The sequence below is a fragment of the Pseudomonas sp. MT92 genome, from assembly GCF_058792515.1.
Map to the genome: position 1 here is coordinate 113,787 of NZ_JBXAFA010000001.1, position 53,942 is coordinate 167,728.

The 53,942-nt window shown below is 59.8% G+C and carries 57 protein-coding genes and 2 pseudogenes (2 of these 59 cut by a window edge); 29 read left to right on the forward strand and 30 right to left on the reverse strand.

The annotated features are described in order from the left end of the window. The 5 genes from pstA to AC1Q6D_RS00530 form a co-directional block, all read left to right on the forward strand. Positions 1 to 756: the 3' end of a phosphate ABC transporter permease PstA gene (pstA, locus tag AC1Q6D_RS00510; protein WP_103402956.1), read on the forward strand. It extends 915 nt beyond the left edge of the window; only the last 756 of its 1,671 coding nucleotides appear in the window; the start codon falls outside the window, past its left edge; the stop codon is at positions 754 to 756. A gap of 114 nt (positions 757 to 870) precedes the next feature. Further along, positions 871 to 1,704 (forward strand): phosphate ABC transporter ATP-binding protein PstB, encoded by an 834-nt coding sequence (gene pstB, locus AC1Q6D_RS00515; protein WP_047535196.1) that lies wholly within the window; start codon positions 871 to 873, stop codon positions 1,702 to 1,704. A gap of 118 nt (positions 1,705 to 1,822) precedes the next feature. Then, entirely contained in the window at positions 1,823 to 2,584 is a 762-nt protein-coding gene (gene phoU, locus AC1Q6D_RS00520; protein WP_047535192.1) for a phosphate signaling complex protein PhoU, read from the forward strand. A 166-nt stretch (positions 2,585 to 2,750) separates the two neighbouring features. Further along, entirely contained in the window at positions 2,751 to 3,668 is a 918-nt protein-coding gene (locus AC1Q6D_RS00525) for a response regulator (RefSeq protein WP_047535189.1), read from the forward strand. A gap of 207 nt (positions 3,669 to 3,875) precedes the next feature. Beyond that, positions 3,876 to 4,772, forward strand: a complete 897-nt coding sequence (locus AC1Q6D_RS00530; RefSeq protein ID WP_047535186.1) for a peptidoglycan DD-metalloendopeptidase family protein — start codon at positions 3,876 to 3,878, stop codon at positions 4,770 to 4,772. A 68-nt stretch (positions 4,773 to 4,840) separates the two neighbouring features. On the opposite strand, the gene AC1Q6D_RS00535 is transcribed toward AC1Q6D_RS00530, so the two are convergent. The 3 genes from AC1Q6D_RS00535 to phoB all read right to left on the reverse strand — a co-directional run bounded on the left by AC1Q6D_RS00535 (position 4,841) and on the right by phoB (position 8,406). Next, the gene (locus AC1Q6D_RS00535) at positions 4,841 to 6,181 is read right to left on the reverse strand and encodes a hemolysin family protein (RefSeq protein ID WP_103402955.1); all 1,341 of its coding nucleotides are present in this window, start codon (positions 6,179 to 6,181) and stop codon (positions 4,841 to 4,843) included. A gap of 111 nt (positions 6,182 to 6,292) precedes the next feature. Beyond that, positions 6,293 to 7,579, reverse strand: coding sequence for a phosphate regulon sensor histidine kinase PhoR (gene phoR / locus AC1Q6D_RS00540; RefSeq protein WP_256590110.1), 1,287 nt, complete (start codon positions 7,577 to 7,579; stop codon positions 6,293 to 6,295). 137 nt (positions 7,580 to 7,716) lie between these two features. Further along, positions 7,717 to 8,406 carry a phosphate regulon transcriptional regulator PhoB gene (gene phoB, locus AC1Q6D_RS00545; protein ID WP_034149326.1) on the reverse strand — a complete coding sequence of 230 codons (690 nt, stop codon included), beginning with the start codon at positions 8,404 to 8,406 and terminating at the stop codon, positions 7,717 to 7,719. A gap of 152 nt (positions 8,407 to 8,558) precedes the next feature. Here phoB and AC1Q6D_RS00550 point away from each other — a divergent pair, with 152 nt between their 5' ends. Then, positions 8,559 to 8,945 (forward strand): COG4315 family predicted lipoprotein, encoded by a 387-nt coding sequence (locus AC1Q6D_RS00550; RefSeq protein ID WP_103402953.1) that lies wholly within the window; start codon positions 8,559 to 8,561, stop codon positions 8,943 to 8,945. Between the two features lie 54 nt (positions 8,946 to 8,999). Here the strand turns inward: AC1Q6D_RS00550 and ubiA are convergent, their stop codons facing one another. Beyond that, positions 9,000 to 9,890, reverse strand: coding sequence for a 4-hydroxybenzoate octaprenyltransferase (gene ubiA, locus AC1Q6D_RS00555; protein WP_103402952.1), 891 nt, complete (start codon positions 9,888 to 9,890; stop codon positions 9,000 to 9,002). Continuing rightward, a complete protein-coding gene (locus tag AC1Q6D_RS00560) occupies positions 9,890 to 10,453 on the reverse strand; it encodes a chorismate--pyruvate lyase family protein (protein ID WP_103402951.1) in 564 nt (187 codons plus the stop codon). Before AC1Q6D_RS00560 ends, ubiA begins: the two co-directional genes overlap by 1 nt. Before the next feature lie 200 nt (positions 10,454 to 10,653). Here AC1Q6D_RS00560 and AC1Q6D_RS00565 point away from each other — a divergent pair, with 200 nt between their 5' ends. The 5 genes from AC1Q6D_RS00565 to AC1Q6D_RS00585 all read left to right on the forward strand — a co-directional run bounded on the left by AC1Q6D_RS00565 (position 10,654) and on the right by AC1Q6D_RS00585 (position 13,246). Then, positions 10,654 to 10,821: a rubredoxin gene (locus tag AC1Q6D_RS00565; protein ID WP_007954349.1), complete on the forward strand. Its 168-nt coding sequence runs from the start codon at positions 10,654 to 10,656 to the stop codon at positions 10,819 to 10,821. A 21-nt stretch (positions 10,822 to 10,842) separates the two neighbouring features. After that, a complete protein-coding gene (locus tag AC1Q6D_RS00570) occupies positions 10,843 to 11,991 on the forward strand; it encodes an NAD(P)/FAD-dependent oxidoreductase (RefSeq protein ID WP_103402950.1) in 1,149 nt (382 codons plus the stop codon). A 194-nt stretch (positions 11,992 to 12,185) separates the two neighbouring features. Further along, entirely contained in the window at positions 12,186 to 12,461 is a 276-nt protein-coding gene (locus tag AC1Q6D_RS00575; protein ID WP_003195589.1) for an HU family DNA-binding protein, read from the forward strand. A gap of 41 nt (positions 12,462 to 12,502) precedes the next feature. Then, positions 12,503 to 12,751: a hypothetical protein gene (locus tag AC1Q6D_RS00580; protein WP_103402949.1), complete on the forward strand. Its 249-nt coding sequence runs from the start codon at positions 12,503 to 12,505 to the stop codon at positions 12,749 to 12,751. A 111-nt stretch (positions 12,752 to 12,862) separates the two neighbouring features. Beyond that, complete coding sequence (locus AC1Q6D_RS00585; RefSeq protein WP_103402948.1) at positions 12,863 to 13,246, forward strand: helicase; 384 nt, start codon at positions 12,863 to 12,865, stop codon at positions 13,244 to 13,246. Positions 13,247 to 13,277: 31 nt separating this feature from the next. Here AC1Q6D_RS00585 and AC1Q6D_RS00590 read toward each other — a convergent pair whose 3' ends face one another. Beyond that, entirely contained in the window at positions 13,278 to 14,027 is a 750-nt protein-coding gene (locus AC1Q6D_RS00590; protein ID WP_103402947.1) for a Fic/DOC family protein, read from the reverse strand. Continuing rightward, a complete protein-coding gene (locus tag AC1Q6D_RS00595) occupies positions 14,024 to 14,281 on the reverse strand; it encodes a hypothetical protein (RefSeq protein WP_047535149.1) in 258 nt (85 codons plus the stop codon). The genes AC1Q6D_RS00590 and AC1Q6D_RS00595 overlap by 4 nt, the downstream gene beginning before the upstream one ends. Before the next feature lie 73 nt (positions 14,282 to 14,354). Here AC1Q6D_RS00595 and AC1Q6D_RS00600 point away from each other — a divergent pair. Then, positions 14,355 to 14,480 (forward strand): annotated as a pseudogene (locus tag AC1Q6D_RS00600) (helicase); the annotation flags it as partial. A gap of 96 nt (positions 14,481 to 14,576) precedes the next feature. Here AC1Q6D_RS00600 and AC1Q6D_RS00605 read toward each other — a convergent pair. The 6 genes from AC1Q6D_RS00605 to exbB all read right to left on the reverse strand — a co-directional run bounded on the left by AC1Q6D_RS00605 (position 14,577) and on the right by exbB (position 21,461). Further along, the gene (locus tag AC1Q6D_RS00605; protein ID WP_103402946.1) at positions 14,577 to 15,977 is read right to left on the reverse strand and encodes an aminoacyl-tRNA deacylase and HDOD domain-containing protein; all 1,401 of its coding nucleotides are present in this window, start codon (positions 15,975 to 15,977) and stop codon (positions 14,577 to 14,579) included. A gap of 79 nt (positions 15,978 to 16,056) precedes the next feature. Then, a complete protein-coding gene (recG, locus tag AC1Q6D_RS00610) occupies positions 16,057 to 18,132 on the reverse strand; it encodes an ATP-dependent DNA helicase RecG (protein ID WP_103402945.1) in 2,076 nt (691 codons plus the stop codon). Between the two features lie 9 nt (positions 18,133 to 18,141). Then, positions 18,142 to 19,071, reverse strand: coding sequence for a hydrogen peroxide-inducible genes activator (locus tag AC1Q6D_RS00615; protein WP_047535140.1), 930 nt, complete (start codon positions 19,069 to 19,071; stop codon positions 18,142 to 18,144). A gap of 240 nt (positions 19,072 to 19,311) precedes the next feature. Beyond that, on the reverse strand, positions 19,312 to 20,061 hold the full coding sequence (locus AC1Q6D_RS00620; protein WP_103402944.1) for a TonB family protein: 750 nt from the start codon (positions 20,059 to 20,061) through the stop codon (positions 19,312 to 19,314). Continuing rightward, positions 20,058 to 20,486, reverse strand: a complete 429-nt coding sequence (gene exbD / locus AC1Q6D_RS00625; RefSeq protein WP_047535134.1) for a TonB system transport protein ExbD — start codon at positions 20,484 to 20,486, stop codon at positions 20,058 to 20,060. Before exbD ends, AC1Q6D_RS00620 begins: the two co-directional genes overlap by 4 nt. A gap of 6 nt (positions 20,487 to 20,492) precedes the next feature. Continuing rightward, positions 20,493 to 21,461 (reverse strand): tonB-system energizer ExbB, encoded by a 969-nt coding sequence (exbB, locus tag AC1Q6D_RS00630; protein WP_103402943.1) that lies wholly within the window; start codon positions 21,459 to 21,461, stop codon positions 20,493 to 20,495. A gap of 189 nt (positions 21,462 to 21,650) precedes the next feature. On the opposite strand from exbB, the gene AC1Q6D_RS00635 reads away from it, so the two are divergent. Then, complete coding sequence (locus AC1Q6D_RS00635) at positions 21,651 to 22,508, forward strand: SDR family oxidoreductase (RefSeq protein WP_103402942.1); 858 nt, start codon at positions 21,651 to 21,653, stop codon at positions 22,506 to 22,508. Between the two features lie 65 nt (positions 22,509 to 22,573). Here AC1Q6D_RS00635 and AC1Q6D_RS00640 read toward each other — a convergent pair whose 3' ends face one another. The 6 genes from AC1Q6D_RS00640 to AC1Q6D_RS00665 all read right to left on the reverse strand — a co-directional run bounded on the left by AC1Q6D_RS00640 (position 22,574) and on the right by AC1Q6D_RS00665 (position 27,876). After that, the gene (locus tag AC1Q6D_RS00640) at positions 22,574 to 23,314 is read right to left on the reverse strand and encodes a hypothetical protein (protein ID WP_103402941.1); all 741 of its coding nucleotides are present in this window, start codon (positions 23,312 to 23,314) and stop codon (positions 22,574 to 22,576) included. Between the two features lie 67 nt (positions 23,315 to 23,381). Further along, on the reverse strand, positions 23,382 to 23,762 hold the full coding sequence (locus AC1Q6D_RS00645; RefSeq protein ID WP_003229509.1) for a RidA family protein: 381 nt from the start codon (positions 23,760 to 23,762) through the stop codon (positions 23,382 to 23,384). 24 nt (positions 23,763 to 23,786) lie between these two features. Beyond that, positions 23,787 to 25,892, reverse strand: a complete 2,106-nt coding sequence (spoT, locus tag AC1Q6D_RS00650; protein WP_103402940.1) for a bifunctional GTP diphosphokinase/guanosine-3',5'-bis pyrophosphate 3'-pyrophosphohydrolase — start codon at positions 25,890 to 25,892, stop codon at positions 23,787 to 23,789. A 57-nt stretch (positions 25,893 to 25,949) separates the two neighbouring features. Then, complete coding sequence (gene rpoZ / locus AC1Q6D_RS00655) at positions 25,950 to 26,213, reverse strand: DNA-directed RNA polymerase subunit omega (RefSeq protein WP_007921129.1); 264 nt, start codon at positions 26,211 to 26,213, stop codon at positions 25,950 to 25,952. 166 nt (positions 26,214 to 26,379) lie between these two features. Continuing rightward, positions 26,380 to 27,000, reverse strand: coding sequence for a guanylate kinase (gene gmk, locus AC1Q6D_RS00660; protein ID WP_047535114.1), 621 nt, complete (start codon positions 26,998 to 27,000; stop codon positions 26,380 to 26,382). Positions 27,001 to 27,012: 12 nt separating this feature from the next. Next, the gene (locus tag AC1Q6D_RS00665; protein ID WP_103402939.1) at positions 27,013 to 27,876 is read right to left on the reverse strand and encodes a YicC/YloC family endoribonuclease; all 864 of its coding nucleotides are present in this window, start codon (positions 27,874 to 27,876) and stop codon (positions 27,013 to 27,015) included. 266 nt (positions 27,877 to 28,142) lie between these two features. Between AC1Q6D_RS00665 and rph the strand changes: the two genes are divergently transcribed. The 3 genes from rph to gltS all read left to right on the forward strand — a co-directional run bounded on the left by rph (position 28,143) and on the right by gltS (position 30,900). Then, positions 28,143 to 28,865 carry a ribonuclease PH gene (gene rph, locus AC1Q6D_RS00670; protein ID WP_047535109.1) on the forward strand — a complete coding sequence of 241 codons (723 nt, stop codon included), beginning with the start codon at positions 28,143 to 28,145 and terminating at the stop codon, positions 28,863 to 28,865. A gap of 29 nt (positions 28,866 to 28,894) precedes the next feature. Continuing rightward, on the forward strand, positions 28,895 to 29,263 hold the full coding sequence (locus AC1Q6D_RS00675; protein WP_103402938.1) for a DUF4870 domain-containing protein: 369 nt from the start codon (positions 28,895 to 28,897) through the stop codon (positions 29,261 to 29,263). Positions 29,264 to 29,694: 431 nt separating this feature from the next. Next, positions 29,695 to 30,900, forward strand: coding sequence for a sodium/glutamate symporter (gene gltS / locus AC1Q6D_RS00680; RefSeq protein WP_103402937.1), 1,206 nt, complete (start codon positions 29,695 to 29,697; stop codon positions 30,898 to 30,900). Between the two features lie 75 nt (positions 30,901 to 30,975). On the opposite strand, the gene crc is transcribed toward gltS, so the two are convergent. Then, positions 30,976 to 31,755, reverse strand: a complete 780-nt coding sequence (crc, locus tag AC1Q6D_RS00685; RefSeq protein WP_003176915.1) for a catabolite repression control protein Crc — start codon at positions 31,753 to 31,755, stop codon at positions 30,976 to 30,978. 81 nt (positions 31,756 to 31,836) lie between these two features. Between crc and pyrE the strand changes: the two genes are divergently transcribed. Next, entirely contained in the window at positions 31,837 to 32,481 is a 645-nt protein-coding gene (gene pyrE / locus AC1Q6D_RS00690; protein WP_047535097.1) for an orotate phosphoribosyltransferase, read from the forward strand. A gap of 92 nt (positions 32,482 to 32,573) precedes the next feature. On the opposite strand, the gene argB is transcribed toward pyrE, so the two are convergent. The 4 genes and pseudogenes from argB to coaBC form a co-directional block, all read right to left on the reverse strand. Next, entirely contained in the window at positions 32,574 to 33,479 is a 906-nt protein-coding gene (gene argB, locus AC1Q6D_RS00695; RefSeq protein ID WP_047535093.1) for an acetylglutamate kinase, read from the reverse strand. 24 nt (positions 33,480 to 33,503) lie between these two features. Further along, positions 33,504 to 34,907: pseudogene (locus AC1Q6D_RS00700) on the reverse strand (phosphomannomutase/phosphoglucomutase); the annotation flags it as partial. A 231-nt stretch (positions 34,908 to 35,138) separates the two neighbouring features. After that, complete coding sequence (gene dut / locus AC1Q6D_RS00705) at positions 35,139 to 35,594, reverse strand: dUTP diphosphatase (RefSeq protein ID WP_047535088.1); 456 nt, start codon at positions 35,592 to 35,594, stop codon at positions 35,139 to 35,141. Between the two features lie 5 nt (positions 35,595 to 35,599). After that, entirely contained in the window at positions 35,600 to 36,808 is a 1,209-nt protein-coding gene (gene coaBC, locus AC1Q6D_RS00710; RefSeq protein WP_047535086.1) for a bifunctional phosphopantothenoylcysteine decarboxylase/phosphopantothenate--cysteine ligase CoaBC, read from the reverse strand. Positions 36,809 to 36,943: 135 nt separating this feature from the next. Here coaBC and radC point away from each other — a divergent pair, with 135 nt between their 5' ends. Next, positions 36,944 to 37,618 carry a RadC family protein gene (gene radC / locus AC1Q6D_RS00715; RefSeq protein ID WP_047535082.1) on the forward strand — a complete coding sequence of 225 codons (675 nt, stop codon included), beginning with the start codon at positions 36,944 to 36,946 and terminating at the stop codon, positions 37,616 to 37,618. Between the two features lie 107 nt (positions 37,619 to 37,725). On the opposite strand, the gene AC1Q6D_RS00720 is transcribed toward radC, so the two are convergent. Further along, a complete protein-coding gene (locus AC1Q6D_RS00720) occupies positions 37,726 to 39,309 on the reverse strand; it encodes an ABC transporter substrate-binding protein (RefSeq protein WP_103402936.1) in 1,584 nt (527 codons plus the stop codon). 447 nt (positions 39,310 to 39,756) lie between these two features. On the opposite strand from AC1Q6D_RS00720, the gene rpmB reads away from it, so the two are divergent. Both rpmB and rpmG read left to right on the forward strand, forming a co-directional pair. Beyond that, positions 39,757 to 39,990 carry a 50S ribosomal protein L28 gene (gene rpmB / locus AC1Q6D_RS00725; protein WP_034147715.1) on the forward strand — a complete coding sequence of 78 codons (234 nt, stop codon included), beginning with the start codon at positions 39,757 to 39,759 and terminating at the stop codon, positions 39,988 to 39,990. 11 nt (positions 39,991 to 40,001) lie between these two features. After that, positions 40,002 to 40,157 carry a 50S ribosomal protein L33 gene (gene rpmG, locus AC1Q6D_RS00730; RefSeq protein ID WP_007894709.1) on the forward strand — a complete coding sequence of 52 codons (156 nt, stop codon included), beginning with the start codon at positions 40,002 to 40,004 and terminating at the stop codon, positions 40,155 to 40,157. Positions 40,158 to 40,358: 201 nt separating this feature from the next. Here the strand turns inward: rpmG and AC1Q6D_RS00735 are convergent, their stop codons facing one another. Next, the gene (locus AC1Q6D_RS00735) at positions 40,359 to 40,721 is read right to left on the reverse strand and encodes a cupin domain-containing protein (RefSeq protein ID WP_047535073.1); all 363 of its coding nucleotides are present in this window, start codon (positions 40,719 to 40,721) and stop codon (positions 40,359 to 40,361) included. Between the two features lie 222 nt (positions 40,722 to 40,943). Between AC1Q6D_RS00735 and AC1Q6D_RS00740 the strand changes: the two genes are divergently transcribed. Continuing rightward, complete coding sequence (locus tag AC1Q6D_RS00740) at positions 40,944 to 42,437, forward strand: aldehyde dehydrogenase (RefSeq protein ID WP_103402935.1); 1,494 nt, start codon at positions 40,944 to 40,946, stop codon at positions 42,435 to 42,437. A gap of 146 nt (positions 42,438 to 42,583) precedes the next feature. After that, a complete protein-coding gene (locus AC1Q6D_RS00745; protein ID WP_103402934.1) occupies positions 42,584 to 43,729 on the forward strand; it encodes an MFS transporter in 1,146 nt (381 codons plus the stop codon). Between the two features lie 27 nt (positions 43,730 to 43,756). On the opposite strand, the gene AC1Q6D_RS00750 is transcribed toward AC1Q6D_RS00745, so the two are convergent. Both AC1Q6D_RS00750 and AC1Q6D_RS00755 read right to left on the reverse strand, forming a co-directional pair. Next, positions 43,757 to 45,322 carry a phospholipase D family protein gene (locus AC1Q6D_RS00750; protein WP_103402933.1) on the reverse strand — a complete coding sequence of 522 codons (1,566 nt, stop codon included), beginning with the start codon at positions 45,320 to 45,322 and terminating at the stop codon, positions 43,757 to 43,759. 60 nt (positions 45,323 to 45,382) lie between these two features. After that, positions 45,383 to 46,816 (reverse strand): aminotransferase-like domain-containing protein, encoded by a 1,434-nt coding sequence (locus AC1Q6D_RS00755; RefSeq protein ID WP_103402932.1) that lies wholly within the window; start codon positions 46,814 to 46,816, stop codon positions 45,383 to 45,385. Positions 46,817 to 46,995: 179 nt separating this feature from the next. Between AC1Q6D_RS00755 and AC1Q6D_RS00760 the strand changes: the two genes are divergently transcribed. Further along, positions 46,996 to 47,241: a DUF1127 domain-containing protein gene (locus AC1Q6D_RS00760; RefSeq protein ID WP_103402931.1), complete on the forward strand. Its 246-nt coding sequence runs from the start codon at positions 46,996 to 46,998 to the stop codon at positions 47,239 to 47,241. A gap of 101 nt (positions 47,242 to 47,342) precedes the next feature. Here the strand turns inward: AC1Q6D_RS00760 and AC1Q6D_RS00765 are convergent, their stop codons facing one another. Next, positions 47,343 to 48,656, reverse strand: a complete 1,314-nt coding sequence (locus tag AC1Q6D_RS00765) for an NAD(P)/FAD-dependent oxidoreductase (protein ID WP_103402930.1) — start codon at positions 48,654 to 48,656, stop codon at positions 47,343 to 47,345. Between the two features lie 147 nt (positions 48,657 to 48,803). Here AC1Q6D_RS00765 and AC1Q6D_RS00770 point away from each other — a divergent pair, with 147 nt between their 5' ends. Next, complete coding sequence (locus tag AC1Q6D_RS00770) at positions 48,804 to 49,157, forward strand: YkgJ family cysteine cluster protein (RefSeq protein ID WP_103402929.1); 354 nt, start codon at positions 48,804 to 48,806, stop codon at positions 49,155 to 49,157. A gap of 140 nt (positions 49,158 to 49,297) precedes the next feature. Here the strand turns inward: AC1Q6D_RS00770 and AC1Q6D_RS00775 are convergent, their stop codons facing one another. Continuing rightward, positions 49,298 to 49,786: an Lrp/AsnC ligand binding domain-containing protein gene (locus AC1Q6D_RS00775; protein ID WP_047535058.1), complete on the reverse strand. Its 489-nt coding sequence runs from the start codon at positions 49,784 to 49,786 to the stop codon at positions 49,298 to 49,300. Between the two features lie 157 nt (positions 49,787 to 49,943). On the opposite strand from AC1Q6D_RS00775, the gene dadA reads away from it, so the two are divergent. The 5 genes from dadA to AC1Q6D_RS00800 all read left to right on the forward strand — a co-directional run. Then, positions 49,944 to 51,248, forward strand: a complete 1,305-nt coding sequence (dadA, locus tag AC1Q6D_RS00780; RefSeq protein ID WP_047539144.1) for a D-amino acid dehydrogenase — start codon at positions 49,944 to 49,946, stop codon at positions 51,246 to 51,248. After that, positions 51,220 to 51,573: a RidA family protein gene (locus AC1Q6D_RS00785; RefSeq protein WP_103402928.1), complete on the forward strand. Its 354-nt coding sequence runs from the start codon at positions 51,220 to 51,222 to the stop codon at positions 51,571 to 51,573. Before dadA ends, AC1Q6D_RS00785 begins: the two co-directional genes overlap by 29 nt. Before the next feature lie 97 nt (positions 51,574 to 51,670). Then, positions 51,671 to 52,744 (forward strand): alanine racemase, encoded by a 1,074-nt coding sequence (gene alr / locus AC1Q6D_RS00790; protein ID WP_103402927.1) that lies wholly within the window; start codon positions 51,671 to 51,673, stop codon positions 52,742 to 52,744. A 128-nt stretch (positions 52,745 to 52,872) separates the two neighbouring features. Continuing rightward, positions 52,873 to 53,421: a cupin domain-containing protein gene (locus AC1Q6D_RS00795; protein ID WP_090326586.1), complete on the forward strand. Its 549-nt coding sequence runs from the start codon at positions 52,873 to 52,875 to the stop codon at positions 53,419 to 53,421. Between the two features lie 182 nt (positions 53,422 to 53,603). Next, positions 53,604 to 53,942, forward strand: partial view of a c-type cytochrome gene (locus AC1Q6D_RS00800; protein ID WP_047535053.1) — the 5' portion only. The gene runs 78 nt beyond the window's last position; only the first 339 of its 417 coding nucleotides appear in the window; the start codon lies at positions 53,604 to 53,606; its stop codon lies off the right edge, out of view.

Genomic DNA, 53,942 nt, shown 5'->3' on the forward strand with positions numbered 1-53,942 from the left:
CCGGCGATCTTCGGCACCGTGATGATGACTTTGATCATGGCGATGATCGTGACCCCGTTCGGCGTGCTGGCGGCGGTGTACCTGCGTGAATACGCCAAGCAGAACACCCTGACCCGCGTGATCCGCATCGCGGTGAACAACCTGGCGGGCGTTCCGGCCATCGTGTACGGCGTGTTCGGTCTGGGCTTCTTCGTCTATGTGCTGGGTGGTTCGGTCGACCGGTTGTTCTTCCCGGAAGCCTTGCCGGCACCGACCTTCGGTACGCCGGGCCTGCTCTGGGCTTCGCTGACCCTGGCGCTGCTGGCGGTGCCGGTGGTGATCGTGGCCACTGAAGAAGGCCTGGCGCGGATTCCTCGCACCGTTCGCGAAGGCTCGTTGGCCCTCGGCGCGACCAAGGCTGAAACCTTGTGGAAGATCGTGCTGCCGATGGCCAGCCCGGCGATGATGACCGGCATGATCCTCGCCGTGGCACGCGCCGCCGGTGAGGTGGCGCCGCTGATGCTGGTGGGTGTGGTGAAACTGGCGCCGTCGCTGCCGGTGGACGGCAACTACCCGTACCTGCACCTGGACCAGAAGATCATGCACTTGGGCTTCCATATCTATGACGTCGGCTTCCAGAGCCCGAACGTCGAGGCCGCGCGGCCGCTGGTATACGCCACGGCGCTGCTGCTGGTGCTGGTGATCGCGACATTGAACCTGTCGGCCGTGTGGATCCGTAACCACCTGCGCGAAAAATACAAAGCGCTGGATAGCTGATAAATAAGCCACAAGCGGCAAGTTCCAAGCGGCAAGCTTTAGGCCGCAAGCCGCTTTTGCTCAAACTTGCAGCTTGCAGCCAGAAGCTTGCAGCTACGAACGGAGTGAGACCCCATGCAGCACGAAGCACATACTCACGGCATCAACATGTCGGCCCTGGGTCGCGACAAGCAGAGCCTGAATCTCGAGCAGGAAACCGTGGCCATCGAAGTGCCAAGCCTGAGCCTGTTCTACGGTGAGAAACAAGCGCTGTACGACGTCAGCATGAACATCCCGAAACAGCGCGTGACCGCCTTCATCGGCCCGTCCGGCTGCGGCAAGTCCACATTGCTGCGTACGTTTAACCGCATGAACGATCTGGTGGACGGCTGCCGCGTCGAAGGCGCGATCAACCTGTACGGCAACAACATCTATCGCAAGGGCGAAGACGTGGCCGAGCTGCGTCGTCGCGTCGGCATGGTGTTCCAGAAGCCCAACCCGTTCCCGAAAACCATCTATGAAAACGTGGTCTACGGCCTGCGGATCCAGGGCATCAACAAGAAGCGCATCCTCGACGAAGCGGTCGAGTGGGCGTTGAAAGGCGCGGCCCTGTGGGATGAAGTCAAAGACCGTCTGCATGAATCGGCACTGGGCCTGTCCGGTGGTCAGCAGCAACGTCTGGTGATCGCCCGCACCATCGCCGTGGAACCGGAAGTGCTGCTGCTCGATGAACCGTGCTCGGCACTCGACCCGATCTCGACGCTGAAAGTCGAAGAGCTGATCTACGAACTGAAATCCAAATTCACCATCGTCATCGTGACCCACAACATGCAACAGGCCGCTCGGGTATCCGACTACACGGCGTTCATGTACATGGGCAAACTGGTGGAATTCGGCGACACCGACACCCTGTTCACCAATCCGGCGAAGAAGCAGACCGAAGACTACATCACCGGTCGTTACGGCTAGCCCTACAGCCGCAAGCGTCAAGCTGCAAGCGGCAAGAAAAGCGGTGCGATATCAGGACTTATACATAACTGCTTGAAGCTTGCAGCTTGAAGCTTGCAACTTTCGCGGAGCGAAACAGATGATTAGCAAAGAAGGCCTTACCCACCACATCTCCCAGCAGTTCAACGCCGAACTGGAGGAAGTGCGCAGCCACCTCCTGGCCATGGGCGGTCTGGTGGAAAAACAGGTCAACGACGCGGTCACCGCGCTGATCGAGGCCGATTCCGGCCTGGCCCAGCAGGTTCGCGAAATCGACGACCAGATCAATCAGATGGAACGCAACATCGACGAAGAATGCCTGCGCATTCTGGCCCGTCGTCAGCCAGCGGCGTCTGACCTGCGTCTGATCATCAGCATCTCCAAGTCGGTGATCGACCTGGAGCGCATCGGTGATGAAGCGACCAAGATCGCCCGTCGTGCTATCCAGTTGTGCGAAGAAGGCGAAGCGCCGCGCGGCTACGTCGAAGTGCGCCACATCGGCGACCAGGTCCGTAACATGGTTCGTGACGCGTTGGACGCCTTTGCCCGTTTCGACGCCGATCTGGCGTTGTCCGTGGCGCAGTACGACAAAATCATCGACCGTGAATACAAGACTGCTCTGCGTGAGCTGGCGACCTACATGATGGAAGACCCGCGCTCTATCTCGCGCGTCTTGAGCATTATCTGGGTGCTGCGCTCGCTGGAGCGCATCGGCGACCACGCGCGCAATATTTCCGAGTTGGTGATTTACCTGGTGCGCGGCACTGACGTACGTCACCTTGGCCTCAAGCGCATGAAAGAAGAAGTTGAAGGAACCGCCGGCGAAACCGCTAATGTTCCGGGCAAACCTGACGATAAGTAAGATTGCCCAAGTAAAGCGCCCGGCCTGTTGGCCGGGCGTTTTTGTTTGCGGCTCTCGAATTCGAAAAGCAGCACCCGCGAACGAAAAGTCCCGGCGTGACTGAAGGTTTTGGCAATATGCCATCAGCAAAGCGGTATGCTTGCCGGGGTTTTTTAAGGGGTTATGGATGAGTAAGGTCAGTGTGTTGGTCGTGGACGATGCCTCGTTTATTCGTGACCTGGTGAAGAAATGCCTGCGTAACTATTTCCCGGGCATGCGGATCGAAGACGCAATCAATGGCAAAAAGGCTCAGGCATTGCTGGCCCGGGAAGCGTTCGACCTGGTGCTGTGCGACTGGGAAATGCCGGAAATGTCCGGCCTGGAACTGCTGACTTGGTGTCGCGCGCAGGACAGCCTCAAAACCATGCCGTTTGTGATGGTGACCAGCCGTGGCGACAAGGAGAACGTCGTCCAGGCCATCCAGGCCGGGGTTTCTGGCTATGTCAGCAAGCCGTTCACCAACGAGCAATTGATCAACAAGGTCAGGCAGGCACTGCACAAGGTCGGCAAGCTCGACGCGTTGGTGAACGTTGCGTCGACCAAAACGACTTCGGCGTTCGGTAACGACTCCCTGAATGCATTGACTGGCGGCAAGGCCACCGTGGTCGCGCCATCGCCTTCTGCCCCGACTCCTGCTGCCGCGCCATCCCGTGGTTTGCTCAACAGTCCGCCGGTCAAGGCGCCCGCTCCGGCTGCCTCTGGGGCGGGTGGGCGTGGTCAGGGGCAATTGCGCCTGCCCAACGGTATCCAGCAATGCGTGATCAAGGCGCTGAGCCTCAAGGAAGCGCTGCTGGTGGTGAAGCGCTCCGAAACACTGCCACAAGTACTGGACAGTGCCGTGCTCGACCTGGAGCAGGGCGACAACGCCGAGACGGCTCGTCTGAATGGCTATTTGCACGCCGTCGTCGCCCATGAGCCCAAGCCGGACAGCGACTGGTTGCAATTGACCTTCCGTTTCGTCGATCAGGACTCGCAGAAGCTCGATTACATTTCCCGCCTGATCGCCCGTGGCACTGCACAGAAGCACTTCGTTCCGGGCGCGTAAGTCAGGCGTCGCCTGTCAGCCAGCCATCGCGGGCAAACCCGCTCCCACAGGTACAGTGCAGAACCTGTGGGAGCGGGCTTGCCCGCGATGACGCTAAAGCAATCACCACACATCTGCTAAACCATCCACTTTGAAACATCTGCCGACAACACAGGTCAATTCCGACTGCTAGGCTCATTCCAGGCCTCACACGACAGAATCCTGCCCATGCTCGCGCGCCTGCTGTTTTTATGTGGTCTGTTCATGGCCGCCACCCCGGCGATGGCCGTGACTATCTACAAGTCCACCGACGCCAATGGCGTGGTCTCCTACAGTGACCGCCCCACGAAAGGCTCCAAGGTGTTCACCTTCCGCGATCGCATGGAAGAGCACCTTGAGCGTCAGGTGTACCTGGTGATCATGAAGAAGGAAGGCGTGGACAGCGTATACGTGCGAAACGACCTCTATGCGCCGGTGGAAATCGAATTGAGTTTCGATGGCTTGAAGAACGTCAGTGGCGCGCCGAGTCGGCCGATTCGTCGGGTGATGCCGTCACGCAGCAGCATTCGCCTGGCGATGCTCACGGCCACAGAGGCCACAAGGCCGATCGCCTATATCCCCAGGTTCGAATACTCCCTGGGCGACCCCGCAGGCGCCTCCATGGCCTATCGATACCCGTTGCCCTGGCGTGGCGGGCCGTTTCGGGTGAGTCAGGGTGCCGAGGGCCAATACAGCCACTTTGGGCCGAAGAACCGTTACGCCATCGACATCGCCATGCCCGAAGGCACACCGATCATTGCCGCACGTGGCGGGGTCGTGGTGAAGATCGAAAACGGACAGACCGGACGCGGCACCAATCCATCGGGCAATTTCGTGCGGGTGTTGCACGATGACGGGACCATGGGCGTTTACCTGCACCTGAAAAAAGGCTCGGTCAGCGTTCGGGAGGGGCAAAGGGTCATGGTGGGCACCGCGCTTGCGCTGTCGGGCAATACCGGCAACAGCAGCGGGCCGCACCTGCATTTCGTGGTGCAGCGCAATACCGGGATGGGCCTGGTGTCGATTCCGTATCAGTTCAACCAACCGGTGAGCTCATTGCCCAACTTTGCGTTGGGCAAGCAATAACGAGGGCTTGCGAAAACTAATTGTGGCGAGCAAGCAAGCTCCCTCGCCACAAGCGACGGGTGCTGCACTCAGCCCAGCATCAAGACCTTGGCCAGAATGATCTTCGGCCCTTTCATCTTCTTGATGATGATGCGCAGGCCTTCGACTTCCAGCACTTCTTCCTCTTCCGGTACGCGTTTCAGGGTTTCGTAGACCAGCCCTGCGAGGGTTTCGGCTTCAACGTGGTCAAGGTCGATACCCAGCAGCCGTTCAACCTTGAACAGCGGCGTATCGCCCCGTACCAGCAGTTTGCCCGGCTGGTAGGCGAGGATCCCGCGTTCGGCCTTGCGGTGTTCGTCCTGAATGTCGCCCACCAGCACTTCCAGTACGTCTTCCATGGTCAGGTAGCCGATGATGTTGCCGTCGGCCTCTTCAACCACGGCGAAGTGCGAGCCGCCCTTGCGGAACTGTTCGAGCAGTTGCGACAGCGGCATGTGCCTGGACACACGCTCCAGCGGACGGGTCAGTTCGGCCAGGTTGAACGACTCGGGAATATGATCCAGTGCCGCCAGTTCAAGCAGCAGGTCCTTGATGTGCAGCAAGCCGACGAACTCCTGGCGCTCGCTGTCGTACACCGGATAACGGCTGAACTTGTGACGACGGAACATCGCCAGGATTTCCTTGAGGGGGGCGTTGAACTCCAGTGTCACCAGGTCTTCGCGGGAGTTGGCCCAGTCGACCACCTCCAGTTCGCCCATTTCCACCGCCGAAGCCAATACGCGCATGCCTTGGTCGCTCGGGTCCTGGCCACGGCTGGAGTGCAGGATCAGTTTCAGTTCTTCGCGGCTGTAGTGATGCTCGTGATGCGGGCCGGGCTCGCCCTGGCCGGCGATGCGCAGGATCGCGTTGGCACTGGCGTTGAGCAAGTAGATCGCCGGGTACATGGCCCAGTAGAACAGGTACAGCGGGACGGCGGTCCACAGCGACAGCAGCTCGGGCTTGCGGATGGCCCAGGATTTCGGGGCCAGTTCGCCGACCACGATGTGCAGGTACGAGATGACAAAAAACGCAGCGAAGAACGAAACGCCTTTGATCACTTCGGCCGACTGCACGCCGACGGCGTCGAGCAGCGGTTCGAGGATGTGCGCGAACGCCGGTTCGCCGACCCAGCCGAGGCCCAGGGAGGCGAGGGTGATGCCCAATTGGCACGCCGACAGGTAGGCATCGAGCTGGCTGTGCACGGTCCGCAGGATCTGCCCGCGCCAGCCGTGTTGTCCAGCGATGGCTTCGACCCGGGTCGAGCGCAATTTGACCATGGCAAATTCCGCCGCAACGAAAAAACCGTTGAGCAACACCAGGATCAGAGCAAAAAGAATCATGCCGAAGTCGGCGAATAATGTGGCGAGGGTCAAACCAGGGGAAGGGTCCATGATGGAGTTTTGCGGGTTCCGTGTATTCGAAAGGAAAGAAAAAGTGGGCCTGAAAGGCAGGCACAAGTCAGCCAATGTAGCGGCTGACTCAGCGATTGCCTAGTACTGCCATCAGTCCGTTGGACTAATGACTCTGGATTTGCTGACCTGGGCGGGGGCGAAATGGCAGGTAAAAGTGCTCCCGTGCCCCGGTACGCTGCTGATTTCCATCCGTGCGCGGTGGCGCAACAGCACGTGTTTGACGATCGCCAGCCCCAGGCCGGTGCCACCGGTATTGGAGTTGCGACTGGAGTCGACGCGATAGAAGCGTTCGGTCAGGCGCGGCAGGTGTTTGCTGTCGATGCCGATTCCGGAATCCTGCACGCTCAGGTGCGCGCCTTGTTCATCGCCCCACCAGCGAATGCGGATGTTGCCTTCGGCCTGGGTGTACTTGACCGCGTTGAACACCAGGTTGGAAAAAGCGCTGCGCAGTTCGGCTTCGCTGCCCTTGAGCAGAATCGTCGGGTCGGTTTCCAGGGTGATGTGCTGGTTTTTCTGGCCGGAGAGCTGCTGAGCGTCACTCTTGATCGACTGCAACAGGCCATCGATGGCCACTGGCTGGTTATCCGATGGGTAATCGGTCGCTTCGAGCTTGGCCAGCAGCAGCAAGTCATTGAGCAGCGTTTGCATGCGCCCGCCTTGTTGCTGCATTTGCTGCAAGGCGCGACTCCAGCGCGGGTTCACGTCCTCGACGTTGTCGAGCAGGGTTTCCAGGTAGCCGCATATCACCGTCAGGGGTGTGCGTAATTCATGGGAAACGTTGGCGATGAAGTCTTTGCGCATCTGTTCGAGCTGATGGATGCGTGTGACGTCGCGTACCAGCATCAGGTGCTCGTTGTTGCCGTAGCGGGTGATGTACAGCTGAATACGCATCCGGTCGTTGGTCGGCGAAGGGATTTCCAGCGGCTCGGCGTAGCTGTCCTGCTCGAAGTATTCCTTGAAACGCGGGTGGCGCACCAGGTTGGTCACCGGCTGACCGCTGTCCTGTGGCGTCTTTAGGCCCAGCAAGGTTTCGGCGGCGCGGTTCCACCATTCCAGGTTGCCGTCGCTGTCGAGCATGACCACCGCATCTTTCAATGCGGCGGTGGATTCCTGAACCCGGTCGATCACCGCTTGCAACCGCCCGCGCACTCGCTGATCGCGACGCTGCAGGTGATAGATGCTGTCGAACACTTCGCCCCACAGGCCATAGCCATCGGGCGGAGCTTCATCGGGTTGGTGCAGGCGCAGCCACTCGTGCAGGCGCAGCAGTTGCTTGAGGGTCCAGGCCAGGTAAAGGCCCAGGCCCGCGGCGAGGCTCCAGCCGTAGTAGCCGCTGATCAAGCCGATCACCAGGCAGGCGGTGACCAGTAGCAGCATGTGGCGAATCAGGGTGCCATGCCAGTTTTGGTTCAAGGGGGCGTCCTAGCGCAGCTTTCAGTTTCTAGCCGCAAGCTGCAAGTTATAGCGGGCTGTGCTTCTGCTTGCCGCTTAAAGCTTGGCGCTTGCAACTGCTTTTATGCCTTTGTAGAGAACCGGTAGCCGGTTCCGCGCACGGTTTGTACCAGGTTTTCGTAGGCGTCGCCGAGGGCTTTGCGCAGGCGGCGGATGTGCACATCGACGGTGCGCTCTTCGACATAGACATTGCCGCCCCAGACTTGATCCAGCAACTGGCCGCGCGTGTAGGCGCGTTCCTGGTGGGTCATGAAAAATTGCAGCAGGCGGTATTCGGTCGGCCCCATTTCGGCCGGCTTGCCGTCGATGGTCACGCGATGGCCGATCGGGTCCAACAGCAGGCCACCGACTTCAATAGGCGCTTCGCCATCGGTAGGACCGGCGCGGCGCAGCACGGCTTTGAGGCGTGCGACCAACTCACGGGGGGAAAAGGGTTTGGTGATGTAATCGTCGGCACCGACTTCCAGGCCCTGGATCTTGTTGTCCTCTTCGCCCTTGGCGGTGAGCATGATGATCGGGATATCACCGGTCAGTTCATCGCGCTTGAGGCGGCGGGCCAATTCGATGCCGGAGGTGCCGGGCAGCATCCAGTCGAGCAGGATCAAGTCCGGTTTGCGGTCGACGATAATGGCGTGGGCCTGCTGGGAGTTCTCGGCCTCCAGGCAGTCATAGCCGGCCATTTCCAACGCAACGGCGATCATTTCGCGAATAGGCGCTTCGTCGTCGACGATCAGAATGCTCCTGCCAACCATGCCTTAATCCTCTTGTCATTTAACTGTCTTGCGCCGCATTAGATAACGGAATTATTGCAGTCGTGTGACAGTATTTTAGTCGCCCGGCGATCGTCGTGAACCTGAACTAAGCTCTAAGTCCGAATCCTGACAACCGCAAGAGGAAGGTTTCCATGAATTACATCGCTCAATCCTGGAAGGCGTTACTGGTAACGGCCGTGCTAACGCTGCCGACCCTGGCGCTCGCCGCTGAACCGGTGATGATGAAAGACGGCATGATGGTCGACCATAAAGGCATGACCGTATACACGTTCGACAAGGACTCGGGCGGCAAGTCGATGTGTAATGGTGACTGCGCGAAGAATTGGCCACCCATGATGGCTCCGGCCGGTGCCAAGGCCGAAGGCAAATTTACGCCCATCAAGCGCGATGACGGCATGATGCAGTGGGCGTATGACGGTAAACCGCTGTACACCTTCGTGAAGGACGAAAAGCCTGGAGAAATGAAGGGTGACGGCATGAAAGACGTCTGGCACGTCGTTCACGAGTCGCAGAAGTAACCAACGTGATCCGCCCCCGCATGAATGCTCTGCGGGGGCGATATCAATCCTGCCTCAGCGCAACCCATAATCCAGCACGATCCCGACAAAAATCGCCAGCCCGGCCCAGTGATTGTGCAAAAACGCCTTGAAACAGCGCATCCGGTCCTTGTCGCGGGTGTACCAGAACTCCCAGGCGAAGCAGCCTGCCGCCACCGCCAACCCAAGGTGGAACCAGCCACCGAGCTCGAATTTCGAACCCGCCAGCAACAGACAACCCAGCGCCAATCCTTGCAGGGTCAGGATGATCACCCGGTCCGCCTCGCCAAACAGGATCGCCGTGGATTTCACGCCGATTTTCAGATCGTCGTCGCGGTCGGTCATTGCGTAATAGGTGTCGTAGCCCACTGTCCACATCAGGTTGGCGATGTACAGCAGCCACGCCGCCGCCGGCAAATCACCGGTTTCGGCGGTGAATGCCATCGGCATGCCCCAGGAAAACGCCGCGCCCAACACCACCTGCGGGTAATAGGTGTAGCGCTTCATGAACGGGTAAGTGAAGGCCAGCGCCAGGCCGCCGAGTGACAGCCAGATCGTGGTCGCATTGGTGCACAGCACCAGCAGGAAACTCACCCCCATCAGCAGCGCAAAGAACACCAGCGCTTCCTTGGAGCTGATCTTGCCGCTCGCCAGTGGGCGCTGTGCGGTGCGTTTCACATGGCCGTCGACCTTGCGGTCGGCCCAATCGTTGATCACGCAGCCACCGGCGCGAGTCAACACCACGCCAAGGACGAAAATCACGATGTTGGCCAGCGACGGCGAGCCCTTGCCGGCAATCCACAGCGCCCACAGCGTTGGCCACAGCAACAGATAGATGCCGATCGGCTTGTCCATGCGCGTCAGCTGAATGAAATCCCAGGCCCGTGGGTTCAAGCGGTTCAGGGACTTGAGCAGGCTCTGGTACATCAGCAATTCTCCGGATGGGCGCGGGCGGCGTTCCACAGGGGCGGCAGGAAAATCTCGGCCACCAGCACGCTCAAGGTGCCACGGTCGAACCGTGAGCGGCGGCCCCATAGCTCAGGCGACCGGACCTCGTTCGGCAGCCACGCTTGAGGATAGTGGCAAACCTCGATGGCCCGGCGCTGGAAGGCGTGATCGCAAAACAGCAATTCGCCCAGGGAGCGGCTGCCCAATTCGTCCATGTGCAAGCCGTCGCCCTGCAATGCACTGCGCGAGGCCACGCTGCGGGCAAACACCCACGCCTCGCCGTGACCGCGCAGGTACACCTCGCGAACCCAGCCCTCGCTGCCGTCGGCCAGATCCAGCGCGGCGCATTCGTCGGCGCGCAGGGTTTGCCAGCCTTCGAACAGCGGCGTGACGCTGAAGCCGTCATTCGACAAACGGGTCAGGCGGCGGGTCAGCGAACCTTCGTCGAATAGCCAGTCGAGGGTGGACGTATCGGGGAGGGGCGTCAGTTGGCTGTGAGGAAGCCAGAGCGGGGCCGGGCAAGCGGATTTTGAGTGCGGCACAGTGAGTCATTATTGGCAGCAAAGGAGGCGGCGAGCTTAACATGTCGGCTCGTGAATTTGAGTGATCTGGCCGCCCGTTGCGCCGAACAGGCTTGCATCTGCGCGGCCCCATCAGTACAAAACGCCCTGAGCCGGACGGCAGCGCTGCAACCATCGACCGTTCGCGCCGGCAAAAGCCTGAATCCTGAGGAAGTACCTGAATGAAAAAGTGGCAATGTGTGGTCTGCGGCCTGATCTACAACGAAGCCGACGGCTGGCCGGATGACGGCATCGCGCCGGGCACCTTGTGGCAGGACGTGCCCGAAGACTGGCTGTGCCCGGATTGCGGCGTCGGCAAAATGGATTTCGAAATGATCGAAATCAACTAAGACACCTGGAAGGAGTAAGGAATGAACGCACCTGTCGTGATCGTCGGCACCGGACTGGCGGGCTACAACCTGGCCCGCGAGTTTCGCAAACTCGATGGCGAAACTCCGCTGCTGCTGATTACCGCCGATGACGGACGCTCTTACTCCAAGCCGATGCTCTCCACCGGTTTCGGCAAAAACAAAGACGCCGATGGCCTGAGCATGGCAGAACCCGGCACCATGGCCGAGCAGTTGAAAGCCGAAGTGCGCACCCACACGCGCATCAGTGGCATCGACCCGGGCCACAAGCGCCTGTGGATCGGCGAAGAAGCGGTGTACTACCGTGATCTGATCCTGGCCTGGGGCGCAGAAACCGTGCGCGTGCCCATCGAAGGTGATGCGGCGGACTGCGTATTCCCGATCAACGACCTCGAAGACTACGCACGCTTTCGCGCCGCAGCGGCCGGCAAGCGTCGGGTGCTGTTGCTCGGCGCCGGGCTGATCGGCTGCGAGTTCGCCAACGACCTCAGTCTGGGCGGCTACGAGGTGCAACTGGTGGCGCCGTGCGAACAAGTCATGCCGACCCTGCTGCACCCGGCGGCGGCTGCGGCGGTGCAGGCCGGGCTGGAAAGCCTGGGTGCACGTTTCCACCTCGGGCCGGTGCTCAATCGCCTGCAGCGCGTCGCTGATGGGCTGGAGGCGCACCTGTCCGATGGCCAGGTGATCCCGTGCGACGTGGTCGTGTCGGCCATTGGCCTGCGTCCGCGCATCGACCTGGCCGCCGCTGCCGGTGTGCAAGTCAATCGCGGCATCGTGGTCAACCGCCACCTGCAAACTTCCCACGCCAACATCTACGCCCTGGGCGACTGTGCCGAGGTCGATGGGCTGAACCTCTTGTACGTAATGCCCCTGATGAGCTGTGCGAGAGCGCTGGCCCAGACCCTCGCCGGCAACCCGACGACGGTCACTTATGGCCCGATGCCCATCACCGTCAAAACCCCGGTGTGCCCATTGGTGGTGTCCCCGCCGCCACGCGGCACGGAGGGCGTCTGGACCGTCGAAGGGCAGGGCGCCGACATCAAGGTTTTATGCCGCGATGCCGGCGGCAAACTGCTCGGTTATGCCCTGACAGGCGCGGCGGTGACGGAAAAACTGGCCCTGAACAAAGAACTTCCGGCGCTGCTGGCGTAAATACCGGTCGTTCTGTCGGAATCACCCCCCTTTTGCCCATACATTGGCCGCGCCGACACTGGCGCGGCTCCTCACTGCGTGCCATCCTCACTCCCGTCTGCCGCAGAGTAGAGCACCTGCGGCGCTTTGGGCGCTGCTCCGCAGAGAGCAGCACGGACATAACAACAAAAAACCGTCAAAGGGGCTTCACTAATATGCGTAAACCAGATCTCGCCGCAGCAATTGCTGAAAAAGCAGACCTCACCAAAGAGCAGGCCAACCGCGTTCTCAACGCCGTTCTCGAAGAAATCACCGGCGCCCTGCACCGCAAAGACAGCGTCACGCTGGTAGGTTTCGGCACCTTCCTGCAACGCCACCGCGGCGCCCGCACCGGCAAAAACCCGCAAACCGGTGAGCCCGTCAAAATCAAGGCCAGCAACACCGTTGCGTTCAAGCCAGGCAAATCGTTGAAAGACAGCGTCAATCCGTAATCCGTCGCCATACCCTGCGTAGCAGGGGAGCCGAACAAAGAATGGGCACGCCAACCAGGTTGGGTGCCCATTTTTTTGGTTTTCGCGCCATCCCGGAAATTGATAACACATCACCTGTAGGGGCGAGCTTGCTCGCGATGGTCGTTAACGATAACGCGTGTGGACTGGATAAACGCGGCGCACGTGAGGTCATCGCCGGCAAGCCGGCTCCTACAGAATGTGTTTCGTTTGGTGTGGGAATGACGTGGCGAGTGGTCTGGCAGAAGGCGTTATTAATTGTGACTTGGTAGTCATCGTGCCGCTAATGGTTATGATCTCCTCCTAATGAAACTGGATACTGGCGTTATGGCTTGAAGCCGTTAAACTGCCCCGGCCGTTCATTTTCCTTTTGAGGCTTGCGCATGAAATTTCGTTTTCTGCTGTGGATGCTGGGTTTGTTGATGGGCAAGGCCAGTCGGACCAATCCTGCGTTTCAGCAGCAGTTGGGCGACAAGGACCTGGTGTTTCAGCTGCAGACCCTGGACGGGAAGGTGGCGCGGCATTTCCGGGTTAAGGATCAGCGCATTACCAGCAAGGCGGGCGTGTATGCCGAGCCTGCATTTGCCATCGCCTTCAAAGACGCCGCGTATGGCTTTACCACGATGCAGGCGAAGAACAAGCAGTTGGCGTTCATGACGGGGATTCAAGACAAGTCGATTCAGATCAAGGGCAACCCGGCGCTGGTGATCTGGTTCCAGGGGTTGACCAAGTATTTGAAGCCGAAGAAGGCCAAGCCAAAGGCTTGAGGTTGTCTCCAGCTTTTTACCTTACGACATCCTACGGGCCTGATGTGTCGAGTGGTCGTGCCCTGTAAGTCTTGTATATCTGCTGGACTTCCGGATTGTCCAGGCTCTCGTAGGTGATGCCTTCCTTGTCCAGGCCATCCAGGCCACGGATGCTGCTGATGGTCGCTGGCCACTCGTCTCGACTGGCGATATCGACCACGAACGGTTTCAAGTAGTGATCGAGATGCCTCTCGCGAGGCTCTCGAATTTCATCACTGAGCGCCCGCAGGTAGTCGTCCTTGATGGTCCTTGACCAGTCGATGGCGAACCGGGCCCGATAGCAGAGCTCCATGAAGACCAACAGGATCGTGCGGCCGTTGCCGTCGAGAAAGGGGTGTGCGAATGCTAGTTGGCCCATTACTTCGCCAGGGCGATCTCTGAAACGTTTCTGGTTTGCTGCTAGCTCAAGCGCATAGTCGACAGACATCTTGATGGAGTTCGGATGCTCAAAGACGGTGCTTCGCGGATCGCCATGTAAGCCCTTGAAGACAGCCAAGTGAGGGACTAGCTCGCATCGATCTTTCCCTGCCCAAGGATAGAAGCCGGAGAAAAGGATCTCGTGAACTTTGAGGACTGACTTGTAATCGATTGGCTGGGTCTTGGCCAAATAGTTAAGAGCGTCTTCGATGCTCAGTTCGAAGGAAAAATGCTCTGATTCTTTAACTTCAGTGGGATCTTTCAGGCCCAGCGAGTTTTGAAGGTAGCCAGCCGTTTCGAAATCGCCGAACGGGTCAAAAGTCATGCGCTATGTTTCTTGGAGCGCCTCTCCTGAAGGTACCGCCCTTGGAGCACCAAGGCTTCTGATTTGCTCAGTGCGCCTTTTTTCTTCAGATTGACGAGCAACTGTTCAACGCCATCCAGCACGACGATATCACCAGCCAGACAGGTGATGGTCACGGCCATACGGCTCATGCCGTCAGGTTCGGCAGTGATCTTGTGGTCCTTGGCAAGCTTGCGGACTTGACTTGCAACACTGTTAGCCGCTGTTTGGGTCATCGGAAAGCCCTCTATTTACGCTCAAATCTTAGCAGTGCGCTTGCTTTTTGTCGTTGCTGGCTCGTCGGCCAATGCATTTATGACGGGGATTCAAGACAAGTCGATTCAGATCAAGGGCAACCCGGCGCTGGTGATCTGGTTCCAGGGGTTGACCAAGTATTTGAAGCCGAAGAAGGCGAAAACTGTCGCCAAGGTTTGAGTGGGTCAGTCAGACCGGGTTGGATTCATCGCGGGCAAGCCCGCTCCCACAGGGATCACCTAAATCCTGTGGGGGCGTGGCTTGCCCGCGATACTTTCAGCCCTGAGTGAATTGCGAAGCGAGTTCGCGCAGCAATACTTCGGCTTCAAGGACTTTGCTGACCGCGTCTTCGGCCTTGTCGCGAGTCAGGCCCAGGCGTTCGAGCAGGGCATCGGGGATGTCTTCGTCGGGGCCGGAACCAATGCCGCGGCTGCGCAGCAAGCGCACGCTCAGGCACACCAGGTTCGGGTACTCGGCGTAATCGCCGTCGTAATGGGGGTCGTGCTGGAAGCGCAGCGCGGTGGCCAGTTCATCGGGCATGTCCCAGTAGCGCATCAGCCAGGCGCCGATCTGTTCGCGGCTGATGCCCAGCAAGTGTTGCTCGATGTAGCTGTGGCACAGGTGCGGGTTGACCTCCAGGTGGCGGCAGATCAGTGAGAAGTGCGGCGGGAACACGTGGGCCAGCAGCAGGTAGCCGAAGTTGTGCAGCAGGCCGGCCAGATAGGTCAGGCCGGCTTCCGGACGCTGGGCGCGCGGCATGGCGCGGGTCAGGCCTTCGATGACGGCGGCGGTGTAGATCGATTGCTGCCAGTAAGGCGTGCTGTGTTGTGGGTGGTCCTTGGGCAGGCTCAGGGTTTTGCCCAGGGCCAGGCCCAGGGCCAGGTTGATCACCAGGTCGAAACCCAGCACGCGCACGATGGCGTCTTCCACAGAACGGATCTTGCCCGGCGAAGCGTAGTACGGCGACGCGGCCCAGCTCACCACTTGCGCCGCCAGCGCCGGGTCGGTCTCGACCACGCCGGTGATGTCGTCGATGGTAGCGTTGGGGTCGACGCGCAGTTTGATGATCTTTTGCGCGGTCTCGGCCAGCGGCGGAATCTCGATGGTCGCTTCCAGGCGTTGCTGGATGCGCCGCGCGGTGAACGCTTGGACGGCCTGGGTGATTTCCTCGCGGTCGTCGTCGGGGCGGTCGAGGTTCGGGCGGATGCTGGTCAGCGCTTCGCCGAAGTTGGCGGCGCTGGCTTTATTCAGCATGGATTTGAAGGCTTCGCTGGTGATTTCCAGCAGTACGCCAGGCTCGCCGGAGTTGACCAGCACCATCGGCTCATGCAGCAGGCTTTCGTCGTACAGGCACGGTGAGCTGGTCAGTGCCGGCAGGCCGGGCAACAGGCTCAGGTTATGCTTGCCGAGCATCTTTTCCAGGCGCTCGGTCGGCACCGCAGTGAGGCGGCGGCCGGTGAGTTCGGTGAGGCGATTGAGGTCCAGCAATTGGCTTTGCGGGAACAACACCATCAGCGCACCGACGGCGTCATCAAGCAGCGCAGCCTGAACTTTGCGCGCGGGGTTCAGACCGTGGTGGTCCAGGACTTCCTTGTAGGCAATGCCCATTTTGCCCAGCAACAGCCGAATGACCGACGGCGCGTGCGGGGTAGCGGGTGCGAGGGCAACTTCGGTCATGGTCTGTATCCGTTTTAAAACAATTGGCAGGAGTATAACCAGCTTGCTCGAACCCATCGCTCAGAAACTGAGACGGTGCTCACACTTGGCCGTATTGCTGCCCATGACGCAACCAACGATCAAGTAATGGGCTGACGTGATCGGGCCAGCGTTCGAGCAAGGCCTGAGCGGCATCGCGCACCGCCGGCAGCAGGTCGGCGTCGCGCATCAGGTCGGCGACTTTGAATTGAAGCAGACCGGTCTGCCGCGTGCCGAGCATTTCACCGGGGCCGCGCAGTTCGAGGTCTTTTTCGGCGATGACGAATCCGTCATTGGTTTCGCGCATGATGCCCAGTCGCTGGCGCCCGATCTGCGACAGCGGTGGATGGTAGAGCAACACGCAATGGCTGACGGCGCTGCCTCGCCCGACGCGACCGCGCAACTGGTGCAGTTGCGCCAGGCCAAGACGTTCCGGGTTTTCGATGATCATCAGGCTGGCGTTGGGCACGTCGACACCTACTTCGATCACGGTGGTGGCGACCAGCAGCTGCAAGTTGCCGGCCTTGAATTCGGCCATCACGGCCGCTTTTTCGGCAGGCTTCATGCGCCCGTGAATCAGCCCGACTTTCAGTTCGCCGAGCGCGGCGGTGAGGTCTTCATAAGTGGTTTCGGCGGCCTGGCAGGTCAGCTCTTCCGACTCTTCGATCAGCGTGCACACCCAATAGGCCTGTCGACCTTCGGCACAGGCGCCGCGCACCCGTTCGATGACTTCGACGCGCCGGGTGTCGGTGATCAGCACCGTGTTCACCGGGGTTCGGCCGGGCGGCAATTCGTCGAGGATCGAGGTGTCGAGGTCGGCGTAGGCACTCATGGCCAGCGTGCGCGGGATAGGTGTCGCAGTCATGATCAGCTGATGCGGACACATGCGCCCGCCGACACCTTTCTGGCGTAACGCCAGGCGCTGTTGCACACCAAAGCGGTGTTGCTCGTCGATGATCACCAGCGCCAGGTTCTTGAACTGCACCTCGTCCTGAAACAGCGCATGGGTGCCGACCACCATCGGCGTGCCATTGGCGATTTGCTCCAGCGCGGCCACGCGGTTTTTGCCCTTGAGCTTGCCGGCCAGCCACGCGACTTCGATGCCCAAGGGTTCGAGCCAGCGCTTGAAGGTGATGAAGTGCTGCTCGGCAAGAATTTCGGTGGGCGCCATCAAGGCGACCTGATAACCAGCCTCCAATGCTTGCAATGCAGCCAGCGCCGCGACCACGGTTTTGCCCGCGCCGACGTCACCTTGAATCAAGCGCAGCATCGGCTCGTGTTGACTGAGGTCATAGGCGATTTCGTTGCCCACCCGCTGCTGTGCACCCGTGGGGCTGAAGCCGAGGTTGGCCAGGTATTGGACCGGTAGCTTCGTGGCTTTGGGCATGGCCGGTGCGCGCAGCGAACGCATGCTTTCGCGCAGGCGTTGCTGGGACAGTTGATGGGTCAGCAGTTCTTCGAAGGCCAGGCGGTGCTGGGCCCAGTGGTGGCCGAGGGCGAGTTCGTCGACATCGGCATCGGCCGGTGGATGATGCAGGTAGCGGATCGCATCGGCCAGCGGTGCCAATTGATAGTCGCGGGCGAGTTCGGTCGGCAGCCAGTCGGGCAGGCTGGTGGGGCCGAGTAACGTCAGGGTCTGCATGCACAGTTGGCGCAAGCGCTGTTGCGTCAGGCCTTCGGTGAGCGGGTACACCGGCGTCAGGGTTTCGTCCACCGGCGGCGGCTCGTCGCCGGTAATGGCGCGGTATTCCGGGTGGTAGATTTCCAGACCCGACGCACCGGGTCGTGCTTCGCCGTAGCAGCGAATTTGCGTGCCGCGCTTGAGGCCTTCTTTCTGGGCGTTGCTGAAATGGTAGAAGCGCAGACTGAGTCCGCCGGTGCCGTCCTGCAGGCGCACCACCAGGCTGCGGCGTCGGCCCATGACCACGTCGGCGCCGCTGACCGTGCCTTCGATCACGGCGTCCTGCCCCGGGCGCAACGCACCAATCGGGACTACACGCGTGCGATCCTGGTACCGCAATGGCAGGTGAAACAGGACGTCCTGGAGATTTTCCAGGCCGACCTTGGCCAGTTTCTCGGCCATGGCTTCGCCGACACCCTTGAGTGCCGTCACCGACACTTGCGACAACTCAGTCATGACGCGTGCTTAGCCGGCCACCACCGGTGCGGATGGCTTGGCCACCGAGCACAGGCGAATGGAGTCAGCGAGGATTTCAATGGCTTTCGGACGCGGGAAGCTCGCACGCCAGGCGATGGCCACGGTGCGAAACGGTACCGGCGCCGACAACGGCCGAACTTCGATCACGCCAGGGGCGTAGTGATGGCTGTCGACGGCCGACAGCGGCAGGATCGAAATCCCGAGGCCGGAGGCAACCATGTGGCGGATGGTTTCCAGCGAACTGGATTCCACCGTGGTGTGTTTGGCGCCGTCGTTGCCCTTGGTCAGGGTCGGGCAGGCTTCCAGCACTTGATCGCGGAAGCAGTGGCCTTCGCCGAGCAACAGCAGGCTCTTGTCATTGAGCAGGCTGGCGTCGATGGATTCTTTTTGCGTCCATGGGTGCTGCGCCGGCATCAGGACGTAGAACGGCTCGTCGTAGAGTTGCAGGGTCAGGACGTCGGCTTCATTGAACGGCAGGGCGATGATGATCGCGTCGAGCTCGCCGTTGCGCAGCTTGTCACGCAGGATGTGGGTGAAGTTTTCTTCGATGTACAACGGCATCTGCGGGGCAACCCGGTGCAGTTGCGGGATCAGGTGCGGGAACAGATACGGGCCGACGGTGTAGATCGCGCCGACTTTCAGCGGGGCGGTCAGCTGGTTCTTGCCGGCTTGTGCCAGCTCGCGAATGCCTTGGGCCTGTTCCAGGACTTTCTGTGCCTGGGCCACGATGCCTTCACCAACCGGGGTCAGGCGCACGGCGCTTTTGCTGCGCTCGAAAATCAGCACACCGAGTTCGTCTTCGAGCTTTTTCACGCCTACCGAAAGGGTCGGCTGGCTGACGTGGCAACGCTCGGCCGCGTGGCCAAAGTGCTGCTCTTGGGCGAGGGTAACGATGTAGCGTAATTCTGTAAGAGTCATAGCAAGCGTCCATGAAGTTGCGGGCCAAGCATAACGCTTGCAATCGATAGACGCACGTTATCAGACAGTATGTGCTGAGTGACACCGGGTAATGCACGTTTGCCGTTTCCAGATAGGCGAAAGGCACCTTTTCGGTGCCTTTCGCATGGTGGAGCGAGCTTGCTCGCGATAGCGGTGTAACAGTCAACGATGATGTTGGATGTCAGGCAGCAATCGCGAGCAAGCCCGCTCCCACATTAGTCAGCGTCGGCGTTTGTCTATCGAGTAAACAAAGGGTGCAACAATTTCGATGGAGCCATTTTTGAGCATCTCGGCCGGAGGTTTTGGCAGCGGCTGAGCGCGGCGGATCATGTCCAGGGTCGCCCTGTCCAGATCGGCAGTGCCTGAGGCGCCCACCAGCTCGAATGACAGGACGTTGCCTTCGGCATCCACCACGAAACGCAGGCGGTTAATGCCTTCCTTTCCCCGAGCCTGTGCGCTGGGCGGGTACTTTTTGTACTTTTGCAGGTGCGCCAGCAAGGTGCCTTCCCAACTGGCCTTGGCCGCTAGTTGAGCTGCCGATGGCCCAGGAGCGGGCTGAGCGGATTTCTCCGTTGGTGCCGGCGTTGGTGGTTCTTCGCTCGGTTTTGCTTCGGACGGCTTTTCCTTCGGCGGTTCCGGTTTTTTCTCCACAGGCTTGGGCGGTTGAGGCTTCGGCTTGGGTTTGACCGGTTTGGGCACCGCGATTTCCGCCTTCGGCGCCTCGGCGAGTTTCGGTATCGGCAGTTCCTCTACCGGGGCCGGTGGCTGTGGCGGTGTGATGACCTTTGGCGGTGCAGGCGGTGGCGGGGCGGGAAGCGGCGCCAGCTCGACCATCATTGCCTGGGGCGGCAATTCGATGGGCGGGCGGGCGGTCCAGTTCACGGCCAGCGCGATGGCCAGCGCATGAACGCCCAGCACCACGGCCAGGCTTCCGCCATATCGCGTCAGCTTTTGGCGCGTCGTGATCATTTCTTGACTGCCGACTCGAGACCGACCAGACCCACCTTCAGGTAACCGGCGGAGCGCAGGGTGTCCATCACGCTCATGAGGTCGCCGTAATCCACGCCTTTATCGGCCTGGAAGAAGATAGTCGTGTCTTTCTTGCCCTGGGTCTTGGCGTCGAGCGTAGCGCCGAGTGCTTCGGCCTTCACTTCATCTTCGCCGAGGAACAGGCGTTGGTCAGCCTTGACGCTGAGGAACACCGGTTTTTCCGGCCGCGGCGCCGGTTTGGCGGTGGACGCGGGCAGGTCGACTTTGATGTCCACAGTGGCCAGCGGCGCCGCCACCATGAAGATGATCAACAGCACCAGCATCACGTCGATGAACGGCGTGACGTTGATTTCGTGATTCTCGGCCAGATCGTCGTCTGCGCCTTCTTTCAAATGCAGGCCCATGGCCGATTACCCCACTTTCACCATGTGCGGTTGCGAGCTGCGCTCGGGCTGGTGGTCGAGGTCGCGGCTGACCAGCAGCAGCACCTGTGCCGACGCGTCGGACACCTGAGCCTTGTAGCCGGCGATGGAGCGGGCAAACACGTTGTAGATCACGACCGCTGGAATCGCTGCGACCAGCCCCAGGGCGGTGGCCAGCAAGGCCTCGGCAATGCCGGGAGCCACGACGGCGAGGTTGGTGGTCTGGGTTTTGGCGATGCCGATAAAGCTGTTCATGATGCCCCATACGGTACCGAACAGGCCCACGAATGGCGCGGTTGAACCAATGGTGGCAAGCACGCCGGTGCCGCTGCTCATGTTGCGACCGCAAGCCGCCACCAGGCGTTCGAGGCGGAAGCTGACGCGTTCCTTGATGCCTTCTTTTTCGCGACTGTTTACCGACAGGCGCATCTCTTCGAGAGCGTCGTGCACCAACAGATTGGCGAGGGTGCCTTCCTTCGCCGCCGTGACGCTGGCTTCCTTGAGCGAGGCAGATTTTTTCAGCTGGGCGATTTCACTGCGCAGACGGCGCTTGGCGCCCATCAGCTCCAGGCCTTTGGCGATCCAGATGGTCCAGGTGATGATCGAAGCGATGGCCAGGCCGATCATCACGATTTTCACGATGATGTCGGCGTTTTTGTACATGCCCCACGGCGACAGGTCGTGGGCCATGCCCAGGGTGTTGTCGGCTTCGAGTACTTCGGGAGCGTCTTCGCCGGCGATCGCTTGGGTCTGCGCTGGGTCGTTGGCGACCGGAGTGACAACCGGGGCGGCGTGATCGGCTGGAGCCGGTGCGGTGGCGGCGGTCGAAGTGGCCGGCGCTTGCGCATCAGCGAACGCGGCGGCAGGCGCCAGCATCAGGCTGAACAGCAGGGCGGCCACCGCGCTCCAGGCACGAGGTCGTTTGGTTGGCAAAGCGGAGAGTTGATTACATGTCATGCTGGGCCGGACCTGAGAGGAAAATTCGATTAATGTTCTTCCAGGCCTCGTGAGGCCGAGAACAAAGTGGCGTGCATTATTGCAATTAATTCTTGTTAACAAAAGCGATAGAGTCTTTTTTTTCCTGAATTGCTAACCGCTCGTCCACTGTCGGCGCTAGCTTATCCGTTTCCGAGAGGAGTTTTTTTGATGTCCGCACCTTCTGTTCTGATCGCCGGTTGCGGTGATGTCGGCAGTCGTCTGGCCACGCAATTGTTGGCTTTGGGGTGGGAGGTTCATGGCCTGCGGCGTGACATTTCACGTTTGCCCGAGGGTGTCATCGGCGTTGCGGGCGACTTGTTCAATGAGGACTGTCCGGCCACCTGGCCAATCGGTGCTGTGGACTACCTGGTGTATTGCGCGGCCGCTACCGATCACGATGAAGCCGGCTACCGGGCTGCTTATGTCCAGGGCTTGCAACACGTTCTGGGCTGGTTGGACGACTATGGGCAGGTTCCTGAACGCTTGTTGTTCGTTTCCAGCAGCAGTGTTTATGGGCAGCAGGAGGGCGAGTGGGTTGACGAGACTTCGCCAGTGGTGGCGGCGGGCTATTCCGGTCGCGTGATGCTCGAAGCCGAGCAGATTGCCCTTAAGAGCGGCATCCCGGCCAGTATTGTGCGGTTGACCGGTATTTATGGTCCGGGCCGCGAGTGGTTGCTGACCCAGGTGCGCCGAGGCTATCGCGTGGCGGTCGATCCGCCGTTGTATGCCAATCGGATCCATGCCGATGACGCTGCAGGGTTGATGGCGTTTTTGCTTGAGGCCGCTCGACGTGGCGTGGCGTTGGAGGATGTCTATATCGGCGTCGATGACGCGCCCGCAGCGTTGGCGGATGTGGTGGGTTGGTTACGCGAGTATCTGGGTGTGACCGAATGGGCCGACGATGCCAGCGTGCGCCGCACCGGAAGCAAACGCTGCAGTAATGCGCGGGCAAAAGCCTTGGGCTGGGTGCCGAAGTATCCGAGTTTTCGCGAAGGGTATGCCGCGATTCTTGAAGGGCGCTGCTGACGTTCAGGCTTCACAAACACCTGAGGGAGCAAGCAAGCTCGCTCCCTCAGGTGTTTGTGTATTGTTTACTGCTTCTCGAGCAGCCACTTGCGATCACCCGGCGTGAACGAAGGCATCTCGTCTGCCTGTGCGGTGTTCACGGTCTGGAAGATTTCCAGTTCTTTGCCTTTACGGGTAAAGATCCACGCATTTCCTTGCCCGTTGAGTTGCAGCCACATGTTGTCATTGCCGCCGCTCATCGACGCACAATCGCCAGCCAGGCACAGCGCGTAGCGATCAGTGTTCGGCAAACCGGTCACCTGGCCGTCGGCCTGGAACTGCACGGTATTGCCTTCACCCGGACCGCTGACGATTTTCCAGTTACCGCCCATGTAAGCCGAATACAGCGCGCGTTCGAAGCTGGCGCCAATCGGTGCGCCCTCCGGTACCGGGATCAGTGCGCGGTCGAAGACTTGCGCCGGCTCGTTGTCGCTGGCGGACTGGCTAAGTTGCTTGCCGTCACGTTTCAACTCGCTGGCCGAGCTGCCATAAAAGTCGATTTTCCAGGCGCCGGACTCTTCGCCCAGCATCTTGCCTTCGACATTTTCAAAGCCATTGGTGTAGCGGGCCTGACCGGCCTTGGTGTTGACGTTCCATTCCAGGTTCGGGCCATAGGTCTGGAGCGCCTCACGCAGGGGGACGCCTTTGGATGCAGTATCGATCGCCGCCTGATTGATCCAGGTGCCGCTGATATCACGGTCGGCAGGGTTGCTGGCACAACCGCCCAAGAACAGGGCGAGCAGCGAGAGAGCAAGCGCTTTGCGCATGGTGGAATCCTATCAAGCTTTCCTTACAGCAGAGCAGTCGGCGCAGCCAGAGGCTGCGCCGGACGCATTACTCGATGACCAGAATGGCATCCATTTCAACCTGCGAACCCTTTGGCAGGGCTGCTACGCCAATGGCGGCGCGGGCTGGGTACGGTTGGTCGAAGTACTTGCCCATGATCTCGTTGACCTTGGCGAAGTGGCTCAGGTCGGTGAGGAAGATGTTCAGCTTGACGATGTCCTTGAATGAACCACCGGCGGCTTCAGCCACGGCCTTGAGGTTCTCGAAGACCTGGACGGTCTGGGCTTCGAAGCCTTCAACCAGTTCCATGGTTTTTGGGTCCAGAGGAATCTGACCCGACATGTAAACGGTGTTGCCAGCCTTGATCGCCTGGGAGTAAGTACCGATGGCGGCCGGGGCCTTGTCGCTGGTGATAACGGTCTTGGTCATTGATGACTCCTTGTAATGGGTGGCTTAGGCGCGCATCCGGGTGATGCGGATCACTCCGGTCAGGGCGCGCAGTTTCTTGATCACGCGGGCTAGGTGCACGCGGTCGTGCACGCTGACCACCAGTTGGACCACGCTGATGCGACCATCGCGTTCGTCCATGCTGATTTTTTCGATGTTGCCGTCGGCCGCGTTGACGCTGCTGGCCAGCAGGGCGATCAGGCCACGCTGGTGTTCCAGCTCGACGCGCAGTTCGACATTGAATTCGCCGGTGACATCCTTGGCCCACGAGAGCTGGATGCATTTTTCCGGATTGTGGCGGATTTCGCTGATGTTGCGGCAGTTGTCCAGGTGCACGACCATGCCTTTGCCCGCGGACAGGTGGCCGACAATCGGGTCGCCCGGGATCGGCGTGCAGCACTTGGCGTAGCTGAGCACCAGGCCTTCTGTGCCGCGAATCGCCAGTGGGCCTTCCGGGCTCGGTAGCTGTTCGCCTTCGCCGAGCAGGCGACGGGCGACGACGTAGGCCATGCGATTGCCCAGGCCGATGTCTTCCAGCAGGTCTTCGATCAGCTCGAGGCGATACTCGGTGAGCATCGCCTTGACGCGCTCGGCCGGGATTTTCTCCAGCGTGCTGTCGAAGCCGTTGAGGACTTTGTTCAGCAGGCGTTCGCCCAGGCTGATGGACTCGGAGCGGCGTTGCAGTTTCAGTGCATGGCGGATGTGCGTGCGCGCCTTGCCGGTGACCACGAAGTTGAGCCACGCCGGGTTCGGACGCGCGCCCGGAGCACTGACGATTTCGACCGTGGAGCCACTTTGCAGGGGTTCGGACAGCGGTGCGAGTCGACGGTTGATCCGGCAGGCAATGCAGCTGTTGCCGACGTCGGTGTGCACCGCATAGGCGAAGTCGACTGCCGTGGAGCCCTTGGGCAACTCCATGATCCGGCCTTTGGGCGTGAACACATAGACCTCGTCCGGGAACAGGTCGATCTTCACGCTTTCGATGAATTCCAGCGAGTTGCCGGCGCGCTGCTGCATTTCCAGTACGCCTTTGACCCATTGACGCGCGCGGGCGTGAGTGCCTTTTGGCTGCTCGTCGCCGCTGGATTTATACAGCCAATGGGCGGCGATGCCGTTGTTGGCCATCTCCTCCATTTCGCGGGTGCGGATCTGGATCTCGATCGGAACGCCATGCATGCCGAACAGCGTCGTGTGCAGCGACTGATAGCCGTTGGCCTTGGGGATTGCGATGTAATCCTTGAAGCGACCCGGCAGCGGCTTGTACAAATTATGCACAGCACCCAGAACGCGATAGCAGGTGTCGACCTTGTCGACGATGATCCGGAACGCGTAGACGTCCATGATCTCGTTGAAGGCCCGGCGCTTGCCACGCATTTTCTTGTAGATGCCGTAGAGGTGTTTCTGCCGACCGCTGACCTCGCCCTGAATGCCATCGATGGCCAGGCAGTGGCTGAGGGATTCCTCGATCTTGTTGACGATTTCCTTGCGGTTGCCCCGGGCGCGCTTGACCGCCTGGTAGATTCGCGCGGAACGCATCGGGTGCATGGCCTTGAAGCCGAGGTCTTCGAACTCTATGCGGATGGCGTGCATGCCCAGCCGATTGGCGATGGGCGCATAGATTTCCAGGGTTTCCTTGGCGATGCGACGGCGTTTTTCGCCGGACAGCACTTCCAGCGTGCGCATGTTGTGCAGGCGGTCGGCCAGCTTGACCAGGATCACGCGAATGTCGCGCGCCATGGCCATGGCCATTTTCTGGAAGTTTTCAGCCTGGGCTTCGGCCTTGGTCTCGAAGTTCATCTGGGTCAGTTTGCTGACCCCGTCGACCAATTCGGCCACGGTTTCACCGAACTGCGCTTGCAGTGCTTCCTTGGCGATACCGGTGTCTTCGATCACGTCATGCAGCATGGCTGCCATCAGGCTCTGATGGTCCATATGCATTTCGGCAAGAATATTCGCCACCGCGAGAGGGTGCGTCACGTACGCCTCGCCACTGCGGCGGCGTTGGCCGTCGTGGGCTTGTTCGGCGTAGAAATACGCCCGGCGGACCAGGTTGACCTGGTCCTTGCCGAGGTAGGTCGATAAGCGATCGGCGAGGGCGTCTATGCTCGGCATGATGACTCCTGCCGCAAGCTGTGATCCCGCGCCGTGCTACGTCGACCAGGCATAGGCTTAGACGGCCTCGTTGGACTCGTCCTCGAATGCAGCAAAAAGCGGTTCATCTTCAACGATTTCGGCTTCGGCGATAGCTGCGTAGTCGATCAGGCCTTCAGCGATTTCACGCAGGGCGACGACGGTAGGCTTGTCGTTTTCCCAGGCTACTTTCGGCTCTTTGCCGCCGGTGGCCAGTTGACGGGCACGCTTGGTAGAGAGCATGACCAGCTCAAAGCGGTTATCCACGTGTTCTAGGCAGTCTTCAACGGTTACGCGGGCCATGGTCTTCCTCGTAGCAAATGCAATATGCGCGCTGCCCGGATGGGCGAGCGGACTCAACAGTTTAAAAAATCACCAGCGATTAGGGAAGCGCTGATTTTTGACCAAGCCCTTCAACGCGCTGCAAGTGCCAATGTAAAGCCCTTGCAGCGGTTTTGGGAAGAGCTGATTAGTCGAGCAATTCAGCCAGCAACTTGCCAAAACGCTGTTGTTGGCGTTTCTGCTGCAGCTGATTGGCGCGGAAAATCGCCTTCAGGTCGTTCAGTGCGTGGGCGAAATCGTCGTTGATGATCAGGTAGTCGTAGTCGACGTAGTGGCTCATTTCGCTGACAGCTTCGCGCATCCGGCCGTCGATGATCTCGTCGCTGTCCTGGCCACGGTTGGTCAGGCGCTGGTGCAGGGCCTGAAGCGATGGCGGCAAAATGAAGATCGAGCGGGCCTTGGGCATCAGTTGACGCACTTGCTCGGCACCCTGCCAGTCGATTTCCAGGATCAGGTCGTGGCCTTCGTCGAGGGTCTGCTGCAGGTGGCTTTGCGAGGTGCCATAGAGGTTGCCGAAGACTTCGGCGCGCTCGAGGAAATCCCCGTGTTCGATCATCTTCACGAACTCACTGCGTTCGACGAAGTGGTAGTTCACGCCGTTCACTTCACCGGGGCGCATGGCACGGGTGGTGTGGGAGATCGAGACGCGGATCTCCGGATCGGCGTCGGTCAGGGCCTTGACCAGGCTGCTTTTGCCCGCGCCCGAAGGGGCGGAAATGATGTACAGGGTGCCGGTGCTGTGGGTCATGTCGGGAATGCCTTACTCAATATTCTGCACTTGTTCGCGCATCTGCTCGATCAACACCTTGAGGTTGACCGCAGCCTGGGTGCTGCGCGGGTCGAAGGCTTTGGAGCCCAGTGTGTTGGCTTCGCGGTTGAGTTCCTGCATCAGGAAATCCAGGCGCCGCCCGGCAGCGCCACCGGACTTGAGTACCCGGCGAACTTCGATGATGTGAGTGCTCAGGCGATCCAGTTCTTCGGCGACGTCGCTTTTTTGCGCGAGCATGACCATTTCCTGCTCCAGGCGCTGCGGGTCCATCTCGGCTTTCATGTCGGCGAAGCGGTCGAGGACTTTCTGGCGCTGGGTGGCGAGCATCTGCGGGACCAGTTCGCGCAAGGTCACCACGTCTTCTTCAATGGAGGTCAGGCGCTCGTTGATCAACCGCGCCAGCTCTGCGCCTTCGCGCTCGCGACCGGCCTTGAGTTCTTTCAGGCCCTGGTTGAACAGTGCCAGTGCTTCGGCGTTCAGCGCTTGCGGGTCGGTGGCATCGCCTACCAGCACGCCGGGCCAGGCCAGGACTTCGAGGGGGTTCAGCGCTGCCGGATTTTTGATCAGGCTGGCGATCGTCTCGGCGGCGGCGACCAATTGCGCGGCGCGCGCCTGATCGACTTGCAGCGGTTTGCCCGTGTTTTCTTCGGTGAAGCGCAGGGTGCATTCGAGCTTGCCTCGGGACACGCCCTGGCGCAGCGCTTCGCGAACGGCGCCTTCGAGGTCACGAAAAGACTCGGGCAGACGCAAATGGGGTTCCAGGTAGCGGCTGTTGACCGAGCGCAGTTCCCAGCTCAGGGTGCCCTGAACGCCGGCTTTTTCGACGCGGGCGAAGGCGGTCATGCTGTGCACCATGGAGGTACCTCGCAATGCAGATCGGCCGGAACAGCGATTCCGGTCATCCGATATCAATGAATTTAAGCCGACTGGCAGCAAAGGCGCAGGATTGTAGCGCAGTGGCGCGGATGCGCCCAAACACAGGCTGTCACAAATGGCGGCAACGCTCCGGCGATGGGCTGTTCAGAGCCTTCGGTCGTCGGAGGATTTTTTTAGAAGTGCCCAGCGGTGGCCGTCGGCTCTATAATGCTCCGCAGTTTTCCGTCCCCGTACAGGTATCCCTTATGAAACGTCCAAGTGGTCGCGCTGCCGATCAGCTCCGCTCGATCCGCATTACCCGCAACTACACCAAACACGCCGAGGGATCTGTACTGGTCGAGTTCGGTGATACCAAAGTCATCTGCACCGTCAGCGTGGAAAACGGCGTGCCGCGTTTTCTCAAAGGTCAGGGCCAAGGCTGGTTGACCGCCGAATACGGCATGCTGCCGCGTGCCACCGGCGAGCGTAACCAGCGTGAAGCGAGTCGCGGCAAGCAAGGCGGCCGTACCCTGGAAATCCAGCGCCTGATCGGCCGTTCCCTGCGCGCAGCACTGGACATGTCCAAGCTGGGCGACGTCACCCTGTACGTCGACTGCGACGTGATCCAGGCCGACGGCGGCACCCGCACCGCGTCCATCACCGGCGCCATGGTTGCCTTGGTCGATGCCTTGAAAGTGATCAAGAAGCGCGGCGGCCTCAAAGGCGGCGACCCGCTCAAACAAATGATCGGTGCCGTTTCGGTGGGTATGTATCAGGGCGAGCCAGTGCTTGACCTCGATTACCTGGAAGACTCGGCTGCCGAGACCGACCTGAACGTGGTGATGACCAGTACCGGTGGCTTCATCGAAGTCCAGGGCACTGCCGAAGGCGCGCCGTTCCAGCCTGAGGAGCTGAACGCCATGCTCGAGCTGGCGAAGAAAGGCATGAACGAAATCTTCGACCTGCAAAAGGCTGCGCTGGCCGACTAACCGGAATAATCCAAGGCAAGGAGGACGCCATGAGTGATGAACAGCAACTGCTTCCCACCCCGAGCAAAGAGGCTCGGCAGTGGGCGATGTTTTGTCACTTGTCCGCCTTGCTGGGGATCTGGATTCCGTTCGGTACGCTGATCGGGCCGTTGATTCTCTGGCAGATGAAGCGCGAGACGGACCCGTTTGTCGATGCACAAGGCAAGGAGGCGCTGAACTTTCAGCTGACCGTTGCTATTGCATCTGCCATTTGCTTCCTGCTGATGGTCGTCATCATCGGGTTCTTCCTGTTTGGTTTGATCGCGATCGGTGCGTTAGTGCTGACGATCATTGCTGGCGTGAAGGCCAATGAAGGGGTGCCTTATCGGTATCCGTTCACCTGGCGTCTGATCAAATAAGCAACCCGTCCCCTGTAGGCGCAAGTTGTTGTCCAGAGAAGTCGACTTTACTCGGTCGTCTTTCCCGATTTAAGTCAATGCTTCAATTTCGGGGTGTTGGCTATTCTAAGTGCAGCTGAATGTTTCAAGTTGTGTGTAACAGTTGCCATTACGGAATTCAGGCGCTGCAGAAATTTTCTCACACACTTGTATGGATTCGTCTTACACGTTTAGTCACAACTGCAAGGCTTCATCACGGCCTGTCTGCTTGGCAATGGGGCTGCGTGGTTGATAAGGTTGCGCCAAGTAATATTCATCAAGAAATATTTCGATATATTCAAACCATTGACGGTACTTGAATCTCAATTAATCAGCGTTGATATATCAACCTGTTCAAGAGGCGAGTCCAGGTAAAAAGTTCGCCCCTGAATATATGTAAATGAATTATCACAATGCTTCAGCTCGATTTTTACGGAACACTTGTGGCTGCCTCCCTGGTGCTGTTACTGGGGCGCGGACTTGTCACGCGCGTTGGTTTTTTACGCACCTACAATATCCCTGAGCCTGTAGCAGGCGGTCTGCTGGTTGCTCTGGTTCTTCTGGCCTTGCGAAGCCTGGACATTGAAGTTCGATTTGATACCTCGCTGCAAACACCCTTGATGTTGGCGTTTTTTGCGACCATTGGCTTGAGTGCAGACTTCGCCAGCTTGAAGAAAGGCGGGCGCGTAGTGGGGGTTTTTCTACTGGCGGTTATCGGGCTTCTGGTGGTTCAGAATGCCATGGGCATCGGTCTCGCAACGGCGTTGGGGCTCGATCCGTTGATGGGCCTGTTGACAGGCTCCGTTACGCTGGCGGGTGGGCACGGTACAGGCGCTGCGTGGAGCGCGACGTTCAGTGAGAAGTATGGTCTGGCTTCTGCTTCCGAGCTTGCGATGGCTTCTGCAACGTTTGGCCTGGTGCTGGGCGGATTGATTGGGGGGCCGGTCGCTCGCCTGCTCATCAACCGTGTCCAGGTACCTGGTCTCGAGCAAGCAAAGCCAGGGATGCCAAAGGGCTTCGAGCAGCCGAACAAAGAGCGCTCGATCACGCCATTTTCGTTTATCGAGACGCTCGCCCTGATCGCCGTCAGCTTGCTGGTGGGTTCACTCCTGAACGGCCTGCTGAAAGACACGGCCTTCGAGCTGCCAACGTTCGTTTGTGTCTTGTTCGTGGGTGTGGTTTTACGCAACGGGCTTTCAGCGCTTGGCTTGTATCAGGTGTTTGAGCGTGAAGTTTCCGTGCTGGGTAATGTCAGCTTGTCGCTGTTTCTGGCGATTGCGCTGATGTCACTCAAACTTTGGGACCTGGCCGCACTGGCTTTGCCCATTTTCATTATCCTGGCGGCGCAAACGCTGGTCATGGCGCTGTTTGCGATGTTCGTGACCTTCAGGGTCATGGGCGGCAACTACGATGCCGCAGTGCTGGCAGCAGGACACTGCGGGTTCGGGCTGGGCGCCACGCCAACGGCGATCGCTAACATGCAAGCGGTGACTCAGCGTTACGGACCTTCACAGATAGCGTTTCTAGTGGTGCCGATGGTGGGAGCTTTCTTCATCGACATCATTAATGTGATCGTGATCAAGTCGTACCTTGCGTTGCCGATCTTCGCCGCTGCCTGAAGAGCCGAACACCGCCGATGATGCAAAAAAATGCCCGTATCTTGCGATACGGGCATTTTTCATTCGGCACAACGCTTAGATGGTCAGCGTCCAGTCGTAGTCCACGATCAGCGGCGCGTGTTGCGAGAAGCGCGGCTGGCGCGGCAAGCGTGCGCTGCGTACGAAACGACGCAGGCCCGGGGTCAGCAGCTGATAGTCGAAACGCCAACCGAGATTGAGCATTTCGGCTTGTTCGTTATCCGGCCACCAGCTGTACTGATCGCCTTCACGGCTGACTTCGCGCAGGGCATCGACATAGCCCATGTTGCCGACAATCTCGTCCATCCAGGCACGTTCAGGTGCCAGGAAGCCCGGGGATTGCTGGCTGTCGCGCCAGTTCTTGATATCCAGCTTCTGTTGCGCTACGTACAACGAGCCACAATAAATGTACTCGCGACGTTTGCGTCGCTGTTTATCGAGATAACGGGCGAAGTCGTCCATTAGCTTGAACTTCTGGTTCAAGTCTTCATCGCCGTTCTGCCCTGAAGGGAGCAGCAAGGTCGCGATGCTGACCTTGTCGAAATCGGCTTGCAGGTAGCGCCCGTAGCGGTCGGCCGTCTCGAAACCAAGACCGCTGATGACAGCCTTCGGTTGCAGCCGCGAATACAAAGCCACGCCACCTTGGGCGGGGACTTCGGCATCGCAGGCATAAAGGAAGTATCCATCCAGTTGGAAGGCTGGATCGTCCAGTTCAAAGGCGGAGGCGCGGGTGTCCTGCAGGCAGATGACGTCGGCATTCTGTGCTTGCAGCCAACTGAGCAAACCACGCTCGACTGCTGCCTGAATACCATTGACGTTCACACTGATGATCCGCATAAATGGCCCCAAAAATCGCGTGCGTGTATGATACACGGCGTCAAGCTAATTAGCTAAATCCGTGGTATTTGGGGTTTTTCCATGCAAGCGTATCAACGCGATTTCATTCGTTTTGCCATCGATCGCGGCGTTTTGCGCTTCGGTGAGTTCACCCTGAAGTCCGGGCGTACCAGTCCTTACTTCTTCAATGCGGGCCTGTTCAATACGGGTGCTGCCCTGGCGCAGCTGGGGCGTTTCTACGCCGCGGCCATTGCCGAGAGCGGTATTTCCTTCGATGTGCTGTTCGGTCCGGCCTACAAAGGCATCCCGTTGGCGGCGACTACCGCCGTGGCGTTGGCAGAGCACCACAACCGTGACCTGCCCTGGTGCTTCAACCGCAAGGAAGCCAAGGCCCACGGCGAAGGCGGCAGCCTGGTCGGCGCGCCATTGACCGGTAACGTACTGATCATCGACGACGTGATCACCGCTGGCACCGCCATCCGTGAAGTGATGCAGATCATCGCGTCTCAGGAAGGCGCCAAGGCCGCTGGCGTGTTGATTGCCCTGAACCGTCAGGAGCGTGGCAACGGCGAGCTGTCGGCGATTCAGGAAGTGGAGCGCGACTTCGGCATTCCGGTGATCAGCATCGTTTCGCTGAATCAGGTATTGGAATTCCTGGCCGACGATCCACAGCTCAAGCAGCACTTGCCGGCGGTAGAGGCTTACCGCGCCCAGTTCGGCGTCTAAGCGCAATCCCAGGCTCGCTCTTACAAGGATCGCAAACAAAAAAAGACCCCGCTCAGCCAGGCTGAGCAGGGTCTTTTTATTTGCGCGATCGCTTAGTGACGCTTGCGATTGCTGATCAAGGTGCCCACACCGGTATCGGTGAAGATTTCCAGCAGGATCGCATTCGGCACGCGACCGTCGATGATCAGCGAGCTGCCGACGCCGCCCTGAACCGCTTCCAGTGCGCAACGGATCTTCGGCAACATGCCGCCGTAGATAGTGCCATCGGCGATCAGGTCGTCGACTTGCTGAGTGCTCAGGCCGGTCAGGACCTTGCCCGACTTGTCCATCAGGCCGGCAATGTTGGTCAGCAGCATCAGCTTCTCGGCTTTCAGCGCTTCGGCGACTTTACCGGCCACCAGGTCAGCATTGATGTTGTAAGACTCGCCGTTCTCACCGACGCCGATAGGCGCGATCACCGGAATGAAGTTGCCTTTGACCAGCAGGTTCAGCAGTTCGGTGTTGATCCCGACCACTTCGCCCACCTGACCGATGTCGATGATTTCCGGTTGGGTCATCTCCGGCGTCTGGCGAGTGACGGTGAGCTTCTTCGCGCGGATCAGCCCGGCGTCTTTACCGGTCAGGCCGATGGCGCTGCCGCCATGGCGGTTGATCAGGTTGACGATGTCCTTGTTGACCTGGCCACCGAGAACCATTTCCACAACGTCCATGGTCGCGGCGTCGGTGACGCGCATGCCATCGACGAAATGGCTTTCGATCGACAGGCGCTTGAGCAAATCACCGATTTGCGGGCCGCCACCGTGAACGACCACCGGGTTGATACCCACGGCTTTCATCAGCACGATGTCGCGGGCGAAGCCGGTTTTCAGCTCCTCGCTTTCCATCGCGTTGCCGCCGTATTTGATCACCAGTGTCTTGCCGACGTAGCGGCGAATGTAAGGCAGCGCTTCGGACAGGACCTTGGCGGTGTTGGCGGCGGCTTCGCGTTCGAGGGTCATTCAGGGCTCCGGTGCTTCAATAAATCAAAACGGTAGTTGGAGATCAGGTGCAACACGCTTCAGTTGGACTTTGAAGACGTCCTTGATGCGCTGCAATTCAGCCTCGTCATCGGCCTCGAAACGCAGCACCAGCACCGGTGTGGTGTTGGATGCGCGAACCAGGCCCCAGCCTTTGGCATAGTCGACTCGCACGCCGTCAATGGTGGTCAGGTCGGCGCCTGCGCCCCACTGCGCGTCGTGCAGTGCATCAATGATGCTGAATTTGCTCTCTTCGGTCACATGGATATTGATTTCCGGCGTAGAAATATCATTCGGGAAGGTCGCGAACAGCTCTTCGGCCGATGATTTTTCCTTGCTGAGGATCTCCAGTAGCCGCGCGGCGCTGTAAATGCCGTCGTCGAAACCGAACCAGCGCTCCTTGAAGAAGATATGCCCGCTCATTTCGCCGGCCAGCAGGGCGCCGGATTGTTTCATTTTCTTTTTGATCAGCGAGTGACCAGTCTTCCACATCAGCGGACGGCCGCCGTACTCCTTGATCAGCGGGATCAGGCGACGGGTGCATTTGACGTCGAAGATGATTTCCGCGTCCGGGTTGCGCGCCACCACGTCGCGGGCGAACAGCATCAGCAGGCGGTCCGGATAGACGATGCTGCCCGTGTTGGTCACGACGCCCACGCGATCGCCATCGCCGTCGAAGGCCAGGCCGATATCAGCGTTGGTTTCCTTGACCTTGGCGATCAGGTCAACGAGGTTTTCAGGCTTGCCCGGATCCGGATGGTGGTTCGGGAAGTTGCCGTCGACTTCGCAGAACAACGGAATGACTTCGCAGTTCAACGCTTCGATCAATTGCGGAGCGATCACACCGGCCGCGCCATTGCCACAGTCCACGACCACTTTCAGGCGACGGGCCAGTTTGACGTCCTGGACGATTTCGGTGGTGTAACGGTCGAGGATCTCGACTTTGGTGATGCTGCCCTTGCCGCTGCTCAGGTCGTTGTTTTTGAGGCGGTCGTGCAGCGCCTGGATCTGTTCGTTGGCCAAGGTATCGCCGGCGATGACGATCTTGAAACCGTTGTAGTTCGACGGGTTGTGGCTTCCGGTCAGCATCACGCCGGATTTGCCGGCCAGGATATTGGCGGCGTAGTACAGCGCTGGCGTTGGCACCAGGCCGACATCGCTGACGTGGCAACCGCTTTCGGCCAGGCCTTGAATCAATTTTTCCACCAGCTCCGGGCCGGACAGGCGACCGTCACGGCCAACGGATACGTTGGGTTCGCCCTGCGCGAGGCTCTGTGCACCGATGGCGCGACCGAGCCAGTAGGCCGTTTCTGCGTTCAGAAATTCCGGGACGGTGCCGCGAATGTCATAGGCGCGGAAGATGCTGTCTGGGAACTTGGGGGCAATTTGGGCCGGGGTGCTCATCTGGGGAAACTCCATCTCGAATGTGGTTGGACCTGCCTGCGAGTGACTCGGCAGACTCAAACTGAAGGGTATGACGGCGTTTTCCACAGAGAGTTCGTGGTGCGAAAAGGCCATCTTGCCGAAGTCAGCGGCTAACGGGTTGGCCCATGCCTTGATTTTGGGCGGGCAACCTTACTGTTGGGGCCGTTTGAAATCCGTGGCGAGAGCGCTTTCTCGCCACAGAAATCCTCTATCGGATCAATGGCTACCGGAATGACCGAAACCGCCGGTACCGCGCTGGGTCTCGACGAACTCTTCGACCATCTCGAAATGTGCCTGCACCACCGGTACCAGCACCAGTTGCGCCAGCCGCTCGCCCACCGCCATGGTGAAGTCGGTCTGGCCACGGTTCCAGCAAGAAACCATCAGCGGGCCCTGGTAATCAGAGTCGATCAGACCCACCAGGTTGCCCAGCACGATACCGTGCTTATGGCCCAGGCCGGAGCGCGGCAGGATCAGCGCGGCGAGGTTCGGATCGCCGATGTACACCGACAGGCCGGTAGGGATCAGCACGGTTTCACCCGGTTTGATCACGATGTCCTGCTCCAGCATGGCGCGCAGGTCGAGGCCGGCGGAGCCCGGTGTGGCGTATTGCGGCAACGGAAATTCGGTACCGATGCGGGGGTCGAGGATCTTGGCTTGCAAAGCGTGCATGTAAATTAAACCTGGTTCAGACGTTCGGCGATAAAAGTGATCAGCTGACGAGCAATCTTGCCCTTGCTGGTCTGGGCGAAAAGTGTGGCGTGAAGCTCGCGGTCGATCACGCTGCAGGCGTTTTCTTCGCTGTTGAAGCCAATGCTCGGGTTGGCGACGTCATTGGCGACGATCAAATCGAGGTTCTTGTCTTTCAACTTGCGGGCAGCGTAATCGAGCAGGTGTTCGGTTTCAGCGGCGAAACCGACACTGAACGGACGGTCGGGGCGTGTCGCGATGCTGGCCAGGATGTCCGGGTTGCGCACCATTTGCAGCAACAAGCCGTCGCCGTTCGTAGGATCTTTCTTAAGTTTTTGTGGTGCGACTACTTCCGGGCGGTAGTCCGCAACTGCGGCAGAGGCGATGAACAGGTCGCAGGGGATCGCAGCTTCGCAGGCGGCAAGCATGTCGCGGGCACTGACCACGTCGATGCGTGTGACACGGTCCGGGGTCGGCAAATGCACGGGGCCGGTGATCAGCGTCACTCGAGCGCCGGCTTCAACAGCTGCTTCAGCGAGGGCGAAACCCATTTTCCCGGAGCTGTGGTTGGTGATGTAGCGCACCGGGTCGATGTTTTCCTGGGTCGGGCCAGCGGTGATCAGCACGTGCTTGCCGGTCAGCGCCTGGCGCTGGAAGCAGTCGGCGGCGCACTGGGCCAGATCGGTGGCTTCGAGCATGCGCCCCAGGCCGACGTCGCCGCAGGCCTGGCTGCCAGAGGCTGGGCCAAAGACTTTCAGGTCGCGACTTTCGAGGGTTTGCAGGTTGGCCTGGGTCGCCGGATCGCGCCACATGGCCTGGTTCATCGCCGGGGCGACGGCGACGACCGCGTCGGTGGCCAGCACCAGTGTGGTCAGCAAATCATCGGCAATGCCTTGGGCAAGACGAGCGATCAGGTCGGCGGTGGCCGGCGCGATCAATACCAGATCGGCCCATTTCGCCAGTTCGATGTGACCCATGGCGGCTTCGGCTGCCGGATCCAGCAGATCCAGATGAACCGGGTGTCCGGACAGGGCCTGCATGGTCAACGGGGTGATGAACTCGGCGCCGCCACGGGTCATGACTACGCGCACTTCGGCGCCCTGGTCCATCAGGCGGCGAACCAGATCGGCGCTTTTATAGGCAGCGATACCGCCGCCGACGCCCAGAACGATGCGTTTCCGATACAGCCGCTGCATAGGTCTGCCTTTCAATTCGTTGGTGGCTGCTTGGCGATACCCCCTCCCCAGGGATGAATTCGCCAGCAAAAAAGATGGGCTACGATATCACAGCGTCCGCTACGGAACAGCGGCGCCCACAGACAGGGAGGTGCTATGAGTATTCGCAATTGGCCGGCGGCGGAGCGGCCGCGGGAGAGATTACTGACACTGGGAGCCGCGAGTCTTTCAGACGCCGAGCTACTGGCGATATTTTTACGAACCGGCGTATCCGGCAAAAGCGCGGTGGATCTGGCGCGGCATCTGCTGGGCCAGTTTGGCAGTCTGCGCGCACTGCTCGAGGCCGATCAGGTCATGTTCAGCATGCATTTGGGACTGGGCCCGGCAAAATTCGCTCAATTGCAGGCAGCCCAGGAAATGAGCCGGCGGCATTTGGCCGAACGGGCGCGCCAGAAACCGGCACTGGAAAACCCTCACGTGGTCCGTGAATACCTGAAATCGATGCTGCGTCACGAACCGCATGAAGTGTTCGGTTGCCTGTTTCTGGACTCCAAACATCAGGTACTGAGCTTCGAAACGCTGTTTCGCGGGTCCATCGACAATACGAGTGTGCATCCGCGGGAGGTGGTCAAGCGTGCGCTGGCTAACAATGCAGCAGCCTTGATCCTCTGCCACAACCACCCGTCAGGGAACTCCGACCCCAGTCAGGCTGATCGGGTGTTGACCAAGCGTTTGCAAAAGGCGCTGGAGTTGATCGATGTGCGGGTGCTGGATCATTTCATCATCGGCGACGGCGATCCGCTGTCCATGGCCGAGTATGGGTGGATGTGAGTAGTGCATCACGGCAGGAACGAACTTGCTCGCGATGAGCCCGTGAACGCCAGGGGATGTCAGGTTTCCCGCTTTAACGTTGACGATCATCGCGAGCAAGCTTGCTCCTACAGTTTGACCTTCGAATAGTCCTGACGCCCAAACGGGCTGACTGAATAACCCTCGACATTTTTGCGCGTCAGGGCGAAAGCCGTCGGATGAGCCAGCGGTAGCCACAGCGCCTGTTGCTGGATCTGCGCTTGCGCTTGCTCATAAAGCTTGGTGCGAACGCCTTGCTCGCCTGTGGTTTTGCCGGCACTGATCAACTTGTCCAGATCCGCATTGCAATAGCGTGCGAAGTTGGTGCCGGATTTGACTGCCGCGCAGGAAAACTGCGGCGTGAGGAAGTTGTCCGGGTCACCATTGTCGCCAGCCCATCCCATGAACAGCAGGTCATGCTCACCGGCCTTGGCGCGGCGGATCAGTTCGCCCCATTCGATCACGCGGATCTCGGCCTGAATGCCGATTTCCGCGAGGTCAGATTGCAGCAGCTGCGCGCCGAGGCTCGGGTTGGGGTTCAGCAGACTGCCGGAAGGGCGGGTCCAGATGGTGGTCTGGAAGCCGTCCTTGAGCCCGGCCTTGACCATCAAGGCCTTGGCTTTCTCGATGTCATGGGGGTAGCCCGGCAGGTTTTTCGCGTAGCTCCAGGTGTTGGGTGGGTACGGGCCGTTCGCCGCTTCGGCGGTGTCCTCGAACACGGCTTTGACGTAGTTGGCCTTATCGAAGGCGAGGTTGATTGCCTGTCGCACTTCGGGCTTGTCCAGCGGTGGATGTTGGCTGTTGATGCCGACGAATGCGGTCATGAAGGCGTCAGTCTTTTCCACTTTCAGGGTCGGCTCTTTCAGCGCGGCCTGTACGTCCAGGGGTTTGGGCGACAGGGCGATCTGGCACTCGTTGCGGCGCAACTTCTGCAAGCGCACGTTCGCGTCCGGGGTGATGGCGAAGATCAGCGGGTCCACGGACGGTTTGCCGCCAAAGTAGTCCGGGTTGGCTTTGTAGCGAACCGAGGCATCCTTCTGGAAGCGGGTGAAAACAAACGGGCCGGTGCCGATTGGCTGGCTGTTGAGCTTGTCTGTGGTGCCGGCCTTCAACAATTTGTCCGCGTATTCAGCCGAGTAGATCGAGGCGAAACCCATGCTCAGGGTCGCGAGGAAGGTCGAGTCCGGGTGGTCGAGGGTGAAGCGCACGGTCAGTGGGTCAAGGGCGTCGATTTTCTTGATCAGCGCTGGCAATTGCATCGATTGCGCATGGGGGAAACCGCTCTGGGCAACCTGGTGCCACGGGTTGGCGGGGTCAAGCATGCGGTCGAAGCTGAATTTGACGTCTTCGGCGGTCAATTCGCGGGTCGGGCTGAAATACTCGGTGCGATGGAATTTCACCTGCGGTCGCAGTTTGAAGACGTAGATCAGGCCATCGGGGCTGACTTCCCAGCTGTCCGCCAGGCTGGCGATCACTTTGCCGCTGGCGGTGTCGAAGTCCACCAGCCGATTCATCAGTACGTCGGCCGAGGCGTTGGTGGTGGTCAGCGAGTTGTACTGCACCACGTCAAAGCCTTCCGGGCTGGCCTCGGTGCAGACGCTCAGGGCGGCGGCGAAGGCCTGTGGGCTCAGCAAAAACGGGGCGAGCAACAACGGTAGGGCAGCGAGGCGCATGGTCGGGTTCCTTTACAGATCGAAGGCCCATCTGCAAGTGCAGTCTGGAAAAGGCTTACCCTAGTGGGCTCGATTGCAAATGACTATCCCCTTTTTGATTTTGAGGAGACTATAGGCGACTGATTTTGCTGTGTGCCGGTTGGAAAAAACGCTGGGACGGCGTGTCGGGCGATTCTCTGCGACGAGCGGTAGAAGTCGACGATAGCCTTTATCCAAAGCGCCTGACGCTCGAAAAACAGGGTTTTTATCAACTCAATGTACAGCGAATGTTGTTGCTCTCTAGTCTTTCTGGTATAAAGCAGCGCTCTTTTCTAGGGGCCCGGTTCCTTCGTTTGTAGGTGTAGCCGGTAAGACCCTTAAAGAAACGCGGCGCCTGGCGCCAAATGACTGAGAGATTAAGCGGCCAACCCATGCCGGGTTGGGCATGTGGTTTTAGAGGGCTGAGGCATGTCTAGAGTCTGTCAAGTTACCGGTAAGGGTCCGGTGACTGGGAATAACATTTCCCACGCAAACAACAAAACCCGTCGTCGTTTCCTGCCGAACCTGCAGCATCACCGCTTCTGGGTTGAAGAAGAGAAACGTTTCGTGCGTCTGCGCGTATCTGCCAAAGGCATGCGTATCATCGACAAGCGTGGCATCACTGCCGTGCTGGCCGAAATCCGCAAAGCCGGCAAGATCTAAGGGAGCTAATCATGCGTGAATTGATTCGTTTGATTTCGAGCGCCGGTACTGGTCACTTCTACACTACCGACAAGAACAAGCGTACTACTCCGGACAAAATCGAGATCAAGAAATTTGATCCGGTTGTTCGCAAGCACGTGATCTACAAAGAAGGCAAAATCAAGTAATTGATTTTTCCCTCTTACGAAAAAGGCCCGTATCGCGAGATACGGGCCTTTTTTGTTGCTTGAGCTTTGTGATGTTTGTCAGGGCCTCATCGGCGTAGATTCGCCCGGAGCCAGCCCGCTTCCAGAGGTTTCGCAAACGTCGCAGATCTCTATGGGGGCGTGGCTTGCCCGCGATGAGGGTGGTCCAGGCAATGAAAGTCTTCAGGCCTTCTGCTCAAACGCCACATAAATCTTGCGGCAAGGCTCCAGCACTTCCCAGGTGCCCCGGAAACCGGCCGGGATGACGAAGCGATCACCTGCGCGCACGGTTTTGCTGTTGCCATCGTTATCGCGCAGGACGGAAACGCCCTGAACGATTTCGCAATATTCATGCTCGGTGAAGTTCACCAGCCACTGGCCGACTGCGCCTTCCCACACGCCGGCATTCAATTGGCCGCAAGGACTGTTGTAGTGGTTGTAGACCACTTGCTCAGGATCGCCCTTGAGCACCTTTGCCGGGTCTGGTCGATAGCGCTCGGGCTCGGTGGTGGCCTGGCCGAAGTCGACGATGTTCTGGATGCTCATTGTTGTATTCCTCCGTTATTGTTGGTATCGCCAAAGTCTATGTTTATTAAAATGAACATCGCAAGGTCGTTTACCGGCCTTGTGTCAAATATATTGAAACTTCCCCTGCCGCTGGTTTAGGGTGGCAGTTGCCTTGGGCCGAAAGCAGGCTGACCGGGCAGAATTCCTGACAGCGCCCGCGAAGAACGCGGGTGTCGTATTCAATAAGAGGAGGACACTCGTATGACCACCCTGACTCGTGCCGACTGGGAGCAACGGGCTCGCGATCTGAAGATCGAAGGCCGCGCCTACATCAATGGCGAATACACCGATGCTGTCTCCGGCGAGACCTTCGAGTGCATCAGCCCGGTCGATGGCCGTCTGTTGGGCAAAATCGCCAGCTGCGATGCCGCCGACGCCCAGCGCGCTGTTGAAAACGCCCGTGCCACCTTCAATTCCGGTGCCTGGTCGCGCCTGGCGCCGACCAAACGCAAAGCCACCATGATCCGTTTTGCCGGCCTGCTCAAACAGCACGCCGAAGAGCTGGCCCTGCTTGAAACCCTGGACATGGGCAAGCCGATCAGCGATTCCCTGTACATCGACGTTCCCGGCGCAGCGCAAGCCCTGAGCTGGAGCGGCGAAGCCATCGACAAGATCTACGACGAAGTCGCAGCTACCCCGCACGATCAACTGGGCCTGGTAACACGCGAGCCGGTCGGCGTTGTCAGCGCCATCGTGCCGTGGAACTTCCCATTGATGATGGCGTGCTGGAAGCTCGGCCCAGCGCTGTCCACCGGTAACTCGGTGATCCTCAAGCCATCGGAAAAATCGCCGCTGACCGCCATCCGCATCGCTGCTCTGGCAGTCGAAGCCGGGATTCCGAAAGGCGTGCTCAACGTCCTGCCGGGTTACGGTCATACCGTCGGCAAGGCCCTGGCCCTGCATAACGACGTCGACACCCTGGTGTTCACCGGTTCGACCAAGATCGCCAAGCAACTGCTGATTTACTCCGGCGAGTCGAACATGAAGCGCGTCTGGCTCGAAGCCGGCGGCAAGAGCCCGAACATCGTGTTCGCCGACGCGCCGAACCTGCAGGAGGCCGCTGAAGCTGCTGCGGGTGCTATCGCCTTCAACCAGGGCGAAGTCTGCACCGCCGGTTCGCGCCTGCTGGTGGAGCGTTCGATCAAGGACAAATTCCTGCCACTGGTGATCGAAGCCCTGAAAACCTGGAAGCCGGGCAACCCGCTGGATCCGGCGACCAACGTCGGCGCGCTGGTGGATACCCAGCAGATGAACACCGTGCTGTCCTACATCGAGTCCGGTCACACCGACGGCGCCAAACTGGTAGCCGGTGGTAAACGCATCCTCCAGGAAACCGGTGGCACCTACGTTGAACCGACGATTTTCGACGGCGTGAGCAACGCGATGAAAATTGCCCAGGAAGAAATCTTCGGGCCAGTGTTGTCGGTCATCACCTTCGACAGCGCCGAAGAAGCCGTCGCGATCGCCAACGACACGCCGTACGGTCTGGCCGCAGCAGTGTGGACTTCCGATATCTCCAAGGCGCACCTGACCGCCCGTGCACTGCGTGCCGGTAGCGTGTGGGTCAACCAGTACGATGGCGGCGACATGACTGCACCGTTTGGTGGCTTCAAGCAGTCCGGCAACGGTCGCGACAAGTCGCTGCACGCGTTCGACAAGTACACCGAGCTGAAGGCGACCTGGATCAAGTTGTAAGTCAGTAGGGAAGCCTGATCCAGGTCAGGCTTCCCAAACGACACAGATCCCTTGTGGGAGATCTATGACTGAGGGCTTCCCCTCAACCATAGATCTCCCACAGTGTTTTGTGCCGTACAGAAAAATTATCCACAGGAGCGTGGAACATGCGTTGGGCGACGTATTTCGCCGTGTTGGCGTCTGTCTTGAGTGTCGGCCTGGCCCTGGGTGTCAGCATGCCGCTGGTGTCGTTTCGCCTGGAAAGCTGGGGTTACGGCTCATTTGCTATCGGTGTGATGGCGGCGATGCCGGCCATTGGCATATTGGTCGGGGCGAAAATTTCCAGTCGTCTGGCGGCGCGCCTTGGTACGGCCAATTTGATGCGTCTATGCCTGTGGGCCGGAGCGGTTTCCATCGGCTTGCTGGCGCTGTTGCCGAGCTACCCGATCTGGCTGGTGCTGCGGCTGATGATCGGGGTGATCCTGACGCTTGTATTCATCATCGGTGAAAGCTGGATCAACCAACTGGTGGTCGAGCAATGGCGTGGGCGCTTGGTCGCGCTGTATGGCAGCAGTTATGCGCTGAGTCAGTTGGCCGGACCGGTGTTGCTGGGCTTTCTTGGCACCGAGCACGATTATGGTTTTTGGGTGGGTGTCAGCTTGCTGATGGCGGCACCGTTTCTATTGCTCGGTCGCAGCGGTGCGCCGAGCAGTGAGGCCGGTAGCGTGACCTTGAGGGATTTGCTTGAGTTCTGCAGGGGGCTGCCGGCGATTGCCTGGGCGGTGTCGCTGTTCGCTGCGTTCGAAGCGATGATCCTGACGCTGCTGCCGGTCTACTGCTTGCGCCAGGGGTTCACCACGGAAATCGCTCTGGCGATGGTCAGTACGGTGGTGGTGGGTGATGCCGTGTTGCAGTTACCGATTGGCGCGTTGGCCGATCGCTTGTCGCGGCGCACCTTGTTTACCGGGTGCGCGGTGGTGCTGCTGGGGTCGAGTCTGGGCATTCCGTTGCTGATCGATACGCTGCTGATCTGGCCGCTGTGGGTATTGTTCGGTGCCAGCGCGGGTGGGTTGTTCACCTTGTCGCTGATTCTGATCGGTGAACGTTATCGCGACGATGCGCTGGTCAGGGCCAATGCGCACATCGCGCAATTATGGGGCATCGGTTGCCTGATCGGACCTTTGCTGGCCGGTGCCGGTAGCCAGTGGATCAGCGGGCACGCTTTGCCGTTGCTGATGGCGGCGGGGGCGTTGGGCGTGCTGATCGTGGTGTCGCGGCAAGGGGCATTTGGCTCGGTTGCCGAACCGGCCTGACACCTGTGGGAACGTGCTCCCGCAGGGTCATAACATCCGTTCCAGGCCAACCGTATTACTGAACCAGGCATTGAAGTGCCGCCACCAACTGCCTGGCTCGCTGGTCAGGGTGTGCAGTTTGCCGTTGTCTTCGGTGACCCAGACGATCTGGCTTTTTTCCAGTTCCACTTTGTAGCTCAGGGGCGGTGCCATGCCTTGCAGCGCCAGTTCACGCGCGTGTGCCGCAAGCTCCGGGCTGTCCACCAGTACTCCGACTTCGGTGTTCCACAGCACCGAGCGCGGATCGAAATTGAACGAGCCGATGAAGGCTTTCTGCTGGTCGAAGATGATCGCCTTGCTGTGCAGGCTGGAATCGGAGCCGCGATAGGATCGGCTGTAGAACAGGTTAGGGCCGCTGCCGCCTTCGCCAGGCTGGCGGCGTAACTCGAACAGTTGCACGCCGTGTTCCAGCAGCGCCTTGCGATACGGTGCATAACCGCCATGCACCGCCGGTACGTCCGTGGCCTCCAGCGAGTTGGTCAGCAGCCGCACTGAGACCCCGGCGTCGGCGCGCCCGGTCAGGTATACCAGCCCCGGCTGGCCCGGCACGAAATAGGCCGAGACCATGATCAATTCTTTGCTGACGCCATTGAGTTCGGGCGCCAATTGCGTGGTCAACAGCAACTGAGGGTCTGGTTCGCCATCGGCCAGCACCTTGCTTGGTGCATCCCACAGCGCCTGGTTCCAGGCCCAGATCAGCTCTTTTCGCCAAATATCCAGGCGCGGTTTGGTCGCGTAAGTCATCAGGTGTTTGTAGAGTGCGTGGTTCTCTTTGCGTGTTTCCTCCAGGGATTCTTCGAGCCGGGTCCGGGTATTTTCCAGGTCCTTGGCGGTCGGTTTGCTGTATAGAAACCCATCGATCGGTTTGCTCAGGGCGCTGTTCCAGTACTGGTCGAAACTGTGTCCCAGCTGCTCGGCAACCGGGCCTGCGCCAAGCATGTCGATGTCGGTGAAGTTCAGGTTGGGTTCGGCATCGAAATACTCGTCCCCCAAATTGCGTCCCCCGACGATGGCCATGCTGTTGTCGGCCAGCCACAGTTTGTTGTGCATGCGCCGGTGTTGCCGCGACAGGTTGAACAAGCGGCCCATGGCCCGCGTCACGCCGGTGCTGCGGCCCAGATTCAGCGGGTTGAACACGCGAATCTGGATCTGCGGATGCGCCGCCATCGTGGCGATGGTGAAGTCCAGGCCGTCGCTGGTGGTGTCGTCGATCAGGATGCGCACGCGCACGCCACGGTCAGCGGCCTTGAGCAGTTCATTCGCCAGCATTCGTGTACTGATGCCGTCGTGAATGATGTAGTACTGCAAATCGAGGCTGCGTTGCGCATTGCGGATCAGCTCGGCGCGCGCAGTGAAGGCCTCGGTACTGTCCGATAGCAGGCGAAAACCGGACTGCCCTTGATGGGGCGCTGCCTGGGCCTGGACCGAGCGACCGAATGCCGAATCATTGGCTGGCAGCGCCTGGCTCGGTTCGCGCTGCACGTCGAGACTGGCGCAGCCGCCGAGGAACGAGGCCAGTAACACAAGAGCAAGCAGAGGCTTTGTGACTCTCACGTGGGATCGTTCCGGTTGGCGGCAGGTATTGGCATATGGACGTTGGTATCCGCAGAAAGGTCAGTCGTTGAGCTCGCTGGTTTCGGCCAGCAATTGAATGGCCGCAGCGCCGACCTTGCGCACCGCGTCTTCGATCTGTGCTGTCGGTTTGGCAGCGTAGTTCATCCGCAGGCAATTGCGGTACTTGCCCGAGGCGGAAAAGATGCTGCCGACGGCAATCTGTACGCCCTGGTCGTGCAAGGCCCGATTCAGTTTCAGGGTGTCGAATCCTTCCGGCAATTCAACCCACAGCATGAAGCTGCCTTGTGGGCGACTGGCGCGCGTGCCCGCCGGGAAGTAGCGGGTGACCCAGTCGATCATGGCGTCGCGATTGCGCTGGTATTGCGTACGCATCCGCCGCAAATGCGGTTCGAAATGGCCGCCCTTGAGGAATTCGGCGATGGCAATCTGTGGCTGTGGCGCCGTGGAGCCGGTGCTGATGTATTTCATGTGCAGCACCCGCTCCAGATAACGACCGGGCGCCACCCAGCCGATGCGCAGGCCGGGGGCCAGCGTCTTGGAAAATGAACTGCACAGTAAGACGCGGCCGTCCTCGTCGAAGGATTTGATCGTGCGAGGGCGCGGGTATGTGTAGGAAAGTTCGCCATACACATCGTCCTCGATGATCGCCACGTCGAAACGCTGTGCGAGCGTCAAAAGCGAGCGTTTGCGCGACTCCGGCATGATGTAGCCCAGCGGGTTGTTGCAGTTGGGGGTCAACTGTATGGCCTTGATCGGCCATTGTTCCAATGCCAGCTCCAGCGCTTCCAGGCTGATGCCGGTGAGCGGGTCGGTAGGGATTTCCAGGGCTTTCATGCCCAGGCCCTTGAGGGTTTGCATGGCGCCGTGAAAGCTCGGTGAGTCGACTGCCACGATGTCGCCCGGCCCGCAGATCGCCCGAATGCTGGTGGACAGCGCTTCATGGCATCCGGTGGTCACCACCAGGTCGCCGGGGCTCAGTTGGCAGCCGGAATCGAGCATCAGGCGTGCAATCTGTTCGCGCAGGCCGAGATTGCCGTGGATGTTGTCGTAATACAGACCGGGCATGTCCTGCCGGCGGCTCAACTGTGCCAGACCGCGCAATAGCGGTTTGAGGGTGGGCGTGGTGATGTCCGGCATGCCGCGACCCAGTTGCACCACATCCTTGCGCGGTACCGCGCGGATCAGCTCCAGCACCTGATCCCATTGCGAAATGTCCACAGGGCGTTGGGCCGGGCGACCGATCGCCGGCAGTTCCGGCAGCTCGCGACCGACCGGCACGAAGTACCCGGATTTGGGTTTTGGCGTGGCCAGCCCGCTGTCTTCCAGCATGCGATAGGCCTGCTGCACCGTGCTCAGGCTGACCCCATGTTCAACGCTCAGCGCCCGTACCGACGGCAGGCGGTCACCCGGGCGATAGAAGCCCTGTTCGATACGCGTGCCGAGTAATTCGGCGAGGTTCACATAAAGGGTCATGGCACTGCCTCGGTGCGGGGGATTCGGTCAACCAGTACAGATGTGGCAAAAATCGACAATTCAGTGCTTCGAACAGCAAATCTGTATGGGGATAATACATGGCTGTTGAATCTGTAATGGTTTTGCTCGCCCGCGCATCATGGAATCTCTGGCTACCCAAGTAAACAGGAGCGATGAAAATGAACGGCTTGAGCGATGTGCGGCTGACGTTACACAGTCAGGAACTGGTGGCAGGGCAGGGCAACGGTGCGCAGAGGTCCGTCATGCGCAACGCACCGTCCGGCCTGAGTCGCTGGGATCTGTTCTGGCATCGTCTGCACACGCGCAAGGCGTTGCTGAGGCTGACGCCCGAGCAGCTCAAGGATGTCGGGCTGACCCGTGAACAGGCACGGGAGGAGGGGCTCAAGCCTTTCTGGCGGATCTGAGTGGCGAACCAATCGCGAGCAAGCTCGCTCCCACAGGGATGAGATGGACCCGTGGGGGCAAGCTTGCTCGCGATGTAGCAGGTAAGAGCGAAATCAATCCTTCAAACCCACTCTTTCAGCCGATGCCACAACATCCCCAGCGCCAACAATGGCGAGCGCAGATGCTTGCCGCCGGGGAAGGTGATGTGTGGCACCTTGGCGAACAGATCGAACCCACCGCTGTGCTGACCGCTGATGGCCTCGGCCAGTAACCTGCCCGCCAGGTGCGTGGCATTCACACCATGGCCGGAATAGGCCTGAGCGTAATACACGTTCGGCTGGTCGTTGAGTCGACCGATCTGAGGCAAGCGATTGGCGCCGATGCCGATCATGCCTCCCCATTGATAATCGATCTTCACGCCGGCCAACTGCGGGAACACGTCCAGCATTTTTGGCCGCATATAGGCGGCGATGTCTTTCGGGTCGCGACCTGAGTAATGGCAGGCGCCGCCGAACAGCAAGCGTCGATCCGCCGAGAGCCGGTAGTAATCCAGCGCCACCCGCTGATCACAGACCGCCATGTTTTGCGGCAGCAAAGCGTGTGCCTGTTCCTCGCTCAATGGTTCGGTGGCGATGATGTAGCTGCCGGCGGGCAACACCTTGCCGCTGAGCTGCGGGTTGAGTTGATTGAGGTAAGCATTGCAGCCCAGTACCAGGGTCTTGGCGCGGACCGAGCCTTGGGCGGTATGAACCTTGATCTCGGGGCCGTAATCGATTCGGGTAACGGCGGACTGTTCGAATAGTTTGACGCCCAATCGTTGTGCGGCAGCCGCTTCGCCCAGTGCCAGGTTCAGGGGGTGCAGGTGCCCGGAACCCATGTCGACAAGACCGCCGACGTAGCGCTCGGAGCCCACCACCGTGTGCATCTCATGGGGTTGCAGCAGGCGGGTTTCGTAACGATACCCGAGGCTGCGCAGTTCTTCGGCGTCTTCGGCGAAGCCTTCGAGGTCGCGGGGTTTGTTGGCCAGGTCGCAGTAGCCCCAGGTCAAGTCGCAGGGGATCTGAAATCGCTCGACGCGCTGTCGGACGATTTCCACCGCTTCCAGGCCCATGAGTTTCATCTGACGCACACCGTCCGCACCGATCACGTTGGCGAACTGATCGAGGCCGTGCCCGACACCGCGAATCAACTGCCCACCATTGCGTCCGCTGGCGCCCCAACCGATCTTGTGCGCTTCGAGCAACACCACGCCGAGGCCGCGTTCGGCCAGTTCAAGTGCCGTGTTCAATCCCGAGAACCCGCCGCCGATCACGCACACGTCGGCCAGCACTTCGCCCTTGAGCACCGGAAGCTGCGGCTGCGGCAAGCTGCTGGCGGCGTAGTAGGAGGCCGTGTGCTGGTGGTTCGAGACAGGTTGCCGAGCACGAGCAGTCATCTGCGTGATCCTGATTTTTGTGTTTATAAAATTTGACGGAGCATAAGCCGGACCTTTGCAGACGGGCAACATTGGTCGGTTGCTGCTGTCTGGAAAAGGGCTTTTGCGTCAGAATCACGCTCTATTCCGATATCGGTCACCGCTTCGATGAGCTGCAACAGTCAGAAAATCCGCACGCTTCGCCAGCAGATTCCCTCGTTCGAGTGCGTCCCCGGCTGCCATGACTGCTGTGGTCCGGTGACGACCTCGCCGGAAGAAATGTCGCGCCTGCCGCGCAAGACCCGGGCCGAGCAGGACGCGGCGATGGAGGCACTCAACTGTGTGCACCTCGGACCGAACGGTTGCACGGTGTATGAAGAGCGGCCGCTGATCTGCCGGTTGTTCGGCACGACCAAGCGCTTGCCGTGCCCTAATGGCCGGGGACCGGTGGAGCTGATTCATCCGCGGGTGGAGAAGCAGGTGTTCGAATACATGGCTTCGAATCGGCAGGTCCTCGTCTGAGGGAAGACCGAGTCGCCTGTAATCGCTAGCGGGCTAGCTCCCACACTGGATCTGTGTCATGCACAGAATGTGTGTCCGCTGAAGATCAATTGTGGGAGCTCGCCTGCTAGCGATGGGGCCAGACCTGACAACGCAGCGCTTCAATCCGCAATCGGCAAATTCAAGCTCTCTTTCACCTCTTCCATCACGATGTAACTCTTGGATTCGCGCACATGGGGCAGCTTGAGCAGGATGTCGCCCAGCAGCTTGCGGTACGAGGCCATTTCGGAGATCCGTGCCTTCACCAGATAGTCGAAATCCCCTGACACCAAATGGCACTCCAGCACGTGTGGCAGCTTCAGCACCGCGCGTCGGAACTCTTCGAAAGTGTCGCCGGATTTGTAGTCGAGACTGATCTCCACGAACACCAGAAGGCTGCCCTTGAGGTGCTGCGGATTGAGCCGCGCGTAGTAACCCATGATGATCCCTTCGCGTTCCAGGCGCCGCACCCGCTCTGTGCAGGGCGTGGTCGAGAGTCCGACCTTCTCCCCCAGCTCGGTGAAGGAGATACGCCCGTCCGCTTGCAGGATCCGCAGAATGTTGCGGTCGATCTTGTCCAGCTCTCGTTTGGTTTGAGTGTTGGTACGCATAGGGGATGCGCCTCCGTGAAAAGGGTTTTTGCCGAGAATTGTCGCCAAATATAAGCGCTTATATAGTGAAAATCACTGGCTATTCTTTTTTACACTGCGCCTATCTAAAGCTCTGAACAACAAACGTCAGCGGTTAGCCGCGATGAGGGATATGAAAATGCGCGTCATGGTCTTGGGTAGCGGCGTCATCGGTACCACCAGTGCTTACTATCTGGCGCGTGCCGGGTTTGAAGTGGTGGTCGTCGACCGGCAGCCGGCTGCCGCGATGGAGACCAGTTTCGCCAACGCCGGCCAGGTTTCGCCGGGTTATGCCTCGCCGTGGGCCGCACCGGGCGTGCCGCTCAAAGCCATCAAGTGGCTGTTGCAGCGTCACGCACCGCTGGCGATCAAGGCCACTGGCGACATCGACCAATACCTGTGGATGGCGCAGATGCTGCGCAACTGCACCGCCAGCCGTTACGCGGTGAACAAGGAGCGCATGGTCCGTCTGTCCGAGTACAGCCGTGACTGCCTGGACGAATTGCGCGCCGAAACCGGCATTGCCTACGAAGGCCGCAGCCTCGGCACGACTCAATTGTTCCGCACCCAGGCCCAACTCGACGGCGCCGCGAAAGACATCGCCGTGTTGAAAGAATCCGGCGTGCCGTTCGAACTGCTGGACCGCGAAGGCATTGCCCGCGTCGAGCCGGCCCTGGCCAGCGTCACCGACATCCTCGCCGGTGCCCTGCGCCTGCCGAACGACCAGACTGGCGACTGCCAGATGTTCACCACCAAGCTTGCAGAGATGGCCGCGAACCTCGGTGTGCAATTCCGTTTCGGTCAGGACATTCAGCGCCTCGACTTCGCCGGCGATCGCATCAACGGTGTGTGGATCGACGGCAAACTGGAAACCGCGGACCGCTACGTCCTGGCACTCGGCAGCTACTCGCCGCAACTGCTCAAGCCATTGGGCATCAAGGCCCCGGTGTATCCGCTCAAGGGTTACTCCCTGACCGTGCCGATCACCAACCCGGCCATGGCCCCGACTTCGACCATTCTCGACGAGACCTACAAGGTCGCAATCACCCGTTTCGACAACCGCATCCGCGTCGGCGGCATGGCTGAAATCGCCGGTTTTGACCTGTCGCTGAACCCGCGTCGGCGCGAAACCCTGGAGATGATCGTTAACGACCTTTATCCTCAGGGCGGTAATCTGGCCGAGGCCAGCTTCTGGACCGGCCTGCGTCCGACCACTCCGGACGGCACGCCGATCGTTGGCGCCACACCGTTCAAGAATCTGTTCCTGAACACCGGTCACGGCACCTTGGGCTGGACCATGGCTTGTGGTTCCGGCCGCTTGCTGGCTGATCTGATGGCGAAGAAGAAGCCGCAGATCAGCGCCGAAGGCCTCGATATTTCCCGTTATGGCAACAAAACCCAGGAGTCCGCAAAGCATGTCAATCCAGCGCCAGCTCACCAATGAGCGTATGAGTCAGATCGTCACCCACAACGGCACGGTTTATCTGGCCGGGCAGGTTGGCGACGACATGAACGCCGGGATTGAACAGCAGACTCGTGAAGCCCTCGCCAACATCGAGCGTTTGCTCGATCTGGCCGGGACCGACAAAAACCGTCTGCTGTCGGTGACGATTTACCTGAAAGACATTGATGCACACTTCGAAGGCATGAACTCGGTCTGGGACCAGTGGTTGCCCAAAGGCGCCACACCGGCCCGTGCTACCGTCGAAGCGAAACTGTGCGAACCGCAAATCCTGGTGGAGCTGTCGGTTGTAGCCGCTCTGCCATAAGCAAGTCTGAAAGATCCCTCTCCCGGCGCTGCTGGCGGCTAATGTCATCAGCCAGCGCCGGTTTTTCTTCCAAACGACCGACCAGAAGTCTGCCGCCATGCGTCCTGCCCGTGCCCTGATCGACCTTCAAGCCCTGCGTCATAACTACCAAATCGCCCGTGAAGTTTCGGGTGCCAAGGCCCTCGCGGTCATCAAGGCTGACGCTTATGGCCATGGCGCGGTGCGTTGCGCCCAGGCGCTGGAAGCCGAGGCCGACGGTTTTGCCGTGGCCTGCATCGAAGAAGCCCTGGAACTGCGGGCTGCGGGCATTCGTGCGCCGGTGCTGTTGCTGGAAGGTTTTTTCGAAGCCGATGAACTGTCGCTGATCGTCGAGCATGACTTCTGGTGCGTGGTGCATTCGCTGTGGCAGCTCGAAGCGATCGAGAAGGCTGCATTGAGCAAACCGATTGTGGTCTGGCTCAAGCTCGATTCGGGCATGCACCGGGTGGGCCTGCATCCGAAGGATTACCAGGCGGCCTATCAACGTCTGCTGGCCAGTGGCAAGGTCGCAAAGATCGTGCTGATGAGCCACTTCGCCCGTGCCGATGAGTTGCACAGTCAAGCGAGCGCCGAGCAGGTCGCGGTGTTCGAAGCGGCGCGTCAGGGGTTGTCGGCCGAGGTCAGCCTGCGCAACTCGCCGGCGGTGCTCGGTTGGCCTCAGGTACCGAGCGATTGGGTGCGCCCGGGCATCATGCTCTACGGCGCCACGCCATTCGAAGAAGCCAATGCCCTGGCTGCACGCCTGCAACCGGTGATGACCCTCGAATCGAAAGTGATCTGCGTGCGTGAACTGCCGGCCGGCGAGCCGATTGGTTATGGCGCCAAATTCATCACCCAGAAACCGATGCGCGTTGGCGTGGTGGCCATGGGTTACGCCGATGGCTACCCGCGCCTGGCGCCAACCGGCACGCCAGTGTTGGTCGCCGGGCAACGTAGCCAATTGATCGGTCGCGTGTCCATGGACATGCTGTGCATCGACCTGACCGATGTGCCGCAAGCGGGCCTGGGTTCTACCGTGGAGCTGTGGGGCAAGAACATTCTGGCCAGTGACGTGGCCATTGCGGCCGGGACAATTCCTTACCAGATCTTCTGCAACCTGCGCCGGGTGCCACTGCTCTATTCCGGGAGCTAAGGCCAGACAGGCCGGACCGGAAGTTGTCTCGCCGAACAGGATTCAGGTCAAAGTGTTGTAAATACTGAACGCTGTCGCCATGATAACGCTCATTATTCCAACAACCTGAATTCCTGGAGGCTCCAGCATTGGACGTCGGTGAGCGACTGCAATCAATCCGTAAGCTGAAAGGTCTTTCCCAGCGTGAGCTCGCCAAGCGCGCGGGCGTCACCAACAGCACCATTTCGATGATCGAGAAGAACAGCGTCAGCCCTTCGATCAGCTCGCTGCGCAAAGTGTTGGGCGGGATTCCCATGTCCATGGTCGAGTTCTTCTCCGAAGAAATCCTGCAGGAAAAACCGGCTCAGATCGTCTACAAAGCCAACGAGCTGATCGATATTTCCGATGGTGCAGTGACCATGAAACTGGTTGGCCGGGCACACCCGAGTCGGGCGATCACGTTCCTCACTGAAATCTACCCGCCAGGCGCCGATACCGGTGAAGAGATGCTCACCCATGAGGGCGAGGAAACCGGCATTTTGGTCGAGGGACGGCTGGAACTGGTGGTGGGACTCGAAACATTTGTGCTCGAAGCGGGCGATAGCTACTACTTTGAAAGTACCAAGCCGCATCGTTTCCGTAATCCGTTCGATGCGCCGGCGCGACTAATCAGCGCAGCTACACCGGCGAACTTTTAAGGAAAGAGGCGCCCTGCCAGCATGGCCGAGGCCCCCGGGCGGTTTTACCGTTACGCAACAAGACCCCTTCGACTTTGGGGTTGTTTCAGTGTCGCGGGCTTACCGCTATACTTGCGCCCGCCTGCGAACCGTGGCCGTAGGCGTGACTAGCCACCATTGAGGGTGAACGCGTGAATCTAATTATGAAAATGCTGGCTGCACCAGCAACCGTATTGGCCCTCTGGGCTGTCAGCGCTCAAGCTGCGACCAACGACGATATTGCCAAGCGCCTTGAGCCAGTCGGCCAGGTGTGTGTTCAGGGTAAAGAGTGCAAGGGCATGGAAGTCGCCGCCTCTGCCGGCGGCGGTGGCGGTGCCAAGACGCCTGACGAAGTGATTGCAAAACATTGCAACGCTTGCCACGGCTCCGGCCTGCTGGGCGCACCGAAAATCGGTGATGCCGCTGCCTGGAAAGATCGTGCCGATCACCAGGGCGGCCTGGACGGCATCCTGGCCAAAGCCATTACCGGTATCAACTCGATG

What these genes read in the sequence shown, in the direction of transcription:
- ubiA (WP_103402952.1), bottom strand. Translation starts at nt 9,890, where the DNA reads ATGTACCAGAGCCTGCTCAAGTCCCTGAACCGCTTGAACCCACGGGCC.
- coaBC (WP_047535086.1), bottom strand. Translation starts at nt 36,808, where the DNA reads ATGCAGCGGCTGTATCGGAAACGCATCGTTCTGGGCGTCGGCGGCGGT.
- AC1Q6D_RS00575 (WP_003195589.1), top strand. Translation starts at nt 12,186, where the DNA reads ATGCGTAAACCAGATCTCGCCGCAGCAATTGCTGAAAAAGCAGACCTC.
- AC1Q6D_RS00590 (WP_103402947.1), bottom strand. Translation starts at nt 14,027, where the DNA reads ATGACTTTTGACCCGTTCGGCGATTTCGAAACGGCTGGCTACCTTCAA.
- AC1Q6D_RS00535 (WP_103402955.1), bottom strand. Translation starts at nt 6,181, where the DNA reads ATGGACCCTTCCCCTGGTTTGACCCTCGCCACATTATTCGCCGACTTC.
- argB (WP_047535093.1), bottom strand. Translation starts at nt 33,479, where the DNA reads ATGACCCTCGAACGCGAAGCCGCCGCCAACACCGCCAAGGTCCTGTCC.
- pstB (WP_047535196.1), top strand. Translation starts at nt 871, where the DNA reads ATGCAGCACGAAGCACATACTCACGGCATCAACATGTCGGCCCTGGGT.
- phoB (WP_034149326.1), bottom strand. Translation starts at nt 8,406, where the DNA reads ATGGTTGGCAGGAGCATTCTGATCGTCGACGACGAAGCGCCTATTCGC.
- AC1Q6D_RS00675 (WP_103402938.1), top strand. Translation starts at nt 28,895, where the DNA reads ATGAGTGATGAACAGCAACTGCTTCCCACCCCGAGCAAAGAGGCTCGG.
- rpoZ (WP_007921129.1), bottom strand. Translation starts at nt 26,213, where the DNA reads ATGGCCCGCGTAACCGTTGAAGACTGCCTAGAACACGTGGATAACCGC.
- AC1Q6D_RS00635 (WP_103402942.1), top strand. Translation starts at nt 21,651, where the DNA reads ATGTCCGCACCTTCTGTTCTGATCGCCGGTTGCGGTGATGTCGGCAGT.
- AC1Q6D_RS00785 (WP_103402928.1), top strand. Translation starts at nt 51,220, where the DNA reads ATGTCAATCCAGCGCCAGCTCACCAATGAGCGTATGAGTCAGATCGTC.
- gltS (WP_103402937.1), top strand. Translation starts at nt 29,695, where the DNA reads ATGCTTCAGCTCGATTTTTACGGAACACTTGTGGCTGCCTCCCTGGTG.
- dut (WP_047535088.1), bottom strand. Translation starts at nt 35,594, where the DNA reads ATGCACGCTTTGCAAGCCAAGATCCTCGACCCCCGCATCGGTACCGAA.
- crc (WP_003176915.1), bottom strand. Translation starts at nt 31,755, where the DNA reads ATGCGGATCATCAGTGTGAACGTCAATGGTATTCAGGCAGCAGTCGAG.
- spoT (WP_103402940.1), bottom strand. Translation starts at nt 25,892, where the DNA reads ATGCCGAGCATAGACGCCCTCGCCGATCGCTTATCGACCTACCTCGGC.
- AC1Q6D_RS00580 (WP_103402949.1), top strand. Translation starts at nt 12,503, where the DNA reads ATGGGCACGCCAACCAGGTTGGGTGCCCATTTTTTTGGTTTTCGCGCC.
- AC1Q6D_RS00605 (WP_103402946.1), bottom strand. Translation starts at nt 15,977, where the DNA reads ATGACCGAAGTTGCCCTCGCACCCGCTACCCCGCACGCGCCGTCGGTC.
- AC1Q6D_RS00760 (WP_103402931.1), top strand. Translation starts at nt 46,996, where the DNA reads ATGAACGGCTTGAGCGATGTGCGGCTGACGTTACACAGTCAGGAACTG.
- AC1Q6D_RS00775 (WP_047535058.1), bottom strand. Translation starts at nt 49,786, where the DNA reads ATGCGTACCAACACTCAAACCAAACGAGAGCTGGACAAGATCGACCGC.
- rpmB (WP_034147715.1), top strand. Translation starts at nt 39,757, where the DNA reads ATGTCTAGAGTCTGTCAAGTTACCGGTAAGGGTCCGGTGACTGGGAAT.
- AC1Q6D_RS00595 (WP_047535149.1), bottom strand. Translation starts at nt 14,281, where the DNA reads ATGACCCAAACAGCGGCTAACAGTGTTGCAAGTCAAGTCCGCAAGCTT.
- AC1Q6D_RS00765 (WP_103402930.1), bottom strand. Translation starts at nt 48,656, where the DNA reads ATGACTGCTCGTGCTCGGCAACCTGTCTCGAACCACCAGCACACGGCC.
- AC1Q6D_RS00645 (WP_003229509.1), bottom strand. Translation starts at nt 23,762, where the DNA reads ATGACCAAGACCGTTATCACCAGCGACAAGGCCCCGGCCGCCATCGGT.
- phoR (WP_256590110.1), bottom strand. Translation starts at nt 7,579, where the DNA reads ATGCTGCTACTGGTCACCGCCTGCCTGGTGATCGGCTTGATCAGCGGC.
- rph (WP_047535109.1), top strand. Translation starts at nt 28,143, where the DNA reads ATGAAACGTCCAAGTGGTCGCGCTGCCGATCAGCTCCGCTCGATCCGC.
- phoU (WP_047535192.1), top strand. Translation starts at nt 1,823, where the DNA reads ATGATTAGCAAAGAAGGCCTTACCCACCACATCTCCCAGCAGTTCAAC.
- rpmG (WP_007894709.1), top strand. Translation starts at nt 40,002, where the DNA reads ATGCGTGAATTGATTCGTTTGATTTCGAGCGCCGGTACTGGTCACTTC.
- AC1Q6D_RS00570 (WP_103402950.1), top strand. Translation starts at nt 10,843, where the DNA reads ATGAACGCACCTGTCGTGATCGTCGGCACCGGACTGGCGGGCTACAAC.
- AC1Q6D_RS00740 (WP_103402935.1), top strand. Translation starts at nt 40,944, where the DNA reads ATGACCACCCTGACTCGTGCCGACTGGGAGCAACGGGCTCGCGATCTG.
- AC1Q6D_RS00565 (WP_007954349.1), top strand. Translation starts at nt 10,654, where the DNA reads ATGAAAAAGTGGCAATGTGTGGTCTGCGGCCTGATCTACAACGAAGCC.
- AC1Q6D_RS00720 (WP_103402936.1), bottom strand. Translation starts at nt 39,309, where the DNA reads ATGCGCCTCGCTGCCCTACCGTTGTTGCTCGCCCCGTTTTTGCTGAGC.
- exbD (WP_047535134.1), bottom strand. Translation starts at nt 20,486, where the DNA reads ATGGGCCTGCATTTGAAAGAAGGCGCAGACGACGATCTGGCCGAGAAT.
- AC1Q6D_RS00550 (WP_103402953.1), top strand. Translation starts at nt 8,559, where the DNA reads ATGAATTACATCGCTCAATCCTGGAAGGCGTTACTGGTAACGGCCGTG.
- AC1Q6D_RS00585 (WP_103402948.1), top strand. Translation starts at nt 12,863, where the DNA reads ATGAAATTTCGTTTTCTGCTGTGGATGCTGGGTTTGTTGATGGGCAAG.
- radC (WP_047535082.1), top strand. Translation starts at nt 36,944, where the DNA reads ATGAGTATTCGCAATTGGCCGGCGGCGGAGCGGCCGCGGGAGAGATTA.
- AC1Q6D_RS00525 (WP_047535189.1), top strand. Translation starts at nt 2,751, where the DNA reads ATGAGTAAGGTCAGTGTGTTGGTCGTGGACGATGCCTCGTTTATTCGT.
- AC1Q6D_RS00640 (WP_103402941.1), bottom strand. Translation starts at nt 23,314, where the DNA reads ATGCGCAAAGCGCTTGCTCTCTCGCTGCTCGCCCTGTTCTTGGGCGGT.
- AC1Q6D_RS00770 (WP_103402929.1), top strand. Translation starts at nt 48,804, where the DNA reads ATGAGCTGCAACAGTCAGAAAATCCGCACGCTTCGCCAGCAGATTCCC.
- pyrE (WP_047535097.1), top strand. Translation starts at nt 31,837, where the DNA reads ATGCAAGCGTATCAACGCGATTTCATTCGTTTTGCCATCGATCGCGGC.
- exbB (WP_103402943.1), bottom strand. Translation starts at nt 21,461, where the DNA reads ATGACATGTAATCAACTCTCCGCTTTGCCAACCAAACGACCTCGTGCC.
- recG (WP_103402945.1), bottom strand. Translation starts at nt 18,132, where the DNA reads ATGACTGAGTTGTCGCAAGTGTCGGTGACGGCACTCAAGGGTGTCGGC.
- AC1Q6D_RS00615 (WP_047535140.1), bottom strand. Translation starts at nt 19,071, where the DNA reads ATGACTCTTACAGAATTACGCTACATCGTTACCCTCGCCCAAGAGCAG.
- AC1Q6D_RS00755 (WP_103402932.1), bottom strand. Translation starts at nt 46,816, where the DNA reads ATGACCCTTTATGTGAACCTCGCCGAATTACTCGGCACGCGTATCGAA.
- gmk (WP_047535114.1), bottom strand. Translation starts at nt 27,000, where the DNA reads ATGACCCACAGCACCGGCACCCTGTACATCATTTCCGCCCCTTCGGGC.
- AC1Q6D_RS00745 (WP_103402934.1), top strand. Translation starts at nt 42,584, where the DNA reads ATGCGTTGGGCGACGTATTTCGCCGTGTTGGCGTCTGTCTTGAGTGTC.
- alr (WP_103402927.1), top strand. Translation starts at nt 51,671, where the DNA reads ATGCGTCCTGCCCGTGCCCTGATCGACCTTCAAGCCCTGCGTCATAAC.
- AC1Q6D_RS00530 (WP_047535186.1), top strand. Translation starts at nt 3,876, where the DNA reads ATGCTCGCGCGCCTGCTGTTTTTATGTGGTCTGTTCATGGCCGCCACC.
- dadA (WP_047539144.1), top strand. Translation starts at nt 49,944, where the DNA reads ATGCGCGTCATGGTCTTGGGTAGCGGCGTCATCGGTACCACCAGTGCT.
- AC1Q6D_RS00735 (WP_047535073.1), bottom strand. Translation starts at nt 40,721, where the DNA reads ATGAGCATCCAGAACATCGTCGACTTCGGCCAGGCCACCACCGAGCCC.
- AC1Q6D_RS00620 (WP_103402944.1), bottom strand. Translation starts at nt 20,061, where the DNA reads ATGATCACGACGCGCCAAAAGCTGACGCGATATGGCGGAAGCCTGGCC.
- AC1Q6D_RS00665 (WP_103402939.1), bottom strand. Translation starts at nt 27,876, where the DNA reads ATGGTGCACAGCATGACCGCCTTCGCCCGCGTCGAAAAAGCCGGCGTT.